This is a genomic window from Tolypothrix sp. FACHB-123, assembly GCF_014697075.1.
Lineage (GTDB): Bacteria > Cyanobacteriota > Cyanobacteriia > Cyanobacteriales > Nostocaceae > Aulosira.
Genome location: NZ_JACJRE010000033.1, coordinates 1 through 57671, shown reverse-complemented (window position 1 = coordinate 57671; position 57671 = coordinate 1). Strand labels below are relative to the sequence as shown.

46 protein-coding genes, 1 tRNA gene, 1 pseudogene and 1 CRISPR repeat array (1 of these 49 running past the window's edge) are annotated in these 57671 nt (G+C 40.5%); of the genes and pseudogenes, 19 read left to right on the top strand and 29 right to left on the bottom strand.

The window, feature by feature from the left end:
- The 6 genes from H6G41_RS20860 to H6G41_RS20835 all read right to left on the bottom strand — a co-directional run.
- A protein-coding gene (locus H6G41_RS20860) for a cell division protein SepF (protein WP_190748194.1) crosses the window boundary here: on the bottom strand, positions 1 to 281 show its start. Its footprint begins 310 nt before the window's first position; only the first 281 of its 591 coding nucleotides appear in the window; its start codon is at positions 279 to 281; its stop codon lies off the left edge, out of view.
- Between the two features lie 347 nt (positions 282 to 628).
- Positions 629 to 1309, bottom strand: a complete 681-nt coding sequence (locus H6G41_RS20855; RefSeq protein ID WP_190748192.1) for a YggS family pyridoxal phosphate-dependent enzyme — start codon at positions 1307 to 1309, stop codon at positions 629 to 631.
- Positions 1306 to 1584, bottom strand: coding sequence for a transcriptional coactivator PipX (gene pipX / locus H6G41_RS20850; protein ID WP_096645455.1), 279 nt, complete (start codon positions 1582 to 1584; stop codon positions 1306 to 1308). The genes H6G41_RS20855 and pipX overlap by 4 nt, the downstream gene beginning before the upstream one ends.
- A 596-nt stretch (positions 1585 to 2180) precedes the next feature.
- Complete coding sequence (locus tag H6G41_RS20845; RefSeq protein ID WP_190748252.1) at positions 2181 to 3110, bottom strand: energy-coupling factor transporter transmembrane protein EcfT; 930 nt, start codon at positions 3108 to 3110, stop codon at positions 2181 to 2183.
- 245 nt (positions 3111 to 3355) lie between these two features.
- Positions 3356 to 4717, bottom strand: coding sequence for a ribosome biogenesis GTPase Der (gene der / locus H6G41_RS20840; RefSeq protein ID WP_190748190.1), 1362 nt, complete (start codon positions 4715 to 4717; stop codon positions 3356 to 3358).
- A 389-nt stretch (positions 4718 to 5106) separates the two neighbouring features.
- On the bottom strand, positions 5107 to 5670 hold the full coding sequence (locus tag H6G41_RS20835) for a Uma2 family endonuclease (RefSeq protein ID WP_190748188.1): 564 nt from the start codon (positions 5668 to 5670) through the stop codon (positions 5107 to 5109).
- A 197-nt stretch (positions 5671 to 5867) separates the two neighbouring features.
- Here H6G41_RS20835 and H6G41_RS20830 point away from each other — a divergent pair, with 197 nt between their 5' ends.
- Positions 5868 to 6428, top strand: coding sequence for a thermonuclease family protein (locus tag H6G41_RS20830; protein WP_190748186.1), 561 nt, complete (start codon positions 5868 to 5870; stop codon positions 6426 to 6428).
- A gap of 35 nt (positions 6429 to 6463) precedes the next feature.
- On the opposite strand, the gene H6G41_RS20825 is transcribed toward H6G41_RS20830, so the two are convergent.
- The 5 genes from H6G41_RS20825 to argF all read right to left on the bottom strand — a co-directional run bounded on the left by H6G41_RS20825 (position 6464) and on the right by argF (position 12556).
- A complete protein-coding gene (locus tag H6G41_RS20825) occupies positions 6464 to 8536 on the bottom strand; it encodes an AAA family ATPase (protein ID WP_190748184.1) in 2073 nt (690 codons plus the stop codon).
- Positions 8533 to 8706, bottom strand: a complete 174-nt coding sequence (locus tag H6G41_RS20820; protein ID WP_190748182.1) for a hypothetical protein — start codon at positions 8704 to 8706, stop codon at positions 8533 to 8535. The genes H6G41_RS20825 and H6G41_RS20820 overlap by 4 nt, the downstream gene beginning before the upstream one ends.
- Positions 8707 to 9038: 332 nt before the next feature.
- Complete coding sequence (locus H6G41_RS20815) at positions 9039 to 10520, bottom strand: DNA phosphorothioation system restriction enzyme (protein WP_190748179.1); 1482 nt, start codon at positions 10518 to 10520, stop codon at positions 9039 to 9041.
- Between the two features lie 148 nt (positions 10521 to 10668).
- A complete protein-coding gene (gene lexA, locus H6G41_RS20810) occupies positions 10669 to 11274 on the bottom strand; it encodes a transcriptional repressor LexA (RefSeq protein ID WP_096645157.1) in 606 nt (201 codons plus the stop codon).
- A 361-nt stretch (positions 11275 to 11635) separates the two neighbouring features.
- Positions 11636 to 12556 (bottom strand): ornithine carbamoyltransferase, encoded by a 921-nt coding sequence (argF, locus tag H6G41_RS20805; protein ID WP_190748177.1) that lies wholly within the window; start codon positions 12554 to 12556, stop codon positions 11636 to 11638.
- A 218-nt stretch (positions 12557 to 12774) separates the two neighbouring features.
- Between argF and H6G41_RS20800 the strand changes: the two genes are divergently transcribed.
- Positions 12775 to 12846: transfer RNA gene (locus H6G41_RS20800), tRNA-Thr, on the top strand.
- A gap of 284 nt (positions 12847 to 13130) precedes the next feature.
- A CRISPR array of direct repeats spans positions 13131 to 13310; the repeat unit is 37 nt; unit sequence CTTTCAACCCACCCCTAGCCGGAATGGTGGTTGAAAC.
- 502 nt (positions 13311 to 13812) lie between these two features.
- Here the strand turns inward: H6G41_RS20800 and cas12k (H6G41_RS20795) are convergent.
- Positions 13813 to 16119 (bottom strand): type V CRISPR-associated protein Cas12k, encoded by a 2307-nt coding sequence (gene cas12k / locus H6G41_RS20795; protein WP_190748175.1) that lies wholly within the window; start codon positions 16117 to 16119, stop codon positions 13813 to 13815.
- Positions 16120 to 16289: 170 nt separating this feature from the next.
- Between cas12k (H6G41_RS20795) and H6G41_RS20790 the strand changes: the two genes are divergently transcribed.
- The 6 genes from H6G41_RS20790 to H6G41_RS20765 all read left to right on the top strand — a co-directional run bounded on the left by H6G41_RS20790 (position 16290) and on the right by H6G41_RS20765 (position 24881).
- Positions 16290 to 16463, top strand: a complete 174-nt coding sequence (locus H6G41_RS20790) for a hypothetical protein (protein ID WP_190748172.1) — start codon at positions 16290 to 16292, stop codon at positions 16461 to 16463.
- A 192-nt stretch (positions 16464 to 16655) separates the two neighbouring features.
- Positions 16656 to 19994, top strand: coding sequence for a type I restriction-modification system endonuclease (hsdR, locus tag H6G41_RS20785; RefSeq protein ID WP_190748170.1), 3339 nt, complete (start codon positions 16656 to 16658; stop codon positions 19992 to 19994).
- A complete protein-coding gene (locus tag H6G41_RS20780) occupies positions 19970 to 20674 on the top strand; it encodes a hypothetical protein (RefSeq protein ID WP_190748168.1) in 705 nt (234 codons plus the stop codon). Before hsdR (H6G41_RS20785) ends, H6G41_RS20780 begins: the two co-directional genes overlap by 25 nt.
- Before the next feature lie 6 nt (positions 20675 to 20680).
- On the top strand, positions 20681 to 21592 hold the full coding sequence (locus H6G41_RS20775; RefSeq protein WP_190748166.1) for a hypothetical protein: 912 nt from the start codon (positions 20681 to 20683) through the stop codon (positions 21590 to 21592).
- Positions 21593 to 21846: 254 nt separating this feature from the next.
- Positions 21847 to 23316: an N-6 DNA methylase gene (locus H6G41_RS20770; RefSeq protein ID WP_190748164.1), complete on the top strand. Its 1470-nt coding sequence runs from the start codon at positions 21847 to 21849 to the stop codon at positions 23314 to 23316.
- Positions 23317 to 23456: 140 nt separating this feature from the next.
- Entirely contained in the window at positions 23457 to 24881 is a 1425-nt protein-coding gene (locus H6G41_RS20765; protein ID WP_190748162.1) for a restriction endonuclease subunit S, read from the top strand.
- A gap of 129 nt (positions 24882 to 25010) precedes the next feature.
- On the opposite strand, the gene H6G41_RS20760 is transcribed toward H6G41_RS20765, so the two are convergent.
- Positions 25011 to 25295, bottom strand: coding sequence for a hypothetical protein (locus tag H6G41_RS20760; RefSeq protein WP_190748160.1), 285 nt, complete (start codon positions 25293 to 25295; stop codon positions 25011 to 25013).
- A gap of 158 nt (positions 25296 to 25453) precedes the next feature.
- Complete coding sequence (locus H6G41_RS35825) at positions 25454 to 25576, bottom strand: hypothetical protein (RefSeq protein ID WP_277878168.1); 123 nt, start codon at positions 25574 to 25576, stop codon at positions 25454 to 25456.
- A gap of 161 nt (positions 25577 to 25737) precedes the next feature.
- Here H6G41_RS35825 and H6G41_RS20755 point away from each other — a divergent pair, with 161 nt between their 5' ends.
- Complete coding sequence (locus tag H6G41_RS20755) at positions 25738 to 26220, top strand: MerR family transcriptional regulator (RefSeq protein WP_190748250.1); 483 nt, start codon at positions 25738 to 25740, stop codon at positions 26218 to 26220.
- A 352-nt stretch (positions 26221 to 26572) separates the two neighbouring features.
- On the opposite strand, the gene H6G41_RS20750 is transcribed toward H6G41_RS20755, so the two are convergent.
- Positions 26573 to 26833 carry a helix-turn-helix transcriptional regulator gene (locus H6G41_RS20750; protein WP_190748158.1) on the bottom strand — a complete coding sequence of 87 codons (261 nt, stop codon included), beginning with the start codon at positions 26831 to 26833 and terminating at the stop codon, positions 26573 to 26575.
- A gap of 221 nt (positions 26834 to 27054) precedes the next feature.
- On the opposite strand from H6G41_RS20750, the gene H6G41_RS20745 reads away from it, so the two are divergent.
- Positions 27055 to 27357 carry a hypothetical protein gene (locus H6G41_RS20745; protein WP_190748156.1) on the top strand — a complete coding sequence of 101 codons (303 nt, stop codon included), beginning with the start codon at positions 27055 to 27057 and terminating at the stop codon, positions 27355 to 27357.
- A 103-nt stretch (positions 27358 to 27460) separates the two neighbouring features.
- On the opposite strand, the gene H6G41_RS20740 is transcribed toward H6G41_RS20745, so the two are convergent.
- The 4 genes from H6G41_RS20740 to cas12k (H6G41_RS20725) all read right to left on the bottom strand — a co-directional run bounded on the left by H6G41_RS20740 (position 27461) and on the right by cas12k (H6G41_RS20725) (position 32872).
- Positions 27461 to 27964, bottom strand: a complete 504-nt coding sequence (locus H6G41_RS20740; protein WP_190748154.1) for a TniQ family protein — start codon at positions 27962 to 27964, stop codon at positions 27461 to 27463.
- The gene (locus tag H6G41_RS20735; protein WP_190748152.1) at positions 27964 to 28800 is read right to left on the bottom strand and encodes a TniB family NTP-binding protein; all 837 of its coding nucleotides are present in this window, start codon (positions 28798 to 28800) and stop codon (positions 27964 to 27966) included. Before H6G41_RS20735 ends, H6G41_RS20740 begins: the two co-directional genes overlap by 1 nt.
- A 54-nt stretch (positions 28801 to 28854) precedes the next feature.
- Positions 28855 to 30591 carry a Mu transposase C-terminal domain-containing protein gene (locus H6G41_RS20730; protein ID WP_190748150.1) on the bottom strand — a complete coding sequence of 579 codons (1737 nt, stop codon included), beginning with the start codon at positions 30589 to 30591 and terminating at the stop codon, positions 28855 to 28857.
- Between the two features lie 481 nt (positions 30592 to 31072).
- On the bottom strand, positions 31073 to 32872 hold the full coding sequence (gene cas12k / locus H6G41_RS20725; RefSeq protein WP_199316240.1) for a type V CRISPR-associated protein Cas12k: 1800 nt from the start codon (positions 32870 to 32872) through the stop codon (positions 31073 to 31075).
- A gap of 164 nt (positions 32873 to 33036) precedes the next feature.
- Here cas12k (H6G41_RS20725) and H6G41_RS20720 point away from each other — a divergent pair, with 164 nt between their 5' ends.
- The 5 genes from H6G41_RS20720 to hsdR (H6G41_RS20700) all read left to right on the top strand — a co-directional run bounded on the left by H6G41_RS20720 (position 33037) and on the right by hsdR (H6G41_RS20700) (position 39684).
- Positions 33037 to 33201 (top strand): hypothetical protein, encoded by a 165-nt coding sequence (locus H6G41_RS20720; protein WP_190748148.1) that lies wholly within the window; start codon positions 33037 to 33039, stop codon positions 33199 to 33201.
- A gap of 262 nt (positions 33202 to 33463) precedes the next feature.
- A complete protein-coding gene (locus H6G41_RS20715) occupies positions 33464 to 34978 on the top strand; it encodes an N-6 DNA methylase (RefSeq protein ID WP_190748146.1) in 1515 nt (504 codons plus the stop codon).
- Positions 34975 to 36228 carry a restriction endonuclease subunit S gene (locus tag H6G41_RS20710; protein WP_190748144.1) on the top strand — a complete coding sequence of 418 codons (1254 nt, stop codon included), beginning with the start codon at positions 34975 to 34977 and terminating at the stop codon, positions 36226 to 36228. Before H6G41_RS20715 ends, H6G41_RS20710 begins: the two co-directional genes overlap by 4 nt.
- Positions 36225 to 37259 (top strand): PDDEXK nuclease domain-containing protein, encoded by a 1035-nt coding sequence (locus H6G41_RS20705; protein ID WP_190748142.1) that lies wholly within the window; start codon positions 36225 to 36227, stop codon positions 37257 to 37259. Before H6G41_RS20710 ends, H6G41_RS20705 begins: the two co-directional genes overlap by 4 nt.
- 70 nt (positions 37260 to 37329) lie before the next feature.
- Positions 37330 to 39684 carry an EcoAI/FtnUII family type I restriction enzme subunit R gene (hsdR, locus tag H6G41_RS20700; RefSeq protein WP_190748140.1) on the top strand — a complete coding sequence of 785 codons (2355 nt, stop codon included), beginning with the start codon at positions 37330 to 37332 and terminating at the stop codon, positions 39682 to 39684.
- Between the two features lie 153 nt (positions 39685 to 39837).
- Here the strand turns inward: hsdR (H6G41_RS20700) and H6G41_RS20695 are convergent, their stop codons facing one another.
- The 4 genes from H6G41_RS20695 to H6G41_RS35820 all read right to left on the bottom strand — a co-directional run bounded on the left by H6G41_RS20695 (position 39838) and on the right by H6G41_RS35820 (position 48957).
- On the bottom strand, positions 39838 to 41511 hold the full coding sequence (locus tag H6G41_RS20695) for a GTPase (protein WP_190748138.1): 1674 nt from the start codon (positions 41509 to 41511) through the stop codon (positions 39838 to 39840).
- Between the two features lie 125 nt (positions 41512 to 41636).
- Complete coding sequence (locus H6G41_RS20690) at positions 41637 to 43805, bottom strand: GTPase (RefSeq protein ID WP_190748136.1); 2169 nt, start codon at positions 43803 to 43805, stop codon at positions 41637 to 41639.
- Between the two features lie 421 nt (positions 43806 to 44226).
- The gene (locus H6G41_RS20685) at positions 44227 to 48687 is read right to left on the bottom strand and encodes an NACHT domain-containing protein (RefSeq protein ID WP_190748134.1); all 4461 of its coding nucleotides are present in this window, start codon (positions 48685 to 48687) and stop codon (positions 44227 to 44229) included.
- Positions 48688 to 48825: 138 nt separating this feature from the next.
- Complete coding sequence (locus H6G41_RS35820) at positions 48826 to 48957, bottom strand: hypothetical protein (protein WP_277878167.1); 132 nt, start codon at positions 48955 to 48957, stop codon at positions 48826 to 48828.
- Between the two features lie 125 nt (positions 48958 to 49082).
- Between H6G41_RS35820 and H6G41_RS36220 the strand changes: the two are divergent.
- A pseudogene (locus tag H6G41_RS36220) lies at positions 49083 to 49215 on the top strand (type I restriction-modification system subunit M N-terminal domain-containing protein); the annotation flags it as partial.
- A gap of 121 nt (positions 49216 to 49336) precedes the next feature.
- On the opposite strand, the gene H6G41_RS20675 reads toward H6G41_RS36220, so the two are convergent.
- The 4 genes from H6G41_RS20675 to H6G41_RS20665 form a co-directional block, all read right to left on the bottom strand.
- Positions 49337 to 50377 (bottom strand): CHAT domain-containing protein, encoded by a 1041-nt coding sequence (locus tag H6G41_RS20675; RefSeq protein ID WP_190748132.1) that lies wholly within the window; start codon positions 50375 to 50377, stop codon positions 49337 to 49339.
- 57 nt (positions 50378 to 50434) lie between these two features.
- Entirely contained in the window at positions 50435 to 51736 is a 1302-nt protein-coding gene (locus tag H6G41_RS35245; protein ID WP_242037994.1) for a lipopolysaccharide assembly protein LapB, read from the bottom strand.
- 79 nt (positions 51737 to 51815) lie between these two features.
- The gene (locus H6G41_RS35235; protein WP_242037993.1) at positions 51816 to 53525 is read right to left on the bottom strand and encodes a hypothetical protein; all 1710 of its coding nucleotides are present in this window, start codon (positions 53523 to 53525) and stop codon (positions 51816 to 51818) included.
- A gap of 401 nt (positions 53526 to 53926) precedes the next feature.
- Positions 53927 to 54103, bottom strand: coding sequence for a ribbon-helix-helix protein, CopG family (locus H6G41_RS20665; RefSeq protein WP_190748130.1), 177 nt, complete (start codon positions 54101 to 54103; stop codon positions 53927 to 53929).
- Positions 54104 to 54275: 172 nt separating this feature from the next.
- Between H6G41_RS20665 and H6G41_RS20660 the strand changes: the two genes are divergently transcribed.
- From H6G41_RS20660 to H6G41_RS20650, 3 genes are all read left to right on the top strand, one after another.
- Positions 54276 to 54818 carry a hypothetical protein gene (locus H6G41_RS20660; RefSeq protein ID WP_190748128.1) on the top strand — a complete coding sequence of 181 codons (543 nt, stop codon included), beginning with the start codon at positions 54276 to 54278 and terminating at the stop codon, positions 54816 to 54818.
- Entirely contained in the window at positions 54815 to 55120 is a 306-nt protein-coding gene (locus tag H6G41_RS20655) for a helix-turn-helix domain-containing protein (RefSeq protein ID WP_190748248.1), read from the top strand. Before H6G41_RS20660 ends, H6G41_RS20655 begins: the two co-directional genes overlap by 4 nt.
- 225 nt (positions 55121 to 55345) lie before the next feature.
- Entirely contained in the window at positions 55346 to 55543 is a 198-nt protein-coding gene (locus H6G41_RS20650; RefSeq protein ID WP_190748126.1) for a hypothetical protein, read from the top strand.
- A gap of 319 nt (positions 55544 to 55862) precedes the next feature.
- Here H6G41_RS20650 and H6G41_RS20645 read toward each other — a convergent pair whose 3' ends face one another.
- Both H6G41_RS20645 and H6G41_RS20640 read right to left on the bottom strand, forming a co-directional pair.
- Complete coding sequence (locus tag H6G41_RS20645) at positions 55863 to 56417, bottom strand: TniQ family protein (RefSeq protein WP_190748124.1); 555 nt, start codon at positions 56415 to 56417, stop codon at positions 55863 to 55865.
- Positions 56371 to 57225 carry an AAA family ATPase gene (locus H6G41_RS20640; RefSeq protein ID WP_190748122.1) on the bottom strand — a complete coding sequence of 285 codons (855 nt, stop codon included), beginning with the start codon at positions 57223 to 57225 and terminating at the stop codon, positions 56371 to 56373. The genes H6G41_RS20645 and H6G41_RS20640 overlap by 47 nt, the downstream gene beginning before the upstream one ends.
- Positions 57226 to 57671 lie beyond the last annotated feature (446 nt).

Sequence of the window (57671 nt, the reverse complement as noted above, 5' to 3'; positions counted from 1 at the left end):
CGTGGTTCAAGTACTAATACTTCAGAAATTCCGTTAATTGCTCCTGGCATACCTATGACATTCCCCATTGACTTTGAACCTGTTGCTACATCATTACCCATTGTAGGCATGGGTTCCCGCCAACGTCGATTCTGAGGAGTCGGTTCTGGTGGCGCTGGTTGCACATTCTCTTCTTGATAGAGATTTTGGTAGCTTTCGGTTTCTGGTTCTTCTTCGTAGTACTCGTATTCTACAGGTTCATTGAGTCCGACAAAATCTCTGAGTTTAGTAAATATGCTCATCTTCTACGCTCCTGGTGCAAATTAACTTTAATGTTTACCTGGCGATAAATCAGTGTAGCCGAATTTTATTGCTACAAAGGGGTTATTCAGAATTTTATTACTAGCTGTAGCTTCTATTACTGGTTTAAGTGAGGAACAGATGCTGTGGAAGCTATCTGGACACTCCCTAGCCGTGATAATGAGTCAAGATTATATACTAATGTATTTCCAAATGAAAGTTACCCTAAGCTGATTTTTCTTCAGTACGGCTTTTGTTAAAATATATATTTTGTTACACAATGCAATATTAAAAATGACAACTTATATCAACAGCAGGATAAAGCTGATGATATAAGAGATACAAGCTATTAATTCACGCTATCAGGGCGATCCCCGAACAAGATGGTTCCTAACCTTACCATCGTTGCACCTGCTGCTACGGCAATTTCGTAGTCACCTGACATCCCCATCGATAGGTGCGGCATTGGGATATGCGACCAGTTCTGATCTCTAATGGTTTTCGCTAGGTTTGAAGTGCTATTAAATACATCAAAAACTTCTGCTTTGTTTAACCCCAACGGCGGAATTGTCATCAAACCTTGAATTTGTAAATTTTTATATTGATTAATTACAGGTAAATCGGCTAACAGTTGGGGTACAGTCCAGCCTGATTTGTTGGGATCGGGGAGAATCTTGACTTGCAGGCAAATTTGGGGATTCACTCCCAACTGTGGCGCTAAGTTATTTAAGCGCTGTGCCAGTTGCAAATTATCTACAGAGTGAATCCATTGAAATTGCTCTAGGGCTTTCTTGGCTTTATTGCTTTGTAAATGTCCAATAAAGTGCCAGGTAATATCAGACAAGTCTTGTAACTGAGCTTGTTTACTAGCGGCTTCTTGAATTCGGCTTTCACCAAAATCACGTATTCCTGCGGCATAGGCGGCGCGGATCTTGTCCGCAGGAACCGTTTTGCTGACAGCAATCAAGCGAACTGAATCGGGGAGGGAGGAGCGAATTTGAGTAATACGTTCGCTAATCGAACTAGTCATTGGAATGTGCGTTGGAAAACACTCTGAAGCTGATCGTACTCCTGTAACTGCCCTGTGCGACGCAGAGTCCGTAAGCGATTTTCCAACATCATTCTGGCTTCGGTGCGACCTATAGGCTGAAATTTTATACCTTTGATGTCATTTGCTACTAAAAAAAATAAGCGTTGGGCATAAAGTGTAGTGAACAGATCCTGGGTCTCATCAACCATACAGATTCTGTAAAGTAAGCCCCAAGTTGGATGATTAATGTAAGTTTCTGCGTTTTCGGGATTCATTTAATAATCAAGGTAAGCGTCTGTAATATATCTTTTCGCAGTTTTCGTAACAACATTCAGACGATGATAAGGGACTTTCGCCAGAATATTTGTGCAAATTTATGCGAAATTCAATAAGTTTTGCTGTTGAATGGCAGCTGTGAAGACCTTGATCTAGTTACTCATAGAGAGATGATGCTACTAGTGGCGATTCGGTCTATTGGAACTTGCACTTCAGGTGCGATTCAGCAATCGGCTCTGCCATCCTGTTTGGAGTTAAGAACGGCAGGTAATGCGCCGTCAGACTGGTTTTTGCATAAGCCTCTCTCTATGCTGCCATAATTTCTGTCTATTGGCGCATTATGGTCAAAGGTACAATATTCATTAATTCAGCATGATTATGTTGAGTGCCATTATTTGTCATGGAGCTTTGTGCAGAGATTCACCCCATTCTGGCTCACGATCGCTATCTGCGGCAAGACCTGTGGCAATTTCTCATGAGGAGCAGGGGAGCAGGGTAATAAATCTCTAATGTCTGTTATCTACGAAACCAATAAATCAGATGATTCTTCCTCTACTTTCCCTGCTGACAAATTTGCTAAGTTCGGAAATAGTTCTTAGATATCAGTACCGATCGCCAAACGCACGCCCCAAAATAGAGTTAATGTGGCAATGGCTAGCCAATCCCACCTTTTTAAACGTAAATCATGCCAAGGGACTCGATGCTCGTTAGGACTGGTAAAACCGCGTACCATCATTGCACTAGCCATTTGCGCTGCTCGGAGGAGGAGATTTTCTAACAAGCGCTCGGCGACAATCATCCAAACTTTGACTGCTCCTTTAATTCCCAGCTTTTTCCAATTAATCGCCCTAGTCATAACGGAGCGGATTAGGTTCTGGACTTCTTCTAAAACTAGGGGGATAAAGCGCAAGGATAAAGTTAAAGTTAGAGCAATTTCTGTTACAGGTAACTTTAAGCGTCGCAGGGGTTGCATTAAGCTTTCCATCCCGGCGGTGATTTCTTCGGGTGCGGTTGTCAGCAGATAAAGGTTAGTGCTGTAAATTACTGTAAACAAAATTGTACTCAACCGCACAGCCAAATCTAAGGAACGGCGGTTAACTTTCACAGGCCCTTGGCTAAATATTACGTATTTATATTCTTTATTCCCAAATACTGCTTTTTCATCAACCTTGGCGTTATTCGTGGTAGTTGATTGCGGGCTGAGAACTTGTTCGGTGGCGGGTAAGCGTTGTTGATAGTTGATCCCCAACCCATCTGGACTGATAGCTGCTATGGTAAAAACAAAAAAAGCTAAGACTAATAACCAACCCATTTGCTGTTGCCATACACGGCGGGGAATTCTGGCGATGAGGGTAACTAAAATTAATAGCGTTACCAAAAGTATGCGCCATTCATTCCGCGCAAAAGTATAACTTGTGAGAAAACTCATCAACCAAGCAAACTTGACTCTGGGGTCAATTCTATGCAGCCAAGTTTGTGGTTCTTCTAGGTACAGTCCTAATGGTAGCGATCGCAGTAAATCCATAGATCGGGTAAAAGTTAAAAGATAAGCTATTCTGCTTTTAAGTTGCACAATCTATCATGAGGGCTATTGACTGTTGACTGTTAAAAGCCCTGATTGGTAGTTATGCAATCTAGACGCGCATTAGCTTAAAAGAAAAAGGTAACACTTATTCGCTTTTACCTTTTTACTTTTGTACGGGCGGATTCACCAATATTTTCACTATCCAGCGATTATCTTATATAAACCCGCCCCTACTTTTTACTTGATTACACGCGGGTAGCCCGGTTAACACTACCGCTTTCCACATCACGGACTTTCTTGCTACGCCACAATAAACGAATGGGAGTGCCTTTAAATCCTAGTTGTTGACGAAATTGGCGTTCAATGTAGCGCCGATAGTTGTCGTTAAAGCGTTTGGCCTCATTGACAAATAAAGCTATCGTTGGTGGTTGGGTACTAACTTGCGTCCCATAATAAATTTTGCCTTGTCTTCCACCCCGTGAGGTTGGTGGGGAATGCCAACTCACTGCGTCTTCGAGAACTTCGTTAATTACGGCGGTACTTACACGGCGTTTGTGCGACTCAGCTGCTTCAACTACCAGTTCTAAGATTTTTTCTACCCTTTGTCCGGTTACCGCACTGACATAGATCGTGTCTGCCCATTCGGTAAAATGTAGCCGTGATTGCAGATCTTTTTCGTAGTCATAAATAGTGTAAGAGTCTTTTTCAACTGCATCCCATTTGTTGACTACGACTATACAAGCTCGTCCTTCTTCAATAATTCGTCCTGCTAATTTTTGGTCTTGTTCGGTGACTCCATCTAAAGCATCTATGACCATTAAAACCACATCAGCGCGGCGAATGGCTTTAAAAGCGCGGTTGATACTAAAGAATTCTGTGCCGTAGTCGATGCTTTTCTTTTTGCGAATTCCCGCAGTGTCAATTAAGCGATAGGTTTGTCCATCCCGCTCAACTAATGTATCAATCGCATCACGGGTTGTACCAGAAATTGGGCTAACAATTGCCCTTTCTTCACCGACGAAAGCGTTTAATAAGCTGGATTTACCAACATTTGGCCTGCCAATGATGGCTACCTTAATTTCGTTAGTTTCCGGTAATTCTGTAACGTGAGGAATGTGCTTAATTAACTCATCAAGTAATTCACCTGTACCGCTACCGTGAATTGCCGAAATTGGGTATGGTTCACCTAATCCTAATTCCCAAAATTCCGCAGATTGAATGTAGCCTTGCTCAGGAGATTCACATTTATTGACAGCTAACAACACGGGTACAGGTTGTTGACGTAACCATTCGGCAATTTCTTCATCAGCTGGTGACAGGCCGAGTTGTCCATCAACCACGAAAATCGCTGCACTCGCTTCGCTGAGTGCTGTCATGGCTTGTTGACGAATCAGGGGTAGGAATTCGGTGTCATCATTAAAGACTAAACCGCCTGTATCGACAACAACAAACTCGCGATCGCTCCAGTAAGATGGCAAATAAGTGCGATCGCGTGTCACTCCCGGTTCATCGTGGACGATCGCCGTTTGTTCCCCGGCGAGACGATTAACCAGGGTGGATTTGCCCACATTTGGGCGTCCGATAATAGCAACAATTGGCAGTCCCATAAACTCAGGATAACGTAGAGAATTAATATATCATGTCTCTACATTTTAACTACTTTAAGTCTGCTTTTACTGTAGACAAGTATGCCTAGGTTTTTTCTCTACAGTAATTGCAGGATCGTATGACTAGACTGGGTGAGTGATTATTTATGGTTTCTGTGATTGCAGAATTGAACTTCAGAGTTTGTGGACAAAGCAATAAAATTTGCGGGCGCATTTCTAAATATTGCATTGTTGAAGTGAGTAATTAGACTGTATTTACCTTTGCTCTTATAAATCTTAATAATCAAAACGAAAAAACAATTATTTAAATTGATAAGATTTTTAGATTATAGATTATCAATTTTATTTCCTCTATCCATCTAATTATTCTATTTATTTAGATAATAAAATTAAATTAATTCTGCTTCTATAAAAATTTGTCTAACTGTTAATTCTAAACCAGGAAATAACTCATCCACAATAGACAGATTATCTGTATAAATTTTGCTGTTGTCTGGTGAGAAAAATACTCTAATATTCATAGCTTCTGGATTGACAACCCAAACTCTTGCTAATCCCGCTTCAAAATAATCTCTTGCTTTATCTTCAAATTCCTTCATTGTTTGCTCTGGAGAAATAATTTCAATTACTAACTCCGGCGGAACTGGACAAGCCTCATTAAGCTGCCAATTTTTGGGGAGACGTTGATAAGAAATGTAAGTTACATCAGGGAGAGGCGACCAATCTTTACCTTTAATTTTTAGAAGAATTGACCATTCTGCAACGGTGCGACCTTTACCTTTACACCATGCATAAATTAGGAATAATAAAGCTCTTTGTAAAGCTGAATGAAAAAATTTTGGTGACACCTTGGGTACTGCATAACCATCCACAAACTCATAGTCTACATCTCCTTTTGGTAGGGAGAGAAATTCTTTTAGGGTGAGTTTGCTTCCTGTGGTTGTCTTTACCATAAAAAGTCCACATAATTACCTGATGTCAATATTTTAAGCTAGCCATCGGTGTCATGGATTAAAAAAGAATCTGAAAATTAGAAGTTTTGCAACCAGTCTATTACATTTCTTATAGTAATCCTAGAAAACTCTGGATCTCTGTGGATTGTTGGCAGTTTTGCTATTATCATCCTCCAGAGAGACTTTGGTGCATGGGAATGGTTCAGATCAACAAGCAAGTACTCATTTGGTTGTGTGCAGGAATTATTATTTTAGGCTTGATGGGATGCGATCGCTTATTTCCGCCCTCTGGAGATTTGGTGGAGCGTGTCAGCGATGGTGATACCTTAACAGTCAAGGATTCTCACGGTAAAAAGTTTAACGTGCGCTTTGCTTGTATGGATGCGCCAGAAGTACCACACACTAATAAGGAAAAGCAAAGTCAACGTGCTAGCGATCGCAATCAATTTACCTGGGGTGCAAAAGCGCAGGAACGCTTACAGCAGTTGGTGAAGCAAGGAGGCGATCGCGTTAGTTTAACGATTACCGATAGCGATCGCTATGGCAGAAAAGTTGCAGAAGTGCGCTTAAAAGATGGTACTTTTGTACAACAAGTTTTATTAAAGGAAGGACTTGCAAAAGTATATCGTCCTTATTTAAATAAGTGTCCGAGTAAAGATTTAGTGCAACAAGCTGAAGCCGAAGCACAACAAAAAAAGCGGGGAATTTGGAGCGATGCTAAATTTGTTAATCCTTGGGAATATCGAAGTTTAAAGTAATGGGTAATGTGTAATTAATAAATTCATTTACTTAATTACCAATCTCGCTCCACCTCGACAACCTCTGTATACTCAAACTCATTAGGACTTTGCTTCACTAAAGGGTATTTTTCTCCACCCAATTCAATATAATCTTGTTCGCAATCTGGCTTGGAAGAGAAATAAGTCAGCACATATTCTCTACCAATTCTATCTGCCATTTCTGCTTCAACTTCACCCCGCCATTGAGTTTTAGTTACCAACACAACTAACTGATTAGCTAACTGAGGAATTGTCTGTGCAATGTGTCGCCGGGAAATTTCATCTAAACTCCCAAAAGGCGAATCCATGACAATGGGAAAGGTGCTGCTTTCAGGTAGCATCAGCATTTTTCTTTTTTCACTCCATTCCCGCACTCTGTCGATAATACTGGCGATAAAAGATAAACTAAGAATTTGATTTTCACCAGTAGAAGCAGCTACTGGTGCTTCTACTCCTGCGGTATTTTCTACGAGTGTTAATTCATATTTTTCGCTGATTTTGGGAATATAGGGAGTAAAGGAGATTTCGGCAAATATTTCCTGTACGCGCTGTTCCAATTGCAGCCGAAATTGCTTTTCTTGACGGTTTCTGACTTCTGTTAACCGTTCAATTGCGTCTTGGGTGGCGTTAATTCTGCGCTGTGCTAATGCTTGACGTTCTTCATTCAGCTTTTGCTTGGCGATTTGTTTACCTAATGTTTCAAGTTCTGTATTAAAATAGGCGATTTGCTGTTGATTTGCACCTTGTTCGCGATTTAATTCATCAATTTTATTTTCAATTTCGTCTAACCGTTTCTGTAAGCTGCTAATTTCTTCGTTAGCATCTTTTCTCAATCTATCTTGAATGCTATCTAATTCGCTCTCAATTTGCGAAATATTTTGTTTTAATTGGTGAATTCTGGCTTGTTCTCTATCTACTTCTTGCCAAAAAGCCGTTGCTTGTTTATCAATTTCATCAACTTGGGCGCTCATCCGAAAAGCCATTTCTTCTACTGCTGAAGAACCTGCTTGATTTAACCAGAGAGTCACATTTGTATGGGGATGACTACCGACATTTAAATCTGTACCGCAAATACAACGTTGGGAATTAAGTAACTCGTTGATAAATTCCCGTGAAATTCCCGCCGTTAATTCACCGCGCTGCTTCAAATCATGCATAATTTCCCGAAACTGATTTGTAGTTTCAGAAAGCAGAACTGTATAACCCCGCGCAGAAATAATTTTTTTTAGGGCTTCGCGAGTTTTTTTATATTCTTCTTTATATCCTTGGTTCTGGGTTTCTAAATTTTGACAGCGTTCTTGTAATTCTTTCGCCGCACTTAGTTCGCGCAGGCGGTTACTTGTCTCTTTTTTAAAGGTTTGTTGATATTCTAATTCTTGTTTAATTTCTGTTTGACGTTGCGCAATAGTTTCAATTTCTCTTTCTATCTTCTGTTGCTGGCGTAAAAGCTGTTTAATTTCCGAATCACCGATAGCTTTTAAGTCATTCTCTAAACTTTTTTTCGCATCTCCCAAATGTTTAATCGAACGGTTAATTACCTCCACGCCTAAGAATATCTTAGTAGCTTCGGCAATTTCGGCTTTTTTATCAGAACGCACTATTTCTTCAATCCGTTCGCCGTCAAAGAAAAAATATTGATGCAAACTCGCAGGTAAAATTTGATTGATGATATCTTCTGGTTGTTGGGGTGGGAAATACCATTTACCATCATCCCCACCTACCCACATGGTTAATTGGGTTTTACCAGCTTCAAAATCACTTTCGTTTTTGTAAACTCGACTGGCGCGTTTCACACGGTAGCGTTTACCTTCATGTTCCCAGCCAATTTCTACCCAACATTCAACCGCTTGCTTGTTTTTTGCTTCCGCGATCGCTCTTTTATTAACTAGCTGTTCTACCGATGCAAATGCAGCACTAAACTTCTCATATAATACCCAGGTAAAGGCATTGAGTAAACTGGTTTTTCCTGAGCCATTATTGCCATGAATTATCGTAGTGTTAAGTACCTCTCCCCCAGATAAAATTATCTCTGGTGTGATGCCATAAAAGGAGCGAAAGTTGCACAGCTTGATGGAAGTTAGCTTCATCGCACCTCTTCTTTAATAATCAGCAAAATCTCATCGTTAATGTGGCTATTAATTCTCTTATCTAATCTGCCTTTTTCCAGCTTCCATACTCGCTCAATAATCTGCCGCACTTCCGGTGGGGCGCTGGTAATTGGCTCCTGCACATCATCAATATTTTGCTCTGGTGACATGGGGAATGGTAGATACTTTTTTATTTATTGTACTGCTTGTTAGTTGTTAGTAGGGGCGGGTTTATGGGAGATCGTTATGGATATTTGAGAATATCTGTGAACCCGCCCCTACATCTGTCATTTGTTAGTTGTTTGATTTTTTTAAGATTAAGGACTTTATTTTTAGGTGATGCATTGTTATAATTAGACTATATTATAATGGGATATTTGCATTTTAAAAAATTTTGCAAACATCCCATTATATTAGGGTAAGTAAAATTATTTTGTCATAAATTGGCACCCCTAATTCACTATTACGAAAAATTTTACAAAAATCCATAAAAATCGGCGTTTTAAATATCTAATAAACCATACCGCTTTTGTAAAGCAAGTAGCTTCATTCTCGCTTCACCGGCATTATCAGCTAAATCGGCAAACTCGACAAAGCGCCGCAATTCTTTCTTTAATAAATTGCGTTCTACTTCTATAGTTTCCCTTTCTAAATCTGGCGGTAAGACAATCATGTCGTAAATAATGGCGCGTTCTTTTCCGGGATGGGGACGTAAAACGCGCCCACGACGTTGGATAAACTGACGGGGATTACCAGAACTAGATAAAATCACCGCAGTTTGAATTGCGGGAATATCTACACCTTCATCTAAACAGCGAATGGCTACTAAACCTTGCAATTCTCCGCTTTCAAATTGACGGCGTAAAACCTCCCTTTCTTCTAAAGAAGTATGAGCTGTATAGGTACTAACTTTATACCCCAATTCCACACCAAGAATTTTGGCTACGGCTTTGAGTTGACGCAAGGAAGAACGCTCTCCTGCTTCTTGGGAACCATCGCTGCAATAAAATAAAGTGTGGGTGGTATCTTTGCGAGTCGCCATTAATTCTCGCAAAGCAGTTAACTTGTTTGATGCTGCACCAATTAATCGAGCGCGTTGCATTAACAACGGTTTTAAATCTTCGTTATTTTCAAAATCTCCGACTGTGCCATTTTCCCGTTCTCGGTACAATAAAGATCGCCCAATTCTCCTAGTTAATTTTAAATAGGCAATACTTTCGGCTTCTGTTAATTCCACCAAAATCGGATAATACAAATAATGTACCAAAGCTCCTTGAGCGATCGCATCTCTCAAGGTAAATTCTGGCTGTAGCACAGGGCCGAAATAATCAAGCAAACATTGAGTACCATCATCATCAAAATACCTTTCTGGCGTCGCCGATAACGCCAGCCGTAAACCAATGCGACGAGGTAAACTTTCCTCTAATTTGGGTGCGCCTAAATTATGGGCTTCATCACCAATAATTAAAGTTCTGTCGGGAAAATATTTCACCTGCGACTGAAACCCCTCGCCAATTAATGTCGAGTTAGTGGTAATCACCGTGACAAATTTTTGCGAACCAGAACGCAGATTATAGATTTGGGTAGAGAGTTGACTTTGCCAATTGCGGACATCAAGGAATGCTAAAATCGGCTGCAAGTTAAATTTTTCGCATTCTCGCGCCCATTGAGTGACAAGATGACGATAGGGACATACCACCACCAAAACTTGTAAGTTAATCTGCTGGTATAATTCACAAGCGATCGCTAAAGCTGCGATTGTTTTACCACTACCAGTAGCCATTTTTAGCGTTCCTCTGCCATTGTTAGCAAACCAGCTTGTTATCGCTTGGTGCTGATATGCCCGCAATTTCAGAGATTGGGGCATTTTTGGGCATCCTGGTAATGGTTTTTGCGTTTGATAACTGCCCCGATTTTCCCTTAACAATGGCAATCGTAAGCGAAAACCGGGTAGTGGCTGCACTCGATTTGGCGTCAGGTACATAAAAAGTCAAAAGTCAAAAGTCAAAAGTCAAAAGTCAAAAGTCAAAAGTCAAAAGTCAAAAGTCAAAAGTCAAAAGTCAAAAGTCAAAAGTCAATGGTAAGTTGTCTACCTCATCCCTCCCTAGCCCCTAGCCCCTAACCTCTAGCCTCTAGTTATAATCACGCCAAACGGCGACTAAAGAACCTTGTACCTGTACGTGAACTGCTGGAACTTCAATCGGTTGGTATTTTGCATTAGCAGGTTTGAGGGTAACGCGATCGCCACTACGATAAAAGCGCTTTAATGTAGTACCATGTCCATCAACTCTCGCAGCTACAATCGTGCCATTTTTAAGTTGATTTGGTTCTGGTACTGGACGCAAAAATACTAAATCGCCATCAGCAATTAAATCTTCAATCATGCTGTCTCCAGCTACCCGCAAAGCATAACTTTGGGGAGGTAAGGCAAAATTACTAATGTCTAAATGTTCGACAGCATCGGTGAAAGGTTCAATTAAACCTCCAGCCGCAATCGTACCTAAAATGGGTACACCAGTGGCAACAGGACGCAAAATTCTAATAGTTCGCGCCTTACCTTCAGTCCATTCAATATAGCCTTTAGTCCGTAAATGTTCTAAACGGCTTTGAATTGGTGCTGGTGACTTTAAATTCATCGCTTGCATCATTTGCCGAATTGAAGGCGAATGTTGATGAGTGCGGATGTATTCTCCCAGCCATTCATACAATTCTTGTTGAGCTTCTGTTAAACGTTCCATAATTTTGTTGGGAAGTAATTACAAATGTCCCTAGAACATTAGTACTACATAAAATCCCATATAAGCAAGATGAAAGTGAAAATATATCTGACAATCTGATTTATTTTGAGAGTTGATTGATGAAGCTAGGTAAAAGTCAAGAAACCAGATAATGGATGAGTTCGTTTATGAGAAGTTATTTAAGACTACTGTAGCAGTTTTGTTAGAGAGGAAAAATATATTGCGCTAATTTTTTGGTGTTTGTTGGGATAAATACCGATAACTATAAAAAAATAAAAGGCAAAAGCATGATATTTGTACCATGTCTTTGCCTTTTCAAGTCGTTGACAGTTCACAGTTAACAGTCAACCGTCAACATTCTTCATTCTGCGCCTAAAATACTAGCTAACAAAGCCTTTTGGGCGTGCATTCGATTTTCCGCCTGATCCCAAACCCGTGATTGGGAACCTTCGATAACTGCTTCGGTAATTTCTTCACCGCGATGGGCTGGTAGGCAGTGTAAAACAATAGCTGCGGGGTCAGCAAGACTTAATAAATGCTCAGAAATTTGGTAAGGTTGGAAAATTGGGAAGCGATCGTCTGCTTCTTCTTCTTGTCCCATACTTGCCCAAACATCAGTGTAAAGTACAGCCGCACCTTTAGCAGCGATTTCTGGGTCATGGGTGAGGAGGACTTCAGTTTGATGATTAGCGATCGCTCTGGCTTGTTCTACAATTGCACTATCGGGTTCATAGCCAACAGGTGTAGCCACTCTCACATTCATTCCCGCCAAAGCACAACCCAGCATTAAAGAATTGGCGACATTATTACCATCACCCACATAGGTTAAAGTTAACCCTTTGATGCTACCAAAGCACTCTTTAATCGTCATTAAATCTGCCAATACCTGACAAGGATGTTCCGCATCAGTCAGCGCATTAATTACCGGAATCTTGGCATAGTCAGCAAAAGTTTCCAACTCTTGTTGAGCAAAAGTGCGAATTGCCAATACATCTAGATATCGATCCAATACCCTAGCTGTATCTTGCACTGGTTCTCCACGGCTCACTTGGGTAACATTAGGGTTGAGATCGATTACCTGTCCACCCAATTGATACATCGCCACTGTAAAACTAACTCGCGTGCGAGTTGAAGCTTTAGAAAATAACAATCCCAAAACCTTATTACAATGCAACTTGAGCTTTTGAGATTTGAGTTGAGATGCTAATTGCAGAAGTTCCTGAAGTTCTGTAGAACTCAGATCCGCCAGACTTAATAAATCTCGTCCGTTCAACGCTACCATGCTTTGTGAATCTGTAAAGAACCAGTGATGTTTTTCTATGCCTTGAGCCAGCTCTATGAAAAATTATCGCTTTAAAACTCTACCAGATATTCTGGTGTCGGGGGGAGATGGTCTTTGGTCAACCGTCAACCAAAAATTTTCTTCGCTCCTGCTAGACAAAAAACTTGTTTATGCTATAATTAAAAATCGGTGAGTGCTTTAAGAGGTTCGCAAAATCTGCCAGCATAGCACAGTGGTAGTGCATCCGACTTGTAATCGGAAGGTCGTCGGTTCAAATCCGACTGCTGGCTTTTGTACATGTCGATTAACTAATTATTTGTCGTCTTTAACAGATTAGTGTCGTTACTAACAAATTAATGTCGCTGTTAACAGTTTAGTGTCGTCTAATGCCAATTGCGAAACGTTAACTAATTAATGTCGTCTAACCAATTCGATAAAGTGTTTGCAGACATCTATTGTACAGGAAATATAGTTAAATCTTCATTTGATGCCTTCCCTGATAATATTCATATATCTTTATATGTTTACAAGTCGGATGCACCTTTCAACCCTCTGTTAAACATTTTTTGGCACTCTTTCAACCCACCCCTAGCCGGAATGGTGGTTGAAACGGTTCACAAAAGTTCGGGTGTGATACCCCTGATTCTTTCAACCCACCCCTAGCCGGAATGGTGGTTGAAACTATTTGTGGGGTTTTTTGGTCGTAGAGGTGCATCCCTTTCAACCCACCCCTAGCCGGAATGGTGGTTGAAACCCTTGCCGTCTAGACCTCTTGCAAATAAAGCTTTTTAGATACAAATTTGGCATATCCCTTAAAAAGCTTCTTTCGTCTCATATCAAAAAACTAAATCAATTGACACAATAGTTTCTGAAATTAAGACATGACAAAGGTTTTGAGGTTTTGGCGGGACTCAAGGGATTTTGCCCCCACTTTGACACGCCAAAAAAATATTTGAGAGGGTTCCCCCGACGAAGGGGGTGATTCAGTAGCTACCACTGCGGTAACCCGCACCGTTAAAAAGAACGGCTATTGCAAAAAGCCTTACTCCTTATTGCTGGGAGCGCACCTATCCCATCTATAGAATTCTACAGATGGCAGCATCGGGAGCGGGGAGCTACCAGGGTCAGAAAGCATGACGATCTTCCAACCGCCAAACTAACCCAGATTTATCACAGCACATTGGCTCAAAAGAGCATGAACTGCGGCGCTGTTATAAAAATATTATATTGTCAAGGTTCGGATTAGTGAATAAAACTCAAGTGGCTTGACGTTCTTGGTAAGCAAAGATGGCTACATCTCGCGCTTTTTCTTGTGAGCTACCTTTGATTGGCTGTGTAGCAATTTCAATAGCAATTCCAGCTTTGACAGCTTGGGATTGAATATTCTCAATTAATCGACCGTAGCTCCAGCGATGAATGCTCTTACGATATTCTTTTGCGTATTTTTTTTGAGCTTCCTTGTAACCAGGGCATTTCTTCTCTGCTCTGGATTGGATTTCACTAGTGATTTGCTCACGCATATCGCGGAGTTTTGGGATAACTATGCTGCAAGCTTGATAGGTTTTGGCGATCGCAATAATTGCATCAGCTAATAATCTATCTACATATTGACCTAATTCAGATTCACCAAAAGAATTGGGTGCATTTCGTTTCTGAGCTTTGTGCCGTTCGTGAGCTAGGCGTTGCTGTTGTTGTCGCTGACGATTTAGTAGATTGTAGTTTTTTCCAAGTAGTTGTTTAGTGCTGCGATATGCCAAAACTTTCTTGTTGGCAATATCTACCACAGATACCGTTGCAGGTTTATCCAACCCAAAACTAACACCAACAATAATATTAGATTTACCTTGATACAGAGGTTTACTGGGACGACCAGGAAAGGGGTTGTTAAGTTTTTGCCTCTGAGTTCGCTCACCTTGTAGACGAGATAGCTGTTGTTGAGTTAGAACAGCTTGTTGTTCCATTTTACGGATGGTTTTCTCAGCTTTACCGATGTTTTCAGTGCGAACTAGTTCTGTTTCCTCTTCTGTCCACAAACGTGTCTCTATAGAGCATTGAAGAATCAAGCGGTTAACTCTCCAAGGTACGCCTCTACCTTTTATTTTTTGCCATAGTAGGCGTGCAGAACGAAGAAAAAATAAGCCAGAAGAATAGGTTTCTTCATTATCATGCCAAATTTGCCAATCCTGGCAGAAGCGTTGAAAATAATCACGCTGCCGAGAATCACAACAAATATAAAATTCAGGATTAATGATATTTTTCTTCAAGCCATTAAACTTAACAAAAATACGACCTGGTTTGTTTTTCAGCTTCAACCAATTCACATCTCTTGTATATAACCATCCGCTTTGGAAATAAAGATAGTTAATGAAACTGTATAAACCAGATTCTATTAACTGCTTTAAAAAACCTATCTGCCAACTTAGGATGATGTGTTTTCTTTTAGGTAAACATTCACTTTGAAAATAAAGATACTTAATAAAACTGTAGGAACCGGATTCTATTAACTGCTTTAAAAAACCTATCTGCCAAACTAGGATGATGTTTTCTCTATTAGGTAAGAATTCACTTTGAAAATAAAGATATTTAATAAAACTGTAGGAACCGGATTCTATTAACTGCTTTAAAAAACCTATCTGCCAAACTAGGATGGTGTTTTGATTGATGTCATCATTAGAATGTATTAACAAATCTAAATCTGTCTGGGTTTCATAATCGACCGGATACGGTATATCGCTAGTTACTTTTAACAGACTATCTTGCCAAGATTTTGCCTCCAGTTGATCCACTGGAACTTGATTAGTTGCCTCTTTTAAAGTTGTTAACCATTTTTCTCCCGTTAAATCTCTACCTTTAGGTTTTCGACTTTTGAGTTGCTCTTTTAATCGTTCAAGTTCTATTTCTTTCTGACGCCGACGTTTAACATATTCCTCTGGGTCTTCATCAATCTCACTAACCTGACAATTATTTTTGAGTAAATATGCAATAGCACATTGAGACAGACAGTCTTTAGTTTGATCGTAAAGAGCAAATAATGCGTTGAAAAGTGTAGAGTCTTCAGAGACTTTTTTATTTTTTTTAGTTTTAGTGTCTTTTTTTTTAGATTGCTGATTTCTATTGTCAGTGATGTTGGCGACAAATGAAGTCAAAAGTTCGTTAGCTTTGTTGCGAATAATATCCAAATGGCACTGGCTTTGTTGCTGTAATTCTATATCACTCTTCAACATCTTGAGCCAACGTTCTTTTCCTTCTATTTTGCGTTGTCGTTGCTGTTGTAAGGTAAACCAAGATTTGTATATTTCTTTAACTAAAGTAACTGCTGATGTGTAAAAACGACCTGGTTGACCAGCAAAAGGCTTTTGAGTTATGAGAGATTTTTTTATCGTGTCGATAGCCTCTTCAGGTACTTCACCTTTTTTTAGCCATTTCTCGAAGTTCGGATGTTGTCCTACTTGTTCTAATAATTCATTAATGAGTGGCGTATTTTTCTCAGCCATCAGTTTCCACAGTTGACGGAGGGTGTTTTCTTCAGCAACCAAGCGACATTGAATTGTAATAACGCTCATGGTGTCCTCCGCTTTGTGGTTTTGGTAAAACTGACAGGGTTGTTAACTGTTTTTTTACTGCCAATATTATAGCGCAATACCGCAATAACTCAATGACGTAATGACGCAAATGTTTTTTTCCTGAGAGGCTGTGCAAAAATGAAAGCCGCAAGCTTTGGCTTCAAATTAGGATGGCAGAAGAAACTAGAGAAGTTAGGGGGAGACTCCCTAAAGACTTAAAAATCGCTTTTGAAATCGCCTGTGCGCGTCTGGAAATGACGCAGACTGCGGCTTTGGAGGAGGCGATTAGAGATTGGTTGCAAAAAAAAGATTCCCCTGCTACTGGCGAGTCGCAGAGGAATTAAAGAGTTATTTATAGCAACAAAAAAGCTTTCTGTGAAAATTCGTAGAAGAAAAATATGTATATTATGAAACTGTAATACTTGGTAGGTTATATATAAGTACTAAGTAAGTTGAGATAAGCAAGCTATGACAAGAGAAGTCTTGATTAGATTGTTTTAGACAACTTTATACAAAATGGACTCCCAAAAGTCGATATGCCAGAGTCGTTAAACTTCTCCTTCCTTGTAGTACAAGATACACAACTTGTTCGATTAGGTACTCTAGCCGAGCGATATTTTGCAGATGATCCAAACACCTGTTTAATTAAATTGCGACAGTTTGGTGAGCTATTAGCTCAGTTAGCTGCTGCTAAAGTTGGGCTTTATGAAGTACCGGATGAACGGCAGATTGATTTGCTGAATCGGTTGCGCGATCGCGGATTGCTCAAGGGAGAAGTTGATCGACTGTTCCATGAACTACGTAAAATTGGCAACGCAGCAACTCATGAACTTTCAGGAAATCACCGCACAGCTTTAAGTGGGCTGAAATATGCTCGCGTGTTGGGGATTTGGTTTCATCGCGTATTTGGTGGCGATCGCAATTTTGATCCTGGTCCGTTTATTCCCCCACCCGATCCAAAAGTAGAAACACAAGCTCTCAAATCTGAGTTAGCACGCTTACGAGATGAAGTAAAACAGCAGCTTTCGGCAGTTGAAGCGGCACAAGCATTAGCGCAAATAGAAGCCCAACGTCGGACAGTAGCGGAAGATTTAGCACAGGAAGCTGAAGCCAAAGTACAGGAAGTTTTGAATCACTTGGCTGAGATTCAAGCTCAAGCTAAGGAGAAATCGCAGCAAACAATTGAGCAAACCATTTCCCAAGCACAGATTGCTGAGAGTGGTGTGCTTTTGGATGAGAAAGAGACACGGAAACTCATTGATGCTCAATTACAAGCTGCTGGATGGGAAGCGGATTCAGAAGTATTAACTTATCAAAATGGTGTTCGTCCTCAGAAAGGAAGAAATTTAGCGATCGCAGAATATCCCACAGCGAATGGACGTGCTGACTATGCTTTATTCTGTGGGTTGCAGATTGTTGGAGTAGTGGAAGCCAAGCGTCAGAGTAAAGATGTTTCTGAAGGGGCATTAAACCAAGCCAAACGCTACAGTCAAGATTTCCAAGTTTTGGGAGACGAAATTTTGGCTGGTGGTCCTTGGCAAAACTACAAAGTCCCCTTTGTATTTGCTACTAACGGTAGACCATATTTACAGCAGCTTCAAACCAAGAGTGGGATTTGGTTCTGTGATTTGCGCCGTCCAACTAATCTGCGGGTTTGCCTTCCCACATGGCACAGTCCTCAAGGTTTACTAGATGCCTTAACTCAAGATGTTGACCAGGCACATACCCGTTTAGCCGAGGAAGGCTTTAACTATGGGTTAGAGTTGCGTGATTATCAAATTCGTGCCATTCAAGCTGTAGAGTCTGCCTTAGCCAGGGAACAACGGGTATTACTGTTAGCAATGGCAACAGGTACAGGCAAAACTAAGACTTGTATTGCTTTGGTGTATCGGTTACTCAAAACTAAGCGATTTCGGCGCATTTTATTTCTGGTAGATCGCACTGCACTTGGAGAACAAACTGACAATTCCTTTAAAGATTCCCGCATGGAGAACCTGCAAAGCTTTGCTGATATCTTCGAGATAAAGGGCTTAAAAGACACAGAACCAGATAGGGATACCAAAGTCCATATTGCCACGGTGCAAGGTATGGTCAAGCGAATTCTCTACCCTTCTGATAGTGCATCTGTAATCACACCAGACCAATATGATTGCATTGTTGTGGATGAGTGTCACCGAGGCTATTTACTGGATCGAGAATTAAGCGATCGCGAACTTGAGTTTCGAGATTTTAACGATTACGTATCAAAATACCGTCGAGTTTTAGAGCATTTCGACGCTGTAACAATTGGTTTAACTGCCACTCCCGCACTGCACACCACACAAATTTTTGGTGAACCTGTTTACATCTACAGTTATCGAGAAGCGGTGATAGATGGCTGGTTGATTGACCATGAAGTACCTTTCAAGATTAGAACAAAGTTATCTGAGGAAGGGATGGTTTGGAATGCTGGTGAGCAGATGGAATTTTTCAATCCGCAAACTGGGCAACTAGATTTAGTCCATGCACCGGATGAGGTGAAAATTGAGATTGAACAGTTTAATCGCAAAGTGATTACTGAGGATTTTAACCGAGTTGTTTGTGAAGCATTAGCGCAGCATATCGATCCGTCACTGCCAGAGAAAACCTTGATTTTCTGTGCTACCGATGGTCATGCAGATATTGTTGTTAATCAGCTTAAACAAGCGTTTCAGGCTATTTATGGCAGTGTGGAAGATGATGCTATTGTCAAAATTACAGGCAATGCCGATAAGCCATTAGAGTTGATTCGCAAGTTCCGCAATGAAGTTAATCCAAAAGTGGCTGTAACTGTAGACTTGCTGACAACAGGTATTGATGTGCCTTCAATTTGTAATCTGGTGTTTATTCGTCGAGTTAATTCTCGGATTCTCTATGAGCAGATGTTGGGAAGGGCAACTCGTCTCTGTAATGATATTGGCAAAGAAGTTTTTAGAATTTTTGATGCAGTGCGATTATATGAAGCGATCGCTCCTGTCTCCAGCATGAAACCTGTGGTGGTTAACCCCAATATTTCTTTTACTCAATTGGTGGAAGAGTTGGATACTGTCAAAACTCCTGATGCTTTAGAAACAGTCATTAACCAACTACTGGCGAAAATTCAGCGCAAACGCAGGCATTTGAGTGCTAATAGTCAGGAACAGTTAGAAGCGATCGCCGGAATGCCAATACCAAATATGGTTTCCCATCTCAAGCAAAGTACACCACAGCAGGTAAAGGAATGGTGGGAACGAAGAAAAGCGATCGCACAAATTCTTGATCGTCGAGATGGTGGTACTCAGCCAATGTTGGTTTCCCGTCATGCTGATGAGTTAGTAGCTATTGAACGGGGTTATGGCAATGCTGAACGTCCAGAAGATTATTTGGATAGCTTTAGGACTTTCTTGTTAGAGAACATGAACAAGATTCCTGCTTTGATGATTGTGACACAGCGTCCCCGTGAGTTGACTAGAGCGCAACTCAAGGAACTGCGAATACTACTAGATACAGCAGGATATACGGAAACTAACCTAAAAACTGCATGGCGAGAAATGACCAATGAAGATATTGCTGCTTCGATCATTGGCTTTATCCGTCAGGCTACTTTGGGCGATGCTTTGATTCCCTACGCAGAACGGGTAGATCGGGCTATGAAGAAAATTCTTGCCAGTCAGCCTTGGACTCCTCCTCAACGCAAATGGTTAGAACGCATTGGCAAACAGCTTAAAGCAGAAACAATCGTTGATCGAGAAGCTTTGGATAAAGGGGAATTTAAGACCCAAGGTGGCGGATTTGAACGACTGAACAAAACTTTTGCTGGACAGCTAGAAGTAATTTTGGCAGAGATTGGTGATTGGATCTGGCAAGATGTAATTTAGGTGAATATCAACCATACATGATGTTATCTGATTATGATCTGACTGTTCTAGAAGAACAAGGCTGGCTTTATAAATCCAATCTTAGTTCACCAAATATCGTTAATATTGGTCAACAAATAGGGAAACCAATACCGTCAAAACCTGATAGAAATTTAACAGATTTACTATTACCTAAAAATTCTTCAGAAGCTTCAAAAGGCTCATTGTCATCAATTTATGGACTGGAAGAGATTCCATTTCATACAGATGGTGCGTATCATTATATTCCTCCCAAATACATTATTTTATTTGCTCAAGAGGAATTGCCTTTTAATATAAGAATTTTAGATTTTAATCTAATTAATTTTTCAAATGATCAACTGGCAACATTGTCTTATGATGTTTGGATAGTCAAGGATAAATTTAGAAATTTTTATGCTTCTGTTTTAACAAATTCTTTGCTGCCAGGAAAAACTATTTTGAGGTATAATAATCACTGCATGATTCCAGGCAACAAAAATCATGTGGATTCTTATCAGATTTTAGAAAAAAAAATCAAAGATTTTAATTATATAAGTTTATGTTTTGAGCCTAATTCAATTCTCATACTAAATAATTGGAGGATTTTGCATGGAAGAGATAAGGTTGTACATAATCACTGTAGTCAAGGAATTCTAGAAAGATTATTTGTAATGGAGTAATTTGGTATGAATGCTTGGAATTACGAAGGTTTTTGGAATAAAGCAAAAGTTTATATTAGTTATGGTAATGATGTCGCTGAAGATAATCCATTATTTCCATTTTGGTATTTTTTGGCTTTGGAATTATTAGGAAGATCAGTATTAGCTAAAGTACATCCGGTACTTTTAGCTGATTCAAAAGACGATAGCATTTTGTATGCTTTTGAGCGTCCCACAAAAAAAGCAATCTCTATATCTATAAATCTAGTTTTTCAAAGATGTCAGTCCTTTGTCAAAGGCTTTACCAAAAATGATTGTGATAAATGTATTGAATGGATGGACTTACGAAATATAGAGTTACATACAGGTGAACCAATATTTCATAACATAAAAACCAGTAAATGGTTAGCTGATTACTACAGAATTTGTAAAATACTGCTGGAATTTCAAGATAAAACATTGGATGATTATTTTGGAATAAATAGAGCAGAGGCTGCACGAAAAGCAATTGAAGCACTAAAAGAGAATGTAAAGGGTGAAGTGAGCAAGGCAATAAGTGATGCCAAAGCTTATTATGAGAAATTAACACCCGAAGAAATATCCGAACGCAAGTTGCTGTTAGCTACTAAGTTCAATAGTGCGAATCAAGATACGAGGAAGATGATTCCATGTCCAGTATGTGGCTCAGAAGGTATAATTCAGGGAAAAATTTTAGAATATGGCGATGCAAAAATCATTGAAGGAGAGCCTAAAATCATTAGAAGTGTATCTGTTTTGCCCACCAAGTTTGAGTGTGTTTTTTGTAGGTTCTCCATAGATACTTATGCTGCTCTTCATACTGCTGAAATAGGTGGACAGTATACAGTTCAAACAGAAGAAGATATGTCTATTTATCTAGAAAATGATTATGATGAACCTGATTTTTACATGGATGAATGAGTTTAGTCTTAAAATTATGGTTATTCATTTAATTTTATGGTGCTAAGTAATACATAGGTCGTAATTATGGACTGGATTACTTTTTATGATTGAATTTTAAATTTTTGAGACTTCCTAAAACAAAATTCTTAATTAGCAAAAATTTACTGAATTTTTGGCTCTAAATTTTCAAAAGAGGTTGACTTTATTAACATAAACTATAAAAGTTTAGACTTCTTGTTTTAAATTATTTAGAGCTATCATCCTTAATTCTCATGAATGCAACTACCGATATTGTTCAAAAGCTTTGGAACCTGTGCCACGTTCTCCGAGATGATGGTGTTACATATCTACAATATGTTACAGAATTAACCTATCTGCTATTTTTGAAAATGGCACAGGAGACAGGGGCTGAAAACCACTTACCAGAGGGCTATCGCTGGGGTGATTTGGTCAGTAAGGGTGAAACGGAGCAATTGACATTTTATAGATCCTTGTTGCTCATGTTGGGTTCAGAAAGTTCCTCTCAACGGGTACAGGCAATTTTTGCTAATGCTCAAACATCCCTCAAAATCCCCCGCATCCTCAAAAAGCTTGTTACCAGTATTGACGAACTAGATTGGTTTTCCGACCATCGAGATGAGTTTGGCGATTTGTATGAAGGACTACTCCAGAAAAACGCCGATGAGAAGAAATCTGGTGCGGGACAGTATTTCACCCCTAGACCTTTGATTGATTGCATGGTTGCCCTAATCCAGCCACAACCTGGAGAATTGATACAAGACCCTGCTGCGGGTACTGGTGGGTTTTTAATTTCTGCTGATCGCTACATTCGTCAACACCATGACCCCTTTGAATGGACAGAAGCCCAGCAATCTTTTCAGCAGCATCAGGCGTTTTATGGCATGGAGTTGGTGCAGGATGCTCACCGCTTGCTGTTGATGAATATGATGTTACATGGAATCGAGGGAGCTGTTGATTTAGGTGATACTCTTTCCTCCGCAGGACAGCGATTGGCAAAAGCAGATGTAATTCTCACTAATCCTCCCTTTGGCACGAAAAAGGGGGGCGGGCTACCTTCAAGAGATGATTTCACCTATCCCACCTCAAACAAGCAATTGGCGTTTTTGCAGCACATATACAGGTCACTCAAACCAGGGGGAAGGGCTGCGGTGGTTTTGCCGGATAACGTCCTGTTTGAGGATGGGCAAGGAAAATCCATTCGGGCTGATTTGATGAATAAGTGCAACTTACATACTATCCTTCGATTGCCAACTGGTATATTTTATGCCCAGGCTGTGAAAACAAATGTCTTATTTTTTCAGCGTGGGACAACAGAGAAAGGCAACACCAAGGCAATTTGGATCTACGATATGCGAAGCAATATGCCCAGTTTTGGTAAGCGTTATCCTCTGACTCGTGAACATTTTGCTGAGTTTGAGCAGTGCTATGGAGATGATCCCAATGGTAATAGTCTGCGTGTAGATTTGGGTGAGTATGGGCGTTTTCGGTGCTTTACGCGGGATTATATCGAAAAACGTAATGAAAACCTGGATATTTCCTGGCTGCGGGATGAGAGTTTGCAATCAGGGGATAATTTACCTGAGCCAGAGGTGATTGCTGCTGAGATTATGGAGAAACTGCGAATTGCGACTAAGGAGATGGAAGCTTTGATGGTATTGCTGGAAGGGGAAGAAGCAGCAGAGGCTGTTAGTTCTTCGGTAGGGATGCCAACTTTAGAATAAAAATTATGATGGGCGACTTTCATTCTAGGGAGCAGTATTTTTTATCGTCCAATTGAGGAAGGTGTTAAAATTTTGCGTTTTGTGAGTGGGTATCGAGATTTAGAAGGTTTGTTTTTGGAACAGGATGAGGATTAACGAAATTGGTTGGGATTAGCGACGAATTAACTGGATTGCCTGAAGGTTGGGTATGGACAATTATCGGAGAAGTTGCTGAGTGCCTTGATTATAAGAGAGTTCCCATTAGCAAGGATGAAAGAGCTAAACGTATTGGTGATATTCCTTACTATGGTGCTAATGGGTTAGTAGGTTGGATTGATGATCATCTCTTCGATGAGCCTCTGGTTTTAGTTGTAGAAGATGAAACTTTTGTAGGAAGAGAAAAACCATTTAGCTACAAAATTGAGGGTAAAACATGGGTCAATAATCATGCCCATGTTTTACGTCCTACTAATGTAATTGATGTAAATTTTCTGAATTACTCTCTTCAATATTATCCCTTTACTCCTCTCACTACTGGCACAACAGGTAGAAGAAAGCTTACTCAAAAATCACTATTATCAGCACCTTATATACTTCCACCCCTTCACGAGCAAAAGCGGATTGTTGCCAAAATTGAGGAGTTGAACGATCGCACTCAAAGAGCAAAGGAAGCACTAGAGGCGATACCCCAATTATGCGATCGCTTCCGCCAATCCGTTCTCGCCGCAGCCTTCCGAGGCGATTTAACAGCAGATTGGCGCGAACAAAACCCAGACGTTGAACCTGCGTCAGATTTCTTGGAAAAGATTCACAACAAGAAATCTCAGTCTTTCACTACAGAATTTCAACGAGAATTACCAGAAACTTGGATATGGGCAAAGTTTGCTGATGTTGCTGAAATTAAATCTAACTTAGTTAGCCCATCAGATTATTTGGAATTTCCACACATTGCACCAAACCATATTGTTTCTAATACTGGAGAGCTTTTAGAATTCACTACTATTAAAGAAGATAAAGTTACTAGTCCAAAACATTTATTTGAACCAGGACAAATTCTTTATTCTAAAATACGTCCCTATCTTGCAAAAGCTGTTTTGGTTAACTTTGTAGGGTTATGTAGTGCGGATATGTATCCAATTTCGACGTTTATCAATACAGCATTTTTACATCAGTGGATGATATGTCCCGAATTTACTGAAATAGCCTCAAGCCAACAAGGACGAACAGTTCTTCCAAAAATAAATCAAGCAGCACTGAATCAGTTAGTTGTGCCTTTGCCCCCTATTGAAGAACAAAAACAAATTGTTTATCTAATTCAAAAATACTTAACAGCTATTGATTGTATTCGACGACAATACCAAAACACAAAAAGCAAATTAGAAACTCTAAATCAATCCATTCTTGCTAAAGCTTTCCGGGGTGAACTCTTACCCCAAGACCCAGATGATGAACCTGCATCCGTATTACTAAAACGAATTAGAGCAGAACGAGAAAAATTAAACAACAGCAAACCAAAAAGCAAACGGACAAGCAATCGCAAGAGCAAGACACCAGAAGGACAGGTATCTATACCAGGGCTAGAGTAGTATTGGCAGTAGTATGATCATCACCACTCCTCTAGCCAAGTTTGAACCACCCCTAATTGCTAATAAACCTGGATGCTTGAGCATCCAGGTTTATTGAGTTAATTACCACATAGGGTTTTCACCCAGCAGTTACCGAAAGGTTGACATACGTCTTGTACGTGCAGAAATCCATTCCCAAGCATCTTTAGGTAACCATCCGCTTACTGTGGACGGATCAATCTCAACAATTAGCAAGCGATCATTACTATCAATACATTGTCTCAAGCGATCGCTGATCTGGTATGTATTGAGCGTAGTGTCCACCAACCAATTAGAGTCTAGATAATGCCACCATTCCCCTAAAGATTGGATGGCATTGTAAAGGGCTTGGTAGTTTTTCCCTGGGGTGTTAAGATCGTAAGTTATAAGTTTCATTCGTTTTTTGTAGAAGCCTCGTGGTTAAAAATTGCTAAGGGTGGGCTTCTAGATGATGTAGAACCCTTAGCAAGCTTTTTGAGAGAGTATCGGAAGTTGCACCTTCCAATACTCCTAGTGAAATAAACAATAAAAAAAACTAGGGCAATGTTGTTACCCTAGTTTTTCTTTTTCTTAGCTTGAGACAAGTCAGAAGCAGCTACGGACTTTTCAGCCTTTGTAGACTTGGGGTCGCGAAGGATTTTAGAGGCTTCGCTTGCCATTTTTTTGCTTGTTGTCATAGAAACTACCCCAGAAGGGTATTTTAAAGTACCCCTCTATTATAAACAATTGTTTTAAAAGTGTGGGTTTTTAGCTAACTTTTAAAACATTTTTTGGAATCTTGTAGTCATGGACAAACAAAACTATCATAGAGACACGAGGAATAACACAAGTGAGTGAAATGGTAAGCGGACTTACAAGGCAGGAGACTATCTCCATAACTGGTGTTAGCTCAAGTAGACTGAGTTACCTAGACTCTAGCAAGCTTGTATCTCCTAACAAATTTGGTAATCCTAAACACCCAAAAGTAATATACAGTTGGGAGCAAATTCTCCAAATCAAGATAATTGATAGACTTAGAGAAAGACTTTCCTTACAGGAGATCCGGAAAGTCCTTGAATTTCTTGAACAACGTGAATACACACCGTCATTCTTTAAGTGCAACTTAGTATTTATTGGTGAGCAATTATACTTAATTGAAAGCTGGCAAGACTTCGGGTTAAAAGTGCTAGAAGCATCCGGCAAAAATAAAGGGCAACTCGTCATTCATGAGATAGGTGCTATTGGAGAAGTAATTGCTGAGTTGCAAGCGAGAAAGAATGAGGTTTTAGATTTTGACAAAAGAATCAAAGGCACACCATTGGAAAGCTTGTCAGCAGTCTAGTATTAGCAATTTCCCTGTTAACCCCACCAAAATTCATCGGTGGGGTTTGCTTATGAAATATATGGTTAACCTGTGAAGGATACTCACAATAACACCATTGCTTAAAAATAATCCCTGTTAAAGACTCAAAGGCAAGTTCAGCAGCATGGAAGTGAAGGTTGAAATTAGACCAGTCCAATTTCGCCTACACCTTATTTTGAAACAATTTTAACCTTATTCCGTTATATATCTGAATTTACGAAGTATAGATATTATATTTATCAACTCAGGTTGTTTTTAAATACGTTAGCTAGCTCTAAAACCTGATTTCCTAGTTTTCATCTTTCTATACTGTAAATTTAGTTCAACTAACTTACGCCACTTCAACAATAGAAACTATCTTCCCATCATCATCATGGGGTACATATTCCAAAAGCTCTCCTGGTTGACAATTTAATGCCTGACAAATGCCATTTAACCTTTCTGGAGTTAATCGTGGCATCTCGTCAACCTTACGTAGCCTGTACACGGAATTTTCGGTTATTCCTAACGCTTCAGCTAAATCCTTATTCCTCACTCGCTTTCGCGCCATCACTTCATTTAATTTCCAGCGAATCACTTTATCCATAGGCATATCACTACATCCCCAGTTTAGTGGCTGTGAGAGGTAGATTCCTCTACTTGTGAATCTTTAGCTCTTACCGTAGATTTATCTACATTTAACTTATATTAATCTACGCTTGACGTAATTCTACGTCAGACGTAGATTAATGAATAGACAAAACCAAAGGCGATCGCCCTCCGGGAAGAGACTGCGATCGCCTTTTGTGGAACCCCATCGATGAGGTTACTTAGATGATTGTACAAGAAGAGTTTGATAACCAAGCCTTGGCTCAATCCGAGTTTGAGGAATACATCGACCAGCTTGCTGAAACAATAGCGCCAGAGATTGAAATCGATTCAGTACCAGATGATCTTGGAGAACTGTATCGAGTATGGAACAGCTATCATCTGCTGGGAACTTTTTATCAGAATATTGAAGGCAAATGGGTGGCACAACCCTGTAATAGCGATGATAGACCTTGTTGTGACACCCCTGAATTAGCACAGCTATTCATCATTGCTGTTAACGGGTTGCTGGTGGCGGATGTAGCGTAACCACTGGCATAAATTTTTTTCCATCACCTGGAGACGTGAATGAAACCACGTCTCTTTCTTGTTTTAAGTTTTTTTAGGCAGAGAATTTAGCTGTCTAGTAACGTCAGTAACGCTTCTGACGCTTCGCCATTGTTGCAAAAGGCAAAAAGCAGTGAGAACATTCCCCTTGCACCCAATCAGAAGGAATTGGAAACGGAGTCTGACAGTTAGTGCATTTTGTTAGCAAACCCAAATTATGGCGATCGCATTTCATCTTGTCCTTAAACTGCCACTCATGGCGGTGTAATGGTACTTCTGCATAGCAAGCACCACATAACCTAATTGGTCTGGGTTTCATAGTCACACCCTTTGTTGGTAGCATTTCCCTAAGTCTTTCAACTTCGACACCAACTACACCCGCTAACTTTTCTAACTCTTGGGGTGTCGGGAAAGGATTGAAATAATACTTCTCCCATCTACCAATAACCGCACCCAAACCAGTGATCTTACCAAGTTGAGTAGCAGTTAAATAATTTTGGCGACGAAACCGCCCTAAAAAATGGCTTAAACTTTCACCTTTAAAAAGTTCAATATCAAAAAAGTTATTTTCCGTCGTAGTACTTTCCATCACTCAAACCACTCCAAAACCTCATCCAAAGTTCCTTTATCAATATTTTTTAAACCTTTTCTCAGAGATAAAATCGAAGCCTTTCTTAAAACCCGATCCACCAAACCAATCTTGCCACCTGTTTTTTGGTACAACGGCATTAAAGTTTCTTTTCTAGTTAAATTTGATGGTACAGGTAAACACAAAACCTCATCTTCCCAAATTTGTACTAACTCAGCAAATTTTTTCTCAGACACTAATTGCAAACGATAACATTCGATGAAACGGTCATGAATATAAGGTTCTTTCTTAATGAGATTATCCAGACCATCAGTTCCCACAAGCACAATTGCAATTTTTAATAAATCGTAGATTCGAGCTATTTCGCTAAATGTATTTAATTTCAAAAAATTTGCTTCATCAATAATCAACATTTCGACTTTTGATTCTTTAATGAGCCGCAGCACCCGTCGTCGCAAATCAGTCAATTTACCCGAAGTTGCATCATATTTCAAACTCTCTAAAATTAATGTTAGTAGTTCCCCTGTTGAACAATCTCCCGAAGCTTGCATATACAAAACAGGTACAATATCCCGCTTACCTGTTCTTTTTTGTGGTTTATTCAAGAGTTTATAAACATCACAAGTAACTGACTTCCCCGCTCGTGGTGGCGCAACAATTCGACCACATTGTTTGGAAAGACGCAAACTATCTAACCAATCATGAATTCTTTGGATATGGTCAAGCTCTACTACGCTGGGAGTAATTAACCTTTCAATTTGCGGCATCAACTCTTCTGGAATTGGTTCATCTCCCCATAAATTTTGCACCCATTTATGCAAAGATTCTTCTGTCATAATCTGTGAATCTCGAATATTTTATTTGCTTAATTTCGACCGATTTCTATCAAACTAATCGTCATAATCTCGACGAAGTTGTTCGTAGTCATATACTCTAGGTCGTCGTTTTTGTAGCTGAGGTGTTTCTTGTGTCTGTTCAACTGGTTCGTGAATTTGAGGAGGCTTGTATACAGAATGCACTTGAGCTTGTTCTTGTTTTTTACGCTCTTTTTGACTCTTTTTCTTCTGCTTGATAAAAGTGTCCCTATCCCGCACCTCTGCCAAAATAGATTTATTACTTATTTGCTTACCAGCATCACGAATTTTTCGACTTGCTGCTTTCGCTTCTTCCAAGGAAATCTGCTCGGTTTCTAAGTCAATCGCATGTGCCTGAGACAACAACTCTTCTTTACCAGAATCTTGACGATATACAAAAACTGTTGATATATCTCTAGGATCAAATCGCAGTATTACACCCTCACCCGCATAAGCTGCTAAGTATTCCCCTCGATAGGTAATGTTTTCAAAACTCACATACCCACCTTTGTAGATACTGCGGCGTGTCTTTTTCATCAAACAAATATCTAATTGTCGTTCGTCAATTAAACTTGGTAGCGCAGGTAAACCCGCTTCCCAGCGTTGAAACCGCGTTTGTCCGCTACGAGCATCAAGTCGCTGATTGTAGTTATCAACAATGTAGCGAACAATTAGTAGATGTAATTCCCTCAAAGTAATACAAGCTTCTTCTTCGGCATTTTCTGGACGTTGCTGAATATTGGAACCTAAATAGCCATAAAACCCAGATAAAAAATCTGTGTTGATAGTACCGAAACTCCGTTCTTCAATGCCACCTTCACTGGGGCGATCGCGCAAATGGCATTCAAACCCTATTTGAAATCCAATTTGTTTTAAATGCTCTGAGCGAAAATCCTTTCCACCATCAGTAAATAAATTTTCTGGAATACCAAAAGTTCCCCACTCACAATGAAGTTTATATTCCGAAGGATACTTTTTTGCTAACACAGCATGACGCATAGCCAAAGCTACAACTAAAGAACTTGGTGCATCAAAACCTAAATGCATACCCATAATGCAGCGCGAATAGCTATCCGTAATTTTTGTTAACCAAGGACGTGCTAAAGTTTCGCCATACTGGTCAACCAGCATCACATCCAATTTTGTATGGTCGCACTGCCAAGTATGGTTGCTGTATCTTGGCTCCAAAGTTTGTCCATCACGGGTTTGATGCGATACCCGTGAACCACGCCAACCAATATTTCTAACTTTCTGCTTCTGCTCTTTGCGCTCAATAATTGGATTGAGAACTCGGTAAACAGTCATGTGGCTGGGATATCTTTCCAAACCCAATTGTTCCGCTCTCACTTGAACTCGAATCGCCACTTGAGCCGGAGTCATTTTCCTACCGCTTTTATTGCCTTCCTTATAGGTTTTGACAATAAACTCTTGCCATTCCTCATCAATACGGTAATTACCTTTATCAGAACGTTCTGGTTCGGTGACTGCCGATAAACCTTGTTCTTGATACTTTTTTACAAGTCGCTGTACTGTCCGAACCGTCTTACCCAGCCTTTGTGCCGCTTGCTTAAGTTTGATTCCATAGGTCTTGCGATCGCATGGCTCAATTAAACTTTGTAATACCTCCATCCTCAGCTTGGCTTCATCTGAGAGTTGGGTAATAATCGTGTTCGTTGGTTCTGCGTCCTCATCCTCCAAAATTTCGTCAACTTCATCCGAACTATCAATACTTATAGATGCATTACCCTCATCGGAGTTTAGCGTTTCACCCATAAAACAACTCCATTGCTTGAAATTCTCTAAATACCTAAAGCTGCATCCCACACCTTCAATTTCGATATTGAGATGCGAAACTTAGCTGTCGCAAAGCTTCTCCGAAAAAACTCGTCTCCAAGTGCTGTTCTTGCAACTTATAGATAATGAGGTTTTAGTAGGAGCATGACATAACTAGTATTTGTGTATTATTGCTCAATAAACATAATACTACTTTGTTCTAAAAAACGACATTTAATTTTTTAATAAGTGAGCTATTCTATAAAGCGACAATTATTTTGTTATGAATTAATCAAAATTTGGAAATCGATGATTTTGACAAAACGACAATTAAAATGTGAATAAATTAAATAACGACATTTAATTTGTTAAAGTTTTATTTAACTTGAATGGAAACTAAAAAGGCTATAATCGTTGTGCAGTGAGGATTATAGCCTGAATATTTTAGCGACATTAATTTGTTATGACGACATTTAATTAGTTAACTGACAGCTTGGGATTTAATATTCTTCATTAATCGACCGTAACTCCAGCGATGAATGCTCTTACGATATTCTTTTGCGTATTTTTGTTGAGCTTCCTTGCAGCCGGGACATTTCTTCTCTGCTCTGGATTGGATTTCACTACTGATTTGCTCACGCATATCACGGAGCTTGGGGATAACTATGCTGCAAGCTTGATAGCTTTTGGCGATCGCAATAATTGCATCACCCAATAATCTATCCACATATTGTCCTAGCTCTGATTCACCAAAATCATTGGGTGCATTCTGTTTCTGAGCTTTATGGCGTTCATGAGATAGGCGTTGCTGTTGTTGTCGCTGGCGATTAAGAAGGCTGTAGTTTTTGCCAAGTAGTTGTTTCACACTGCGATAAGCTAGAACTTCATTTTTAACAACATCTACCACCGCTACTGTTACTGGCTTTTCTAGACCAAAACTAACACCAAGTAAGATTGAGGGTTGTCCTTGATAATTAGGCTTACTGGGGCGAGGGAAAGGCTTATTAATTCGATCTAGCGTTGATTTCTGACGAGTGATAAAAGCTAGCTGTTTATCGTTGAGGTCATCTTTCTGTTTTGCTTTCGTTAAAGTTTCGGTAATTGTTGTGATTTTCTCCGCAACTACCTGTTGAGTTCCTTGAGCAGTCAACATCCGAGTATCTAAAGCACAGTAAAGATTTAGTTGATTTACTGTCCAGGCTTCACCTTTTTCTTCTCTTGGCAACCAAGCAAGCCTTGCTGAACGCAGAGTGAACAAACTGCTTGAGTGTTGATTTTTACTATTGCGTTTAATTTCTTGATCCTCTAAGAAGCGTTGGAAGTAGTGCAAATGACGCTTATCACAGTAAACCTCAAATGTCAGTTTTCCTAAGCCATTGAACCGAACAAAGAGACGACCTTTGTCATTTTGCAACCACGTCATATCTTCGTTAGATTCGTAAGCCACAGGAAAGGGGACATGAGCATTTTTTCTTAAAAGTGCTGCTTGCCAAGCTTTTGCCTCATTTTCATTTTGAGGTACATTACCTGTAGCAATTTCTAAAGTTTCTAACCATTTCTCTCCTGTCAAATCTCTACCTTTAGGTATTCGACTTTGGAGTTGGTCTTTTAATCGCTCAATTTCTATTTCTTTTTTGCGTCTATTTCTAGTAAATTCTTCTGAGTCTTCATCGAGTTCACTAATTAGGCAATTATTTTTTAGCAGATATGCAAGAGCGCAACGAGTAAGAGTATCTTCTGTTTCTTGATAAGTATTTAACAGGATTTGGAAAATTGGAGATGTTTTGATTTCTGTGGACTTTTTAGTCTTTTTACTTTTTCTCTGGTTGTTATTATGCTCGGACTGGGGGGTGAATTTGGTAAGAAGTTCAGTGGCTCTAGCACGAATTACATCTAGGCTACATTGACTTTCTTGTTCCAGTGCTTGATCGCTTTTGAGGATTTTCAGCCAACGTTCTTTCCCTTCTATTTGACGCTTTCTTCGTTTCTGTAAAGCAAACCAGGATTTATATACATAATCTACTAGAGCGATCGCTGAGGTGTAAAAGCGTCCAGGTTGATCAGCAAAACGCTCTTGAGTTTTGAGGGAGTTAACCAGTGTTTTGAGGAATTCGGGAGGTATTTTGCCTTTTTCTAGCCAGGTTTCAAATTCTGGGTGTTTTCCTACCTGGGCCAATAATTCATTGATGAGTGGTGTATTTTTTTCTGCCATTAGTTCCCACAGTTGACGGAGAGTGTCTTCTTCAGCAACCAAGCGACATTGAATTGTAATAACGCTCATGGTGTCCTCTGTTTTGTGAGTTCAGTAAGACTGACAGGGTTGTTAATTATTTTTTTAATTTACATAATTATAGCGCAATACCGCAATAGCTCAATGCCGCAAATGTTTTTTTCCTAAGAAGCTATGCAAAAATAAAAGCCGCAAGCTTTGGCTTCAAATTTAGAATGGCAGAAGAAACTAGAGAAGTTCGGGGGAGACTCCCTAAAGACTTAAAAATCGCGTTTGAAATCGCCTGTGCGCGTCTGGAATTGACGCAGACTGCGGCTTTGGAGGAGGCGATTAGAGATTGGTTGCAAAAAAAAGATTCCCCTGCTGATGGAAAGTCGTAGGGGAGTTAAGGGGCTATGCTTAAAACTGCTGGAATACTTGTAGAATATGAAGTCTGGCAGTAATTGACCTTTGTTTTATCGGCCTTTGTGAGAAATGTGGGTTCAACCTACATTAATTGAGAAATTCAATCTAGACTTGGGAATCTTAAATTAAGAGTAACTATGTACGGTCGATTTATCACTAACCCGCACGCTCATTTCACCTTGTAGGTACCAAATCTGAGCCAAGCCATGAATATTAAAAATCCCACAGTAAAGCTAAATGTTTGAGCAAACTTTTAAAAATATTGATGATGTTCTCTGGAAAGAGGCGGGTTGTACTACAGAGTTAGATTACACGGAGCAAACCTCTTGGCTGCTGTTTCTGAAGTATTTGGATGATTTGGAGCAGGAAAGGGCGCTAGAGGCGGAACTGGCTGGCAAGCCATACGAATTTATTATTGATGAGGCGCATCGCTGGTCATCCTGGGCAGCACCGAAAAAAGCGGATGGTACATTTGATCATGATAATGCGCTGATTGGCGATGATCTGATTGATTATGTCAACCGCAAGTTATTCCCATATTTACAGAGTTTCAAGCAACGGGCTACTAGTCCAGATACAATCGAATACAAGATTGGGGAAATTTTTAGCGAGATTAAGAATAGGTTTCAAAGCGGCTACAGCTTGCGGGATGCGCTGGAATATATTGATGAGCTACGGTTTCGATCGCAACAGGAGAAACACGAGCTATCGCATCTCTATGAAGCCAAAATCAAGAATATGGGTAATGCAGGACGCAATGGGGGTGAGTATTACACACCGCGTCCGTTGATTCGAGCAATAATTCAGGTGGTGAAGCCGAAGATTGGCGATCGCATTTATGATGGTGCTTGCGGTTCGGCAGGGTTTTTGTGTGAGAGTTACGACTATTTACGTCGAGGGAAGCTGACAACAAAAGAACTTGACATTCTTCAAAAACATACGTTTACGGGTAAAGAAAAGAAAAGTTTGGCGTATGTGATTGCGATCATGAATATGATTTTGCATGGCATTGATGCACCGAATATTATCCACACCAACACGCTGACGGAAAATCTCAGCGATATTCAAGACAAGAATCGTTTTGATGTCATCTTGGCTAATCCGCCATTTGGGGGGAAGGAACGCAAGGAAGTACAGCAGAATTTTCCGATTAAGACTGGGGAAACAGCGTTTCTGTTTTTGCAGCATTTCATCAAAATCCTGAAGATGGGTGGTAAAGCTGCGGTAGTAATTAAAAATACCTTCCTGTCAAATTCTGATAATGCTTCGCGGGCATTGCGTCAAGAGCTTTTGAGTAGTTGCAATCTGCACACCATTTTGGATTGTCCGAGTGGGACATTTATCGGGGCGGGTGTAAAAACGGTGGTGCTGTTTTTTGAGAAAGGAAAGCCCTTCGACTCCGTTCAGGGAACGCCTTTATTTTCTCAGGGAAAACCTTTAACTCAGGGAATGGCAACTCAGAAAATTTGGTATTACCAACTCGATCCGGGGCGTAGTCTTGGGAAAACTAATGCGCTGAATGATGAAGATTTGCGCGAGTTTGTGGAGTTTCAGGCTACTTGTGCAGAGTCGGAAAAGTCTTGGCTGGTAGATATTGCTGATGTGGATTGGGCGACATTTGATTTGTCGGTGAAGAATCCAAATAAGGCTGAGGAATCGACGTTACGAGAACCGCAGGAAATTCTGGATGAAATTGCTGCCTTGGATGCGGAGAGTGCAGAGATTCTAGCGGGGATTGGGGGGATGCTATGAGCAAGATGTGGATAAAGAAGAGATTAGGGGAAGTCTGTGAAATCTCGTCATCGCTTGTAGATCCTCGCAAACCTGACTTCATCAATCTACTTCATATTGGTGCTGGGAATATGATTTCAGGGACAGGGGAGCTAGTTGATATTAAAACAGCTAAAGAGGAAGAGCTGAAATCAGGGAAATTTCTATTTGATAGAACTATGGTTCTTTATAGTAAGATCCGCCCATATCTTATGAAAGTTGCTAGACCAGAATTCGATGGCTTGTGCAGTGCGGATGTATATCCGCTATCACCTGATACTACTCAGTTAGATCGAGACTTCTTGTTTTATTTACTCATAAGTAGGGAATTCACTAAATACGCAATTGAAGGGTCAAGTCGGGCTGGAATGCCTAAGGTGAACCGCGAGCATCTTTTCAATTTTACTACTTTTATCCCACCGCTATCTGAACAAAAGCGGATTGTAGCAATTCTGGATGAGGCGTTTGAGGGGATTGAGAGAGCGATCGCAAACGCCGAAAAGAACCTCGCCAACTCCCGCGAATTGTTTGAAAGCTATCGAAATTCTATCTTGACTCAGGAGAATAGACAGTGGCAAGAAACAAAACTGGGTGCAGAGATAGATTTAATGACTGGATTTCCGTTTAAGAGTAATAGATATACAGATTCAGACCAGAGCATCCGATTACTTCGAGGGGATAATATCGTTCAAGGTGCGCTTCGTTGGGATGATGTTAAGAAGTGGCCAGCATCTGAGATAAATGAATACCTTAGTTATCAACTCAAAGAGGGCGATGTAGTTCTTGCAATGGATCGTCCTTGGGTGAAAGCGGGTTTGAAACACGCGATGATCTCCTGCGATGATTTGCCATGCTTACTTGTTCAACGAACTGCTTGTCTTCGTGGTAATAAAAATATTAACAATCGATTTCTTATGTATTTGATAGGTAGTCATTCATTTATACAACATATCCTGAGTAATCAAACTGGCATTGGGGTTCCGCATATTAGTGGAAAACAAATTCAAAGCTTCAAGTTTCTAAAACCATCCCTCTCTGAGCAGAATTTTATTAGTGATAATCTTGACGAGCTAAGGTCAAAATCACAACGCCTCGAAACCATATACCGCCAAAAAATCGCCGCACTCAACGAACTCAAACAATCCATCCTGCAAAAAGCATTTACTGGCGAACTCACCGCAGACACCGCTAACCAGACAACAAAAGCCGCTAAGGACGGAATTGCCGCATGAGCAATGACCTGCCTCAACAGAGAGATCGCCTATTTCAAGAAATCAGACAGTTTATTGATGCCGCTAAACAACGCGCCGCCGTTGCCATCAATGCAGAAATTACCCTGCTCTATTGGCAAGTCGGTAAACGCATCCAAACCGAAATTTTACAAGGTCAACGCGCAGAATATGGCAAGCAAGTAATTATTAGTCTCTCCCGTTACCTCACACAGACCTATGGTAAAGGCTGGAGCGAACGGCAGTTAAATTATTGCGTCCTTATCGCAGAAGTTTTTCCCGATCGGGAAATTCTGCACACACTGTCTGCGGAATTAAGTTGGTCGCATCTCAAACTAATTATTGGGATCGAAGATCCCCTAAAACGAGAATTTTATATTGAAATTGCCCAACTTGAACGATGGAGCGTCCGCCAACTGCAAGAACGTATTAACTCCATGCTATTTGAGCGCACTGCCCTATCCCGCAAACCAGAAGAAACCATCCGCCATGATTTAGAGCAACTGCGCCAAACTCAACAGGTATCACCCGATATTTTACTCAAAGACCCTTATATTTTAGATTTTCTGGAATTAAGCGATCGCTATCTCGAAAAAGACCTCGAAGATGCAATCCTCAGAGAAATTGAGCAATTTTTACTAGAACTCGGTGCAGGCTTTACTTTTGTCGCTCGTCAAAAACGCCTACAAATCGACAACGACGACTTTTATATCGACCTGCTATTTTATAACCGCAAACTCAAACGCCTTGTCGCCATCGACCTCAAACTCGGTAACTTCCGTCCCGAATACAAAGGCCAAATGGAACTTTACCTGCGCTGGCTGACCAAATACGAGCAAGAGCCTGATGAACAGCCACCACTGGGAATCATCTTATGTGCAGGTAAAAAACAAGAGCAAATCGAATTGCTAGAACTGGATAAAAGCGGCATCCATGTCGCCGAATACCTCACCGTATTACCACCCAAAGAGTTGTTACAAGCTAAACTGCAAGAAGCGATCGCCACTGCCCGTCGGAGAATAGTGGACAGTTAATAATGGACAGTGGACAATTGACAATAAGGCAGTCTGAGTAACTGTCAACTGCCCACTGTCCACTATAAAAATGAACGAAGCCGAAACCCGCGCCGAACTAATTGACCCCGCACTCAAAGCCGTAGGTTGGGGAGTTATCGAAGGTAGTCGCATCCGCCGCGAAGTTATTGCCCCTGGTCGCTTGGTTGGCAACGGTAAACGCGCCCAATCAGACATCGCCGATTATGTCCTGGTTTATCGTGGTGAAAAACTTGCAGTCATCGAAGCCAAAAAACGCGGATTGCCCGATACCGAAGGCTTAGGACAAGCCAAAAAATACGCCGAAAAGTTGCAGACTCGATTTGCCTACTCTACAAATGGCATCGGTATATACCAAGTAGATATGTTCACAGGGGCAGAAGGCTATATCAAGCAATATCCTACTCCTGAACAACTTTGGGAAGCTACTTTTAGCCAAGCGAATCAATGGCGCGATCGCTTTGCTGCCATCCCCTTTGAAGACAAAAGCGGCACATGGGAAGCTCGTTATTATCAACACAATGCCATTAAGCACGTCCTAGAAGCAATCTGCCAAGGACAAGACCGGATTTTGTTAACAATGGCAACAGGCACAGGTAAAACCTTCATCGCCTTCCAACTCGCCTGGAAACTCTTTCAAAGCCGTTGGAACCTGAGCCGACAACCCGCTCGTCGTCCGCGAATTTTGTTTTTAAGCGATCGTAATATCTTAGCCAACCAAGCTTATAATTCTTTCTCTGCCTTCCCCGACGATGCTTTAGTCCGCATCGACCCTGAAGCCATCAAAAAACGGGGTAGAGTCCCCAAAAATGGCAGTATCTTTTTTACCATTTTCCAGACATTTATGACCGGACGGGACGATGCTGGCAATCCTACGCCCAAATTCAGCGACTATCCCCCCGACTTCTTCGACTTCATCATCATTGATGAATGTCACCGAGGCGGAGCTAGTGACGAAAGCACATGGCGGGGCATTTTAGAATATTTCTCCCCAGCAGTACAATTAGGACTCACCGCCACTCCTAAACGAAAAAATAACGCAGACACCTACGCCTACTTCGGTGAGCCAGTATATACTTACGCCCTCAAAGACGGCATCAATGACGGGTTTCTGACTCCCTTTAAAGTCAGGCAAATTGAAACTACCCTAGATGAGTATATTTACAGCAGTGAAGATGAACTGATCGAAGGTGCAGTAGACGAAGCCAGAACCTACACTGAAGACGACTTCAACCGCATCATCGAAATTGCCGAGCGCGAACGCTACCGGGTGCAACTTTTCATGGAAGAAATTGACCAGAATCAAAAAACTCTGGTGTTTTGCGCCAACCAACCCCACGCTTTAGCTGTACGGGATTTAATCAACCAAATGAAGATTAGCAGTAACCCTAATTACTGTGTCCGCGTCACCGCCGATGATGGCAAGCTAGGCGAACAGCACCTCAGTAACTTTCAAGACAATGAGAAGAATATTCCTACCATTCTCACCACCTCCCACAAGTTGTCCACTGGTGTTGATGCCCGCAATGTTCGTAACATCGTGCTGATGCGCCCCATCAACTCGATGATTGAATTTAAGCAAATTATTGGTCGCGGGACTCGCCTATTTGAAGGGAAGGACTACTTCACCATCTACGATTTCGTTAAAGCCTACGAACGCTTCGACGATCCTGAATGGGACGGCGAACCCCAAGAACCTGTTCGCGTCAAAATTGCCAGAGGTGGAGAGAAATCAGATAAATACAATACCCCCACAGCAGATAGTGGCAAAAATAGAAGCCAAAATAGAAACGAAACTACAGAAGATTCCCGCCCCAAAACCATCAAAATAAAACTCGCTGATGGTAAAGAACGCACCCTCCAGCACCAGATATCTACTAGCTTCTGGAGTCCAGACGGTAAACCCATGAGCGCCGCAGCATTTGTAGAACGTCTCTTTGGTGAAATTCCTGAACTATTCACAAATGAAGACGAATTAAGAGCAATTTGGAGTCGCCCTGATACCCGTAGAGCTTTATTAGAAGGATTGGCAGAGAAGGGCTACGGTGAGGAACAACTCACAGAAATTAGCCGCGTGATTGATGCCGAAAAAAGCGATTTATACGATGTCCTGGCTTATATCGCCTATGCCTCTCCACCAATTAGCCGCAGAGAGCGCGTCCTTGCTCACAAGTCCTTAATCTTCTCGCAGTATCTCGGCAAACAGCAAGAATTTCTCGACTTTGTACTGGAACAATACATCAAAGCAGGGGTGGGGGAACTTGATCGCACTAAATTACCCCAACTGTTAGAGTTGAAATATCATACCGTTCGTGATGCTGTGGAAGAACTAGGAAGCGTTGCAACTATCAGTCAAGTATTTATCGGGTTTCAACAGTATTTGTATTCACAGGGCAGAGCAGCTTAATTAGGCAGATCACTACAATTAAGCACCTCAATTAGGTGATTAGCCCAAAGTTACATAACCATAGCTAAAAAAGGCGATCGCTTCTTACCATCTCTGTGCTGTGGGAGATGGATGCTGTGAGTGCGTAGGCGCAGTCAGTCGTAGACATCGCCATTACGCGTTATTCTCTATTGTGACTATCTGCTTCTTAATTTTTTGAATTATATGTTTGATTTGATTAACCATCTCAATTTTTGAGCCTTCATTATTTCTCAATTTATCTCGCTGACGTTCAACATCTTGAAGCTCAGATTCATAAAAACCATAAATAATCTCATTTTTAATATTACTTTCATACTCGCTTCTGATTTCTGAGGCTACTTGTCTAAAACTTCGGCGTAAATCTGCTCTCGCTTCACGGAGCTTTTGTTCATATTCTGCCTCATCCTTTTCCTGTTTAGCAGCCAGGAAAATTTCTAGAATTGCACCGACACCTCCAATAATAGGTCCTAAACCTCTGATGAATTTAGCCGCATTAACTGCTCCCCAAGGACGAAATTTAACACCAAAAAATTTACCGACGTTGTAAACTAGGTCTCTAGAAACTGCCGACGCAAAACTTCCTATAGCCCGTACAGCTTCAGGACTTTTACTTAACAAGGATGGTATTCCTGGAGTTCCCTCAACTTCTTCATAATCAACTTGTTTTCTACCTGTTGATGAAACTTGTACTTCTTCTGCTAAAGAACGACCCAACCTTGATTGTAATAATTGTTCGAGTTGAATTTGAAGTTTACTTAATTCTTCTTCCAAACCCAACTGTATTTTCTCCATTGTTTGCTTTGTAGTTGACTCTATTTCTTTCTCAGCTTTTTTAATTGTCCAGTTAATATCTTCTTCGCTATGTCTCCCATCAACTTTACTAGCAACATCTTCACCAATCATTAACACTTCATGTTCAAGATTGTTAAATTCAGCTATATAACAATTCCTAAATCTTGTTTGAGAGGTCTTAATAAGTAACATCTTGCGATGGAGTAGTTCTAAGAAATCTCTAGCGGATTTATCATCTGTACTCAAAATATTGTAAGACCGTTCTAATATATCTAAGGCGCGATTGAGAGGTGTTAATAGTCTTGCATACAATTTATTCTTATCAATTAATTTATGTAACGAGGAGAGGAAAGCATCAAAACTAGATTCTTCGAGTAAAAATTCTTTTTCATCTTCATCTTTTTCAGATTGAGCCTTCAAGTAAGAATCAGCATCAATAAAACAAGTGTAAAAATCATTAGGATGATGAGGCTCTACAACTTCCAAAAGGCTTTTAAGTAAGTCTTCTGGCTTACCGCGTTCACGACTCATTTTATTAATTACTAAGAGCATTTGACCAACTCGCTGCATTTCATTGGCAACTCGTTTAAAAAAAGCTCCACCTTGAGGGTTAAATAACTCGTTGGGGACAACAAATATGAGTAAATCACTTTTTGAAATTTGTTCTAGAGTAATTTGATCGTGATCTGTTCTACCTGCATAAATGCCTGGAGTATCAACTAGGAGAACTTCTTTCCAAGGATATTCAGTAATCCTATCTGTACAAATTTCAGCACTGATTCGGACAGATGTATCGCCCGTAAGAGCTTTAATCAAAGTAGACTTACCAGCATTATATTGACCGATGAAGGCAATAGTTAATTGGGATTTTTGCCGATATTCATGAATAAAAATTTCAAAATCCCTAGCAAATACATCTATCTCATTATCGGTTGATGCAGATAATATTCTTAAAGTCTCAGAACATAAATCTTCTACTTGTGTAGCAACTTGCTTAAATTTCATCTCAGACATTTACCCCTACCCCTATAACTTTAGAATTGTATTTTTAATGTACGTAATTAAAAAATATACACGCAGTTTTATAGGTATTTAAATACCTTATATTGGTCATAAAGAGACATATAAAAAGATAATAACTAAAGCAGTTCATCAGCTATAAATGACGAATTACCCTTGAAATGGCTTGTATTTGGCACCTTATCTCTTGGTTCTGTAGAATCTAACTCTCGCTTCATCTGTTTTTTGATTTTCTCCAGTTGTGAAATAGCTTGTTTAAGGTCAGCCACAATTATTAGAAGTCCTTTAATGTAAATATCTACCTGTTCCAGCACTTCAGTTTTAGCTCTAACAGCAATATTTGTATCTAGTAATTTTTGGTAAGTCTTACAAGTTTCCTGCTCAGATTGATCCAAGCTCTTCCAAAGAGTTTCTTTAGCTTCCTGTTTAGCTTTTTGCCATGCTTTTTTCTCTTGATCACCAAAGAACCAACTGAAAATTCCAACGACGATAGATGTAACGCCAGCTATCCATCCTACAGGATTCCAAAAATTAGCTGCTGCAAAAGCACCGATACCAAAAGCAACAGCAGAGGCTGCACCTAAACCCACGCCTACCCATTTCAGAATTTTTCCAGCTTGCCATTGTTGATAGTTTCCGAAATCAGTAGATTCTAACTTAATAGTTCCCATATCATATTGATATTGCCTTTGGAACTCATTTAAAGAAGCTACTAGTTCCTGGACTATCTCTTCAAATAAGTTCTCCATAGCAGTTTCAATTTTTTGTTTCTCTTTGTCCATGCGCTTTTGATACTCAGACTGAGCAATGTCTTTCCCTAAATACTCATCAACAAAGCTAGGAATCCATTGTTTGATTTTGCTAAATGAATCTTTACATACTCTTTGAATTTTTATTTTTCCATTTTTAACACTCTCTTGAAAAATATATTCAATCTCTGCTCGTTTGTCTCGCATAAAATCTGCCTGAGACTCCAGAGATTTTTGATGTCCTTTTAACATCTTTATAATTAAATCGAGAAAATATATGATTGCATCAAAAAATGTATTCCAGCGTCTTTGTTTACCTCTTGTGTAGATTTCTGACGCGATTAAACTATAAATTTCTTCTATTCGGCTTAATTCCCAAAGTTTCTTAGCAACGTCACTATATTGAGGCTGATTGCTAAGAAATGCTGCATACGCATGAATACAAATAATTGCTACTTCTTCTATGCCTAAGCTGTGACGAATATAAGTCCGAATATGGCGTTTATGTTCATCTAACCTTTGTGAATCAAAGATTTTTTCGGGATTTTTAATAAATCTCTCCAAGCGTTTTGGCTTGTCAATATCATACTTAATGTTAAGAATCACAAAAAAGTATTTTTTGATTTCTTGCAGCCAAGCCATAGCATCAAATTCACCAGGCTGAACAGAGTCATCGCTAGTGAGAAAGATAACAATATCAGATTCATGTACTATTTCTACAGCCTTTTGTTTATCTTCTTCTCCTTGATAAGCTTCAATACCAGGTGTATCTATTAATCGTAAGCCTTTCCATTTATATTCTCTGACATCTCTAGTTGTTCGCTGTGAACCTTTGCCAATTGTACTGCCATCACCGCATGTTAAAGCTTCACGAATAGTACTTTTCCCAGCTTTAGTTCTACCAAATAAAACAACTGTGAAATCTGCTAGATGTTGGCTTTTCACTTCTAAGTATTTTTTTAGTTCTTGAAGTCCTTCACTAGCATGGCTTTCAATTTCATCTACTATATTTCTCAGAACTTTAGCGAAATTAAAATTATTAGCATCTTTTTGTTTTAATAAATGAGATGCACTTTTGTCTAAATCAAGCTTAAGATTCTGTAAAATGGTGGCAATTTCTTTGTAATAATTAAAAGTTTTTTGATAAGCATTCTTAGCAGTCCTTGTAGATTCTTCCAGAGCCTGTTGGAATTCCTCAGCCGATATACTTTTTGAGCTATGATTTTTTGTTTCAACTTCTGGATCAGTTTTTATAGCTGGTTCAACCTGAGACTCCACCTCAAATTCTCGACACCAAGCAACATCAAAAGTACTTTTCTGCTTGGCAAGTATTTTAACTTTTTTCAATGATGTTGTTTTTAACCTAGAGATTTCCTCAAAGATGAATGCTGTTGTCCTTTCTGGCTCTGGAACTTCAGCAGACTCTAAAATAACTTTGAGTAACGTGTTCCTAGAACTAGCAGTAGCACCTATACCCTGGCTATGAAAAGATTGATTGAGTATATTTGAGACTACTTCTTCAAGAGTTGGTGGAATCATACTGAGCCAAGAGAATACTTTAAACAGCCTTATGACTAAGTATTCCCATTTTTCGCTAGTTACTCCCAACTAAAAACTAACAACACAATTAGATTGTCATGGAGATTAATATCCTGGCATAGAGTTTTAATTGCGATCGCACATTAAAGATGTGTCAGAATTGGCGATGCGATCGCTCTTACTGGATTAGTGTAAAGGCATGGGTAGTGCGATCGCACATTCCAGACCTGTCACAATTGGTAATGCGATCGCTCTTACTGTATTAGTGTAAAGGAATGGGTGGAGCGATCGCACACTAAATACTTGTCAAAATTGCTGATGCGATCGCTCTTACTGGATTAGTGTAAAGGCATGGGTAGTGCGATCGCCAAAGGGGTTGCCGCAGGTATCGCCTCAACATCACTTGCATGTCGCCCCAGATTTATTCTCTATCTTCCACCGCACCTAATGCTTTAAGCGTGGCTTTTTCAGCTTCAGTTAAGCCTTTAACACCAGTGATGTTCATGCGTTCATAAGGGCGATCGCTTCTCAAGGTTTTTAAACACTCACCAGTTTCAATGTTCCAAATTTTGATTATGCCATCTTCGGCACAACTGCTAATAACTTTACCCTTGGGACTAAAACTAATTGATGATATTGTTCTAGTATGTCCCTGCAATGTAATTAAACATTTACCTGTATGTACATTCCAAAGCTTTATACTTAAATCATCACTTCCAGTAGCAAGAATCTGACCATCAAAACTAAAAGCAAATACCTTGATTTGTCCAGTATGTTCCTCCAAAGTCATTAAACATTGACCAGTATAAATATTCCAAAGCTTTGCTATATAGTCATCACTACAGGTAGCGACAATTTTTATGTCAGAGCTAAAAGCACCCGCTCTTGACCAATTTTTCTTTTTCTCTCCTGTTAGAGTTTTAAGGCATTTACCCGTTGAAACATCCCAAAGTTTTACAGTGTCATCATAACTAAGACTGGCAATAATTTGACCATCACAACTAAAAGAAAGTTTTGTTATAGAGCGAGTATGCGCTCTTATTTCATAAATATTTTGTTTTGTATTAAAGTCCCAAAGCTGTATTGTCCGACCAGAAGCAATTGCTAGTTTAAGTCCATCAGGACTAAATACTATCGAAAATAATTTTCCAGTATCTTCTTGTAAAATTTTGGTACATTCTCCAGTTTGAACATCCCATAATCTAATTGTAAAGTCACCACTTCCACTGGCGAGAATTTGACCATCGGGGCTAAAGGCTAAACATCGTATCCAATCATTATGCCCCTGTAACTCTTTTGTACATTTACCTGTATTGATATCCCACAATCTAACTATTTGGTCTTGTCCACCACTAGCAATGAGTTGTCCGTTAGGGTGAAATACAACCGACTTTAACCAATTAGCATATCCTTGAAAACTGTAAATACATTCGCCTGTGTTTACATCCCATAGCTTTACCGAATGGTCTTGACTTCCACTAGCTAAAGTTTGACCATCAGGGCTAAAAGCAACAGATTGTACCCAATTATCATGCTCTTTTAGAGTTGTAAGGCATTCACCTGTGTTTATATCCCATAGCTTGATTGTACGGTCGGTGCTACCACTAGCCAAAATTTTACCATTGGAATCACAAGCAATTGAGTTAACTACATCTTTGTGTCCTTGCAAAGTTTTTAGACATTCTCCAGTGTTGATATCCCATAGTTTGATTGTGCGGTCATGACTACAAGTTACAATAATTTTTCCATTAGGGCTAAAAGTAATCGCTCTTACATAACTAGTATGTCCTTGTAAAATCTTTTGGATCTGAGATATACGGGTATTCCATAAATTAATCGTATAATTACTATCGGTAAAAGCAAGTATTTCACCATTGGGACTAAATGCAATTGCCCTTACAAGACTATCTTGCACTGAAAAGGTTATCAAACATTCGCCAGTTTTTACATCCCACAATTTTGCTGTTTTGTCTTCGCTCCCACTGGCAATAACTTGAGCATTCGGGCTAAATGCTATTGTTCTAACTGTAGCAGTATGGCCAAGTAACGTTTGCATACATTTTCCCGTTTTGACATCCCAAAGCTTTACAGTACAGTCACTACTTACACTAACAAGCATTTGATCATCAGGGCTAAAAATTACTGAATATACCAAATTTTGATGCCCGTTAAAAGTCATAATTTGTTGTTTGTCAGTAATTCGCCACAAACGAATACCTGCACCATCACCCATTGCTAAAAACTGCCCATTGGAGTTAAATGCTACCGAAAAAATTTGACTTAAAGTATTTGTAAAAACTGAATTTGCTAAATTTGCATCGGCAAAATTAACATTTCGTAAAATTGCACCAGTAAAATCTGCTCTTTTAACAACCACTTGGCTTAAATCTCTATCCTCCAAAGCAGTTTTATCTACTTTTACTGCCAATGTTGCTGCATTTCCGCCAACATAATCAGCTTCATTTTCGCTTTTACCTCGCGTTACCTCAATCGCATTAATCAGAGACTCACTGTTACTCAACATTGGTGAAAGTAAATCCATTACTGCTTTAGTAAGTGGCGCTTTGCCAAAAGTCTGCCTCAACTTATCCAAAGACTCACTTGTAAATGCTTTGAGTGGTGCGTTCCCCAAAGGGGTTGCCGCAGGCATCGCCTCACCACTCCCTTGCTGCGAAAAATAACCAGACCACGTATAATCAGCAGGCGCGACAGTTTTATCTACAAGCGATCGCGCTTGTGCTAATTCCGTAAAATCACTCGCCAAAGCCCCCAATTCTGCGGCAAATTTATACGCTACAAAAAACTCTAACAGAGATCTATGCGCGGGAGTATAGTCACCATCAGCATTGCGGACAAGCATCGTTTGCGCCATCATGTCATAATGCCAATGGTCTAAATCCTTCTCTTCTTGAACACTAGAACCAAATAAGCGGCGAATGCGTTCTGGGAACACCCGATAATTGAGACTCATTTGGTCATTAGAAAGCATTTCCCAAGAAAGTTCGCACAAAAAGTACAGCTTATCTGCTAAAGAAGTAAAAGTACGTTCTGCTTTAATATCCCGTTCCATTTTGCGCCGCACTGCATATAGATAAACCCGTGACATATCCACAGGTTTACCCGCTTTAATATCTGGCAATGCTTCTAAGATTAAGTCTGTCATCACAGGACGACGGGCTAAGTCTAATAATTGCCCATTGCCCATTACTTGTTCAACCGTCGCTGCTTCAGCTTGGTATGAAAGCACCTGCCGAATTTGCTCATCGTTGAATTTCTCCAATTCCAAGACTTCAAATTGTGGTGTTTCGCCAGTTAATTTTTTAGTCGATGCTTGCAACTCTGCATTGAGTAAAGCGCGTCCTTCCTTCGCCTCTGGGAAATGCTCAGTCCGACAGGTGAGGATAACTTTAGCACCGGGAACTACCACCTTTGCCAGTTCCCAGAAATTGTTAATCATCTGTTGGCGGTCAACTTTTGCTGCCATTTCGTCAAAACCATCGAAAATTAGCAGCAATTTACCCATGCGGTTGAGTTGGTCAAAAACTTCGCTGTTGATGCGGATATTATGTTGGGTAAAAAAGAAACCTGCCAAAACATTCTCTACATTTAACGCTTTGGCAAAGTCACGCAGAGTTATTACTAAAGGAAGACGGGGACGTTCAACACCACGTTTTTGGGCATCGCGGTAACGTTGCAGTGCAGTCCAAGCATAGTGAAAGACAAACCAAGTTTTACCTGTACCAAATTCTCCCAAAATGGAAATATGCTCTTTAGCAGGGTCATCAAGCCACAAATCGATATATCCATCAATCCATCCGTCTTCTTCTTCATAACGACTCACCCCAATTCGCTGCTTGGTTACTGGGTCAATTTCTTCTTTTGTACAAGCAAGGGGTACATACTTCGTATCAATTTTTCGGCGTTTGATTTCTGCTTCTAACCAATCAAGATAGGCATTAAAGTCGGCATCCAAGTCAATTAGTTCGTCAAAAGTGAAACAATCAAGATGACGATTTGCTTCCTTTTTGACTTCATCCCTGGCGGCGCGGGAAATGCGACGGGTAGTTACTAACCATCCTTCATCAGTTTTTTGCGCCTCAACTGAGGAACGCAACGCCATCACATCACTCAGTCCAATTTCTCCAGCAACACCACGGATAAGAATGCGGTCATAACTGCGACGTACTGGAATTTGAATTATCCATTCAAAATATTCCTCTGCCCAGATTTCATATTTTTCAAAGTCATAGCCCAAGGTTTCAAACCATCCTCGCATCTGCTGGGCGAGTGCGATCGCTCTACATTGGTTTTCAGTTATGCTTCCTGGTAATGCAGGATAATTCTGTGCTGCTAATCTTGCTATTTCTGTGCGAATTCCTTCCAGTGTCGGTAATCTATCGAGTTGTTCTTGAATACTTGCAATCCTGCTATGTAGAGAACCAATTTTCTGGTTCATCAATACATCAGCAGGTGTGCGGCTACGTTTTGCTACTTCGATAAATACCGTCGCAAATTCAGCCACCTCTCGCCTCACATCAAGCCCCAAGCTTCTAATATCATCGCCCAATGTATAGGCATCTAGAAAAGCATCAACCTCAGACAGCAGAATTGAGGGGTTATTGTGGTCTAATGCTGTGCGAAAAGCTTGTTTAATTGCTTCTTGTCGGAATAATTCCAGCAGTGGTTTTGGTTTGCCTACGCCGTATTCTACTAAGGCATAGGCGTAAACACCACTAAAATCAGCAGGTGGATGCTCTGGATCGAGGTTAAATTGCTGGAGTAACTTAATTACTGTCTCACTACGCAGAATTTTTTCTTTAATCAAAGGATTGGCGATGCTAGTAATGGCGTTAAAGACCAGATCCAGGTTAATGAAACTCATTAGGATACTCCGAAAGCACAGAGCTATCTTGCTAACTAAGGGTTACTTACTATTAGAAATGATATACCGTCAAAAAAAGTTTTATTTTATACTTTCTCAAGCATTCTCGAAAAAATATACCTAATCACTGTAATATACTCAAGCTTTGGCATTTTTCGCAGCCATGCATTCATCAAGGAGACAATAGGTGAGGCTGGAATTGAGCAACCGAAGATTAATTTGAGCTTGTCTTCGCCGCGATCGCCATCTCAAAAATATATAATTCTTCATTATACCATTTTGGATTTTAGATTTTAGATTGAGAATTAGTCTCTGTATAAGAGTTCTGTCAATCCATCTGTCGCATTCTTTTTTCAAATTGGTATTACTAGTAAAACTCCCTGTAGCATCAGTCAATGGCTAACGAATCCTCAACCATCGTTCAAAAACTCTGGAATTACTGCAACGTCCTCCGCGATGATGGCGTTAGCTACAGTGACTATGTAGAACAGCTTACCTATTTGCTGTTCCTGAAGATGGTCGAAGAACAAAACCAACTTCCCCCACCTTTGGGCAAACGTTCCACTATTGACCCTAAATGTAGCTGGGAGGCACTGCGATCGCTTGAATTTGTAGAGTTTGGGTTAGGCGCATCTTTAGATGAAGGTAGTCAAATTGTTAAATTCACCAGACTTAGCAATTTGTGCCAATTTTCACCTAACCAACCCACAGTTTTAGTTAGGTGGGGTTTAAGTTTTTCAATTACAGATGCAAATCCCTCAGCCTTCTTAGCATAGTCAAAAGCTCGGTCTAACGCCTTACCCACTTCATTTTTATCTGGTTGTGGTTTGTTGATTTCTTCTTCGGCATCAGCAATAGCATTGTCAATTTTACGACGGTCTGAAGTTTCTAACTTTGCCAGTATCTCACGTAAGGCATTGAGTTCTGTTTCTATGTTGACGCTGGCTGGTGTAGGTAAACTGACTTGTTGAAAATTAATGTTTGCAGTGTTACTGTCTCCCGTTTGATTTGCGCTACCAGTAGCACTACCCCCAATAGAAACTGAGCGGTTTTGCCAGCTTTTGTTATCATTATTGATATTATCATCCTTGTGAGATGTTACTGGATTTGTCGCCTGTACAGTCTGATAACGCCGCTGCCTAATTTTTCTCATAGGGGTTAAATACTCTGGAATTCCCTGCAAATCAATAGATGTACAGCCCATGTGAAAACAATCTTCATAATTCCTTCCAGCCCCCAAAGCAGTATAAAATCCTACGCTAAACTCAATTGCGGCTTTATCCCCAATTGCCTGATTCATCCCCACCACGCAATCAATATGTTGGTGAATTGCTGTGGCTTGTGATTCGCTGTAGCAGGCGTTGAGTAAGACACACTCGACTTGTGATTGGAACAAATCAAATAGCTTTGCTAGGGCTTGGGTACTTACAAGCTGCATCTGCCCAAAATTATCTTCTAAAGCTAATCCATCAGTACCAGAGCCATGTCCAGAAAAGTGAACGATTGTTGGTTGATGGTGAGACAGGAAGCGGGTTAAATCATCCACTCGTACCGCAGATTCAGTAATGATTTGAAATTCGTCTCGATTGGGAGATAGTTGCAGTGTGTTTTTGATTTCCCGCACTTCTTCATCTAGGCGCAGATTACTTGTGTTTTTGGGGTTGGCGGAGAGGATGAGGATTTTTTTCATGGTGTTATCTAATGCTGACTTGTAAATTCGCTAATTATCGCTGTTTGAACAAAAAGTTCACTCTTCCTCCTCCTCCTTCTCCTCCTTCAACTCAGGGCGCTGCTGCTCGGCATGAACCGTTAAAACCTTCGCTAGCAACTCCACCTGACATTCATCACTGGGGCATTTTTCCCTGGCTTTCAGTACCTGTCCCCAGTTTTTCAGGTTCGCTGCGGTTTCGGCAATGGCTGTTAAGGCATAGGCTTTGGAATTGGAATCCGGAATCTGGTTAGCAGCGGCGATCGCTTTTTCCAGCAAAGTGGTGGCTTTTTCTGGTTGGTTCAGCTTGTCATAGGCTTCGGCAATGGCAATTAAGAAAGAGGCTTTGTAATTGGAATCTTGAATCTGGTTGGCAGGGGCGATCGCTTTTTCGAGTAAAGTGGCGGCTTTTTCTGGTTGTTTCAGCTTGCCATAGGCTTCGGCAATGGCAATTAAGGCAGAGGCTTTGGAAAAGGATTCCTGAATTTGGTTAGCAGAGGTGATCGCTGTTTCGAGCAAAGTGGCGGCTTTTTCTGGTTGTTTCAGCTTGCCATAGGCTTGTGCAATGGCAATTAAGGCAGAGGCTTTGGGATAGAAATTCTGAAATTGGTTAGCATCGGTGATCGCTGTTTTGAGCAAAGTGGCGGCTTTTTCTGGTTGATTCAGCTTGCCATAGGCTTGTGCAATGGCAATTAAGGCAGAGGCTTTGGGATAGAAATTCTGGATCTGGTTAGCAGCGACGAGCGCTGTTTCGAGCAAGGGGGCGGCTTTTTCTGGTTGATTCAGCTTGCCATAGGCTTGTGCAATGGCAATTAAGGCATAGGCTTTGGACTGGGAATCCCGAATCTGGTTAGCAGCAACGAGCGCTTTTTCCGGTTGTTGTAGCTCTACATAGGCTTGGGCAATGGCACTTAAGGTATCGTCTTTGTAATTGGAATCCTGAATCTGGTTAGCAGCGGAGATCGCTTTATCGAGCAAGGGGGCGGCTGTTTTGGGTTGGTTGAGCTTGCCAATGGCTTCGGCTATGGCTTTTAAGGCATCGATTTTGTTGTAGGAAGCCGGAATCTGGTTGGCAGAGGCGATCGCTTTATCGAGCAAGGGGGCGGCTGTTTTGGGTTGGTTGAGCTTGCCAATGGCTTCGGCTATGGCTTTTAAGGCAGAGGCTCTTAAGCCAGAGGAATCCCGAATCTGGTTAGCAGCGGCGATTGCTTTATCGAGCAAGGTCGCGGCAGTTTGCGCTTGGTTGAGTTTGCCATAGGCTTGGGCAATGGCTATTAAGGCATCGATTTTGTTGTAGGAATCCTGAATCTGGTTGGCAGAGGCGATCGCTTTTTCCAGCAAGGGGGCAGCTTTTTCTGGTTGGTTCAGCTTGCCATAGGCTTGGGCAATGGCACTTAAGGCTTGTGAATCCTGAATCTGGCTAATTAAGTTTCAAGGCTTGAGCAGAATTTCCATCCTTAAGAAAGGCAACAGCAACTTTTGATTGATACTCAGGATTCCTTACCTGCTGACTTAAATCAGTCAATTGCCAGCGAATTTGAGTCAACTGCCCCCAAGTTGTATAATTCAACCAACCCCAAATCCCCAGCGCCAGTAAAAGGATACTCCCAATCCCGCCCAAACTCCAGTAAATTCGCTGCTTAACACGTTGACGTAGTGCTAAACTAGCTTGAATAAATTCTTGCTCTCCCTTGCTCAGTTCCTTTCGGCGTTGCTTCAGCTTGGCTTCTGCTTCCTTTAAAACTGTACCCCGCAACAATACCCCTTCATCCCGTTGCATTTTTTGCCATTGATCCATTGCGAACCGCAGCCTTTCTTGCCAAGCACGAAAGCTACGATCTGCATCCATCCATCGTCGCAGTTCGACCCAATTACGAATCAATGCCTCGTGGACAACTTCCACTGTTTCTTGCTCGGCAGCATTACGACTAGTAACCACTAATCGCGCATCCGCCAAATGCTTCACCAATCCCCAGCTTGCTTCGCTTAATTCTGCCTTCGTTGCCAGTCGTCGCGTATCTTGCGTCCCTTCACCCGGATGCACTAATTGGATGAAAATGCGGCGTACCTGTTCTTTTTCAGTTGCACTCAACTTCCCATACTTCTGATCTGCATGACGAGCCAACGCTCCTTGTACCTTACCTATTTGCTGATAAGCTGCATGGGTTAACTGTTTACCCTGGCGCTGCTGCCACAACTGAGTTAACGCAAATTCCAGCAGAGGTAAACTCCCCGGTTCATCTTCCACATCATCTAAAATCCGTTCCACCAATCCCACTTCAAATGTCACCCCCAACTTGTCAGCAGGCTTTTCAACCACCTGTGAAAGTTCTTCATGATTCATCGACCTGATCAGCTTGATATCAGTTTTCAATACATCTCCAAAAGGAGGATATAACAGAGCATTTCCTAAGAAATCTGCCCGCATGGTTGCAACTAGCACATGATTATATTGAGACTGGTGAGGAGAGGATGGAAAGCTGGCTAATAAACTATCTAGAAAACTATGGCGAACTTTATGATCCGCGCATAAAGTGTAAATTTCTTCAAATTGATCGGCAATCAGCAACACCCGATGTGTAGGGTGATTTTGGTGAATCTGGGCAAATACATCAGCTAGAGGAATTTCACCCCCGCCCAGAGCTTGTGACAACTTACGAGCTTGGATGATCTTATCAGTATTATCCAGATTTTGCGTGTAAAGGGGAACCAGCGCCAAAGCCAGAGCATGGAAAGGCTCGGAACCAGGACGGAAGTGAGTAAATAACCAGCGACCTTCATTTTGCAGCTTTGGCACTAATCCCGCCAATACCACCGAAGATTTACCGCTTCCTGACGCACCCAACACGGGTATAAAATTGCGGTTTTGAGTTGCCGCGAAAAGTTCTTCGACAAATATCTCACGTCCAAAGAAAAACTCCGCGTCATCAGGGCCAAAGTGAAACAAACCGCGATAAGGACAGGGAAGATTTTTATCAGCAGCAACCGTAGATTCAATCGGTAATACTGTTGTATCTTCACGATAATAGTAATTAGTGATGGTAATAGTAGCAGTATTGCCAGTACCAGTCTGAATGGCACTGCTGTCAGCACTCCCTCCAACTTTGACGCTGCGGTTTTCTTCTGTCATCCCACCCTCTGTTATGGATTCTGCTCACTCCAAATCAACCCATCTGATTTAATACGTCGCACTAAATATATAAGTAAAATCAACTAAGTATCTAAAGGATAATTCAAAACAAACATCTGTAATTACGCAAGAATCCGCAAATTTAAACAAAATCCTGCTCTAGCTCATAATTAGTCAAGCAGAATTAATTACACAATGTCATTGCGAATGATTGCAAGAAGTGTAAATATTTCTACTATTTATTTACGACTAAATACTTAAAAATAAATCGCTAGCACTATTGCGCTCGTTATAGGTGCTACCACATCAAGGATTTTCTATCCGGCTCCACTCGCTTAATATAAATTCCCAGCTATGCTCAAAATGCGATCGCATTATTTCTGTAATATTAAGCGATCGCCTCATTTACCTTTTTCCTGATTCGGTGGAATTGTTCCTTCCGCCTGCGCTTGTTTAACGGCTCGTTTGAGAATTAACAATGCCATTTGAGACAAAGAACGCTCCTCTGCATCTGCTAATTGTTGCAGAGCTTCTTTGTCTTCTTCTTCCATGTAAATACTTACTACAACTTTCCCCATGTGACTATCATCAGCTTATCTATGTGCTTCTATATTAAATCACTAGAATAACATAAATAAAAACAAATTAACATAAAATTTATGTATAATTATTGATAAGTCAAAAGCCAGCGCTCAACTTTCTCAGGGAAGACGCTGACTTTTGTCCCCCTCTATACAGGAGACATATTCCATGTTAAAGCCTGTTTGCCACAAAACAGATGAACACAGAGGTTATCTACAAGCTTTAGATGACTTCGGTATTGCTGAACTCTTGGCGAAACTCAGCAATTATTGTGAACAGCAAGAACAAGAAAGTTTAGCAGCGTTGTTGATTTCCCGGTTAACCCTGAGCATTGATGCTGAACTGATTGCTAATTATTTGAGTGCGTTGGCTTTGAGCCTTGCCGAAGGCATCGCGCTCAATCGCCAGGATTCACTCCCAAGATTAATTAACCAGAAATTTTCTCCGAGTTCTGTTGATTTACCCGACGACTTTCCCAATACAGCAAAGACACCCCGCTTTTTGTACGGCGACAAATTGCGCTGGATTGGTTCTGACACTGATTGGGGAATTGCGATCGGCAGATTTTATGGCTTTGCTCCCCATCTTTGTTGCTGGACTTGGTGCTACCTGATTTGGTTGAGCAAAGATAGCCCCAGTGCTGCTTGGATATCTGCCGATATTGCTTGGGAAGAGGATTTAGAAGCACTGGAAGGGGAGCCAATGCTATAACTAATCCGCGTCATTTACAGATACGAGAGCAAAATTTGATTGATCTATACAGCCATTGTCAACTAGGAATGACACCCAAGAATTTTTATGCCAAATGGGATGTCAATCATGAAGCGATCGCTCGAATTTGCTCTCGTTCACTTTCAACTGTCCGGCGTTGGTTCTCCAAAGGTCGCAATTACCGCAGTCCTATGCCCAGCGATTTACGTCATCTCGCCCTAATGGACTTCTTGCTAGAACACTTCGAGGAAATTCCCGAAGAATTTCTGAAGATACTCTGTTCTCTCACAGGGCGTAAGTAGGAATCGAAAAGTTGACGGTGAATCTCGACTACGCTCGATTGCCGCGTTCGCGTAGCGTCCCGCAGGGAAGTCGAACCGTCAACCAATAGCAATATCATTCTGACATTTTTTTACCAGCCACTCTCACAGTAGGGTGGCTTTAGTCTTGGGAATGTTTAAGCAACCTTTGTCTATTAATCAACTGCAATTCACCAGCTAAATCATAGGTATGATCAGGAGGACTCTGTGACCTACATTGAAAAGCTAAATCCTTGGTGTATAGTCCGCCATTTTCCTAATATGCAACACCAGATAGTTGCTCGTTTTCGCCGCCGGAGTGATGCGGAAGCTCATTCACAAGCTCTACACCGACTGATACCAAATGCAACTTTCTCAATTATTTTCAATCCGGCAGTCGAGCAACCAGAGCAAATTAATCCATAATTTGGTCATTCTGGAAGCAAATTTAATTTGTAGTGAATTTTTGCCAAATCGATCTTTTGTAATTTTTTCTTCAATGCTCTTATTGCTGCCTCTCTCAGAATCATATCAATTAAACAATATAATCCCCTATTGCTTCACATACAGTCTTCAGCATCATATTGCTGGAAAGGCTGGAAGCAACTGGTAACTACAAAACCTTTCATTATTGCTGTTTACTAGTTGCTTGTGGCGGATGTAGCATAACGACAGGCAGAAATTCCTTTTCCATTACCTCCAGAGGTAAATTTAAGCACATATATTCCTTGTGTAATTTTTTTTCTCAATAACGTTTCTGGTGCTTTGCCATCTTTGCAAAAGGTAAAGAACAATGAGAACATTTTCCTTCTACCCAATCAGCAGGAATTGGAAAGGGAGTCTGACAATTAGTGCATTTTGTTAACAAACCCAACTGGTGGCGATCGCATTTCATCTTGTCCTTAAATTGCCACTCAATTCGGTGACAAGCTACGTCTCCATAGCAAGCACCACATAACCTAATTGGTCTGGGTTTCATAGTCATACCCTTTGCTGGCAGCATTTCATATAACCTTTCACCCTGGACACCAATTAACTTACCCAAAGCTTCTAACTCCTCAAGACTCGGAAAGGGATTGAAATAAAGCTTCTCCCATCGCGTCGTGATAGCACCAAGACCAGCAATTTTTCCTAAAGAATATCCTGAAGGAAGACTATTAGCCTTGAATCGGCGCAAACGCCCCAGATAGTGACTGATGCTTTCACCTTGGTATGGCTCAACATAGCCCAATCTGGGTAGAGTGCCATATTCTTCATTGATTTTTATTTCTGTTTTCGAGAGGGATGTATTTTCTGCCATAGCGACTAGCAATTTTTTCTAGAATGCCTTGATCAACTTTGCTAAAGCCATTTTTGAGAGAATGTAAAACCGCCTTCGTTAGTATCTTCACTAGCAGTCCTATTCTTGCACCTGTACTTTCGGCAAGAATCTCAAATATCATTCCCTCAGATAAATTAGAAGCTTCAGGAAGAGCCAGAATATCGAGTTCTATTGTACTTAACGTTTTCCTGAAATCTTCGTATTCCAAGCGCTCAAACTCATACAGAGTTGGAAAGCTAGTCAACAAATCAAAATCTTGTAATATATCATCTAATTCCTTGCCTCCAGCTAATACAATAGGAATATTAGATTCCTCAAAGAGTTGCTTTAAGTCTAAAAATGCCTCTTTCTGAAGATTTGCAGCATTATCAATAATCACAAGCTCTAGTCCAAATAGCTCCAGACTACCAGCTAATCTTGGACGTAAATCCTGTCGTTTACCTGTTGGTGCGGCATGGTTAATATCTTTCAGTATTTGTGAAAATAGACGTTTAGAACTCGATGCTGACCAAGCTTTTACATAGGAAACTTGTTTTTTATCTTCATCACGATAGTGACACAATGCTCGGCTTTTACCAACATCTCTTGGCCCAATTATTCGACCACATTGTTTGAGAATACGCAGTTCATCTAACCATCTGAAGCATTCCGAAGCCCGATCAGTCGTGATAAAAGAAGTTCTAAAAATTTCCTCAATATCAATAGTCTTAGCAATTTGAGCATTGAGGTCTAACGTTGGGGCTAGCACTTCAACAAAGGATTGGGTTGCAAGTTGCGATCGTGCCATAATTTACCAAATCTTTTTCAAGTTTTTTTGACGGTTAGAGACAACTAACTTATGTCTCTGCTCTTCTTGACTATCAGTTTGCACTGAAATATTTTCCTGTGGCTGTAGTTCTATCTTTTCAAGCTTTATGTCTTCCCTGGAAACTCTCTCTGGTAAAACTTCGTGATGGTCAGCTTTTATTGAAGAACTTAAAGCTCTACTTTTGCGTAGTTCAATAACATTTGAGTTTTTCTTCGATGCAGAACGAAGACGCTTTTGTTCTGACCGCCTTTTTTCCTTCTTGTCCTCTTTACGTTCCTCTACAAGCTCTTTGCGTTTACCTAATGCTAATAAGGCATCATAGTTACAATACCTTTGCCAATTTACGAGGGTTCAACGCCTGTGGAAACGTTATGAATACGTCCTAAAGAAGTAAGCTTGGCAAAAATCTGGGTTAATAAAATAGG

What these genes read in the sequence shown, in the direction of transcription:
- der (WP_190748190.1), bottom strand. Translation starts at nt 4,717, where the DNA reads ATGGGACTGCCAATTGTTGCTATTATCGGACGCCCAAATGTGGGCAAA.
- pipX (WP_096645455.1), bottom strand. Translation starts at nt 1,584, where the DNA reads ATGAATCCCGAAAACGCAGAAACTTACATTAATCATCCAACTTGGGGC.
- H6G41_RS20710 (WP_190748144.1), top strand. Translation starts at nt 34,975, where the DNA reads ATGAGCAAGATGTGGATAAAGAAGAGATTAGGGGAAGTCTGTGAAATC.
- H6G41_RS20740 (WP_190748154.1), bottom strand. Translation starts at nt 27,964, where the DNA reads ATGGAAAGTACTACGACGGAAAATAACTTTTTTGATATTGAACTTTTT.
- H6G41_RS20730 (WP_190748150.1), bottom strand. Translation starts at nt 30,591, where the DNA reads ATGGGTGAAACGCTAAACTCCGATGAGGGTAATGCATCTATAAGTATT.
- H6G41_RS20705 (WP_190748142.1), top strand. Translation starts at nt 36,225, where the DNA reads ATGAGCAATGACCTGCCTCAACAGAGAGATCGCCTATTTCAAGAAATC.
- H6G41_RS35825 (WP_277878168.1), bottom strand. Translation starts at nt 25,576, where the DNA reads ATGACAACAAGCAAAAAAATGGCAAGCGAAGCCTCTAAAATCCTTCGC.
- H6G41_RS20790 (WP_190748172.1), top strand. Translation starts at nt 16,290, where the DNA reads ATGGCAGAAGAAACTAGAGAAGTTAGGGGGAGACTCCCTAAAGACTTA.
- H6G41_RS20720 (WP_190748148.1), top strand. Translation starts at nt 33,037, where the DNA reads ATGGCAGAAGAAACTAGAGAAGTTCGGGGGAGACTCCCTAAAGACTTA.
- H6G41_RS20715 (WP_190748146.1), top strand. Translation starts at nt 33,464, where the DNA reads ATGTTTGAGCAAACTTTTAAAAATATTGATGATGTTCTCTGGAAAGAG.
- H6G41_RS20845 (WP_190748252.1), bottom strand. Translation starts at nt 3,110, where the DNA reads ATGGATTTACTGCGATCGCTACCATTAGGACTGTACCTAGAAGAACCA.
- H6G41_RS20835 (WP_190748188.1), bottom strand. Translation starts at nt 5,670, where the DNA reads ATGGTAAAGACAACCACAGGAAGCAAACTCACCCTAAAAGAATTTCTC.
- H6G41_RS20775 (WP_190748166.1), top strand. Translation starts at nt 20,681, where the DNA reads ATGAATGCTTGGAATTACGAAGGTTTTTGGAATAAAGCAAAAGTTTAT.
- H6G41_RS20755 (WP_190748250.1), top strand. Translation starts at nt 25,738, where the DNA reads ATGGTAAGCGGACTTACAAGGCAGGAGACTATCTCCATAACTGGTGTT.
- H6G41_RS20750 (WP_190748158.1), bottom strand. Translation starts at nt 26,833, where the DNA reads ATGCCTATGGATAAAGTGATTCGCTGGAAATTAAATGAAGTGATGGCG.
- H6G41_RS35820 (WP_277878167.1), bottom strand. Translation starts at nt 48,957, where the DNA reads ATGAAGAATTATATATTTTTGAGATGGCGATCGCGGCGAAGACAAGCT.
- H6G41_RS20855 (WP_190748192.1), bottom strand. Translation starts at nt 1,309, where the DNA reads ATGACTAGTTCGATTAGCGAACGTATTACTCAAATTCGCTCCTCCCTC.
- cas12k (WP_190748175.1), bottom strand. Translation starts at nt 16,119, where the DNA reads ATGAGCGTTATTACAATTCAATGTCGCTTGGTTGCTGAAGAAAACACC.
- H6G41_RS20825 (WP_190748184.1), bottom strand. Translation starts at nt 8,536, where the DNA reads ATGAAGCTAACTTCCATCAAGCTGTGCAACTTTCGCTCCTTTTATGGC.
- lexA (WP_096645157.1), bottom strand. Translation starts at nt 11,274, where the DNA reads ATGGAACGTTTAACAGAAGCTCAACAAGAATTGTATGAATGGCTGGGA.
- cas12k (WP_199316240.1), bottom strand. Translation starts at nt 32,872, where the DNA reads ATGAGCGTTATTACAATTCAATGTCGCTTGGTTGCTGAAGAAGACACT.
- H6G41_RS20675 (WP_190748132.1), bottom strand. Translation starts at nt 50,377, where the DNA reads ATGAAAAAAATCCTCATCCTCTCCGCCAACCCCAAAAACACAAGTAAT.
- H6G41_RS20640 (WP_190748122.1), bottom strand. Translation starts at nt 57,225, where the DNA reads ATGGCACGATCGCAACTTGCAACCCAATCCTTTGTTGAAGTGCTAGCC.
- hsdR (WP_190748140.1), top strand. Translation starts at nt 37,330, where the DNA reads ATGAACGAAGCCGAAACCCGCGCCGAACTAATTGACCCCGCACTCAAA.
- H6G41_RS20735 (WP_190748152.1), bottom strand. Translation starts at nt 28,800, where the DNA reads ATGACAGAAGAATCTTTGCATAAATGGGTGCAAAATTTATGGGGAGAT.
- H6G41_RS20660 (WP_190748128.1), top strand. Translation starts at nt 54,276, where the DNA reads ATGTTAAAGCCTGTTTGCCACAAAACAGATGAACACAGAGGTTATCTA.
- H6G41_RS20830 (WP_190748186.1), top strand. Translation starts at nt 5,868, where the DNA reads ATGGTTCAGATCAACAAGCAAGTACTCATTTGGTTGTGTGCAGGAATT.
- H6G41_RS20815 (WP_190748179.1), bottom strand. Translation starts at nt 10,520, where the DNA reads ATGTACCTGACGCCAAATCGAGTGCAGCCACTACCCGGTTTTCGCTTA.
- H6G41_RS20770 (WP_190748164.1), top strand. Translation starts at nt 21,847, where the DNA reads ATGAATGCAACTACCGATATTGTTCAAAAGCTTTGGAACCTGTGCCAC.
- H6G41_RS20685 (WP_190748134.1), bottom strand. Translation starts at nt 48,687, where the DNA reads ATGAGTTTCATTAACCTGGATCTGGTCTTTAACGCCATTACTAGCATC.
- hsdR (WP_190748170.1), top strand. Translation starts at nt 16,656, where the DNA reads ATGCCAGAGTCGTTAAACTTCTCCTTCCTTGTAGTACAAGATACACAA.
- argF (WP_190748177.1), bottom strand. Translation starts at nt 12,556, where the DNA reads ATGGTAGCGTTGAACGGACGAGATTTATTAAGTCTGGCGGATCTGAGT.
- H6G41_RS20695 (WP_190748138.1), bottom strand. Translation starts at nt 41,511, where the DNA reads ATGTCTGAGATGAAATTTAAGCAAGTTGCTACACAAGTAGAAGATTTA.
- H6G41_RS35235 (WP_242037993.1), bottom strand. Translation starts at nt 53,525, where the DNA reads ATGACAGAAGAAAACCGCAGCGTCAAAGTTGGAGGGAGTGCTGACAGC.
- H6G41_RS20690 (WP_190748136.1), bottom strand. Translation starts at nt 43,805, where the DNA reads ATGATTCCACCAACTCTTGAAGAAGTAGTCTCAAATATACTCAATCAA.
- H6G41_RS20820 (WP_190748182.1), bottom strand. Translation starts at nt 8,706, where the DNA reads ATGTCACCAGAGCAAAATATTGATGATGTGCAGGAGCCAATTACCAGC.
- H6G41_RS20645 (WP_190748124.1), bottom strand. Translation starts at nt 56,417, where the DNA reads ATGGCAGAAAATACATCCCTCTCGAAAACAGAAATAAAAATCAATGAA.
- H6G41_RS20760 (WP_190748160.1), bottom strand. Translation starts at nt 25,295, where the DNA reads ATGAAACTTATAACTTACGATCTTAACACCCCAGGGAAAAACTACCAA.
- H6G41_RS20745 (WP_190748156.1), top strand. Translation starts at nt 27,055, where the DNA reads ATGATTGTACAAGAAGAGTTTGATAACCAAGCCTTGGCTCAATCCGAG.
- H6G41_RS20665 (WP_190748130.1), bottom strand. Translation starts at nt 54,103, where the DNA reads ATGGGGAAAGTTGTAGTAAGTATTTACATGGAAGAAGAAGACAAAGAA.